At 61.2% G+C, this 52,329-nt stretch carries 49 protein-coding genes (1 of these 49 cut by a window edge); 35 read left to right on the top strand and 14 right to left on the bottom strand.

The features are described from left to right. From NZ453_RS19040 to argG, 4 genes are all read left to right on the top strand, one after another. A partial coding sequence (locus NZ453_RS19040; protein WP_263772464.1) for a methyl-accepting chemotaxis protein occupies positions 1 to 911 on the top strand: 911 nt, incomplete at its 5' end. 420 nt (positions 912 to 1,331) lie between these two features. Next, positions 1,332 to 4,016, top strand: coding sequence for an autotransporter family protein (locus NZ453_RS19035; RefSeq protein ID WP_263772463.1), 2,685 nt, complete (start codon positions 1,332 to 1,334; stop codon positions 4,014 to 4,016). A gap of 126 nt (positions 4,017 to 4,142) precedes the next feature. Further along, positions 4,143 to 4,925 (top strand): alpha/beta hydrolase, encoded by a 783-nt coding sequence (locus NZ453_RS19030; protein WP_263772462.1) that lies wholly within the window; start codon positions 4,143 to 4,145, stop codon positions 4,923 to 4,925. 465 nt (positions 4,926 to 5,390) lie between these two features. Further along, positions 5,391 to 6,737, top strand: coding sequence for an argininosuccinate synthase (gene argG, locus NZ453_RS19025; protein WP_263772461.1), 1,347 nt, complete (start codon positions 5,391 to 5,393; stop codon positions 6,735 to 6,737). Positions 6,738 to 6,910: 173 nt separating this feature from the next. On the opposite strand, the gene NZ453_RS19020 is transcribed toward argG, so the two are convergent. Together NZ453_RS19020 and NZ453_RS19015 are read right to left on the bottom strand one after the other, a co-directional pair. Continuing rightward, the gene (locus NZ453_RS19020) at positions 6,911 to 7,786 is read right to left on the bottom strand and encodes a DMT family transporter (RefSeq protein ID WP_263772460.1); all 876 of its coding nucleotides are present in this window, start codon (positions 7,784 to 7,786) and stop codon (positions 6,911 to 6,913) included. A 118-nt stretch (positions 7,787 to 7,904) separates the two neighbouring features. Then, positions 7,905 to 8,969 (bottom strand): aspartate-semialdehyde dehydrogenase, encoded by a 1,065-nt coding sequence (locus NZ453_RS19015; RefSeq protein ID WP_263772459.1) that lies wholly within the window; start codon positions 8,967 to 8,969, stop codon positions 7,905 to 7,907. 137 nt (positions 8,970 to 9,106) lie between these two features. Here NZ453_RS19015 and NZ453_RS19010 point away from each other — a divergent pair, with 137 nt between their 5' ends. Continuing rightward, positions 9,107 to 9,991, top strand: coding sequence for a LysR substrate-binding domain-containing protein (locus NZ453_RS19010; RefSeq protein WP_263772458.1), 885 nt, complete (start codon positions 9,107 to 9,109; stop codon positions 9,989 to 9,991). 199 nt (positions 9,992 to 10,190) lie between these two features. On the opposite strand, the gene NZ453_RS19005 is transcribed toward NZ453_RS19010, so the two are convergent. The 3 genes from NZ453_RS19005 to NZ453_RS18995 all read right to left on the bottom strand — a co-directional run bounded on the left by NZ453_RS19005 (position 10,191) and on the right by NZ453_RS18995 (position 13,376). Then, on the bottom strand, positions 10,191 to 10,778 hold the full coding sequence (locus tag NZ453_RS19005; protein WP_263772470.1) for a superoxide dismutase: 588 nt from the start codon (positions 10,776 to 10,778) through the stop codon (positions 10,191 to 10,193). Positions 10,779 to 10,824: 46 nt separating this feature from the next. Next, positions 10,825 to 12,192, bottom strand: coding sequence for an exodeoxyribonuclease VII large subunit (xseA, locus tag NZ453_RS19000; protein ID WP_263772455.1), 1,368 nt, complete (start codon positions 12,190 to 12,192; stop codon positions 10,825 to 10,827). Between the two features lie 296 nt (positions 12,193 to 12,488). Then, positions 12,489 to 13,376 (bottom strand): DMT family transporter, encoded by an 888-nt coding sequence (locus NZ453_RS18995; RefSeq protein WP_263772454.1) that lies wholly within the window; start codon positions 13,374 to 13,376, stop codon positions 12,489 to 12,491. Between the two features lie 298 nt (positions 13,377 to 13,674). Between NZ453_RS18995 and NZ453_RS18990 the strand changes: the two genes are divergently transcribed. The 7 genes from NZ453_RS18990 to NZ453_RS18960 all read left to right on the top strand — a co-directional run bounded on the left by NZ453_RS18990 (position 13,675) and on the right by NZ453_RS18960 (position 19,728). Then, the gene (locus NZ453_RS18990) at positions 13,675 to 14,283 is read left to right on the top strand and encodes a MotA/TolQ/ExbB proton channel family protein (RefSeq protein ID WP_263772452.1); all 609 of its coding nucleotides are present in this window, start codon (positions 13,675 to 13,677) and stop codon (positions 14,281 to 14,283) included. A gap of 9 nt (positions 14,284 to 14,292) precedes the next feature. Further along, positions 14,293 to 14,709 carry an ExbD/TolR family protein gene (locus NZ453_RS18985; protein WP_263772451.1) on the top strand — a complete coding sequence of 139 codons (417 nt, stop codon included), beginning with the start codon at positions 14,293 to 14,295 and terminating at the stop codon, positions 14,707 to 14,709. A 31-nt stretch (positions 14,710 to 14,740) separates the two neighbouring features. Further along, positions 14,741 to 15,787: a tetraacyldisaccharide 4'-kinase gene (gene lpxK, locus NZ453_RS18980; protein ID WP_338051189.1), complete on the top strand. Its 1,047-nt coding sequence runs from the start codon at positions 14,741 to 14,743 to the stop codon at positions 15,785 to 15,787. After that, on the top strand, positions 15,768 to 15,944 hold the full coding sequence (locus tag NZ453_RS18975; RefSeq protein WP_263772450.1) for a Trm112 family protein: 177 nt from the start codon (positions 15,768 to 15,770) through the stop codon (positions 15,942 to 15,944). Before lpxK ends, NZ453_RS18975 begins: the two co-directional genes overlap by 20 nt. Beyond that, positions 15,945 to 16,724, top strand: a complete 780-nt coding sequence (gene kdsB / locus NZ453_RS18970) for a 3-deoxy-manno-octulosonate cytidylyltransferase (protein WP_263772449.1) — start codon at positions 15,945 to 15,947, stop codon at positions 16,722 to 16,724. 119 nt (positions 16,725 to 16,843) lie between these two features. Then, a complete protein-coding gene (gene adk / locus NZ453_RS18965; protein WP_263772448.1) occupies positions 16,844 to 17,512 on the top strand; it encodes an adenylate kinase in 669 nt (222 codons plus the stop codon). An 86-nt stretch (positions 17,513 to 17,598) separates the two neighbouring features. Then, the gene (locus tag NZ453_RS18960; RefSeq protein WP_263772447.1) at positions 17,599 to 19,728 is read left to right on the top strand and encodes a sodium-translocating pyrophosphatase; all 2,130 of its coding nucleotides are present in this window, start codon (positions 17,599 to 17,601) and stop codon (positions 19,726 to 19,728) included. A 44-nt stretch (positions 19,729 to 19,772) separates the two neighbouring features. On the opposite strand, the gene NZ453_RS18955 is transcribed toward NZ453_RS18960, so the two are convergent. Both NZ453_RS18955 and murJ read right to left on the bottom strand, forming a co-directional pair. Continuing rightward, a complete protein-coding gene (locus NZ453_RS18955) occupies positions 19,773 to 20,402 on the bottom strand; it encodes a YbhB/YbcL family Raf kinase inhibitor-like protein (RefSeq protein WP_263772446.1) in 630 nt (209 codons plus the stop codon). A 19-nt stretch (positions 20,403 to 20,421) separates the two neighbouring features. Next, entirely contained in the window at positions 20,422 to 21,960 is a 1,539-nt protein-coding gene (gene murJ / locus NZ453_RS18950; RefSeq protein WP_263772445.1) for a murein biosynthesis integral membrane protein MurJ, read from the bottom strand. Positions 21,961 to 22,114: 154 nt separating this feature from the next. Here murJ and rpsT point away from each other — a divergent pair, with 154 nt between their 5' ends. Next, on the top strand, positions 22,115 to 22,384 hold the full coding sequence (gene rpsT, locus NZ453_RS18945) for a 30S ribosomal protein S20 (protein WP_263772443.1): 270 nt from the start codon (positions 22,115 to 22,117) through the stop codon (positions 22,382 to 22,384). A gap of 99 nt (positions 22,385 to 22,483) precedes the next feature. Here rpsT and NZ453_RS18940 read toward each other — a convergent pair whose 3' ends face one another. Next, positions 22,484 to 23,254 carry a ParA family protein gene (locus NZ453_RS18940; RefSeq protein WP_263772441.1) on the bottom strand — a complete coding sequence of 257 codons (771 nt, stop codon included), beginning with the start codon at positions 23,252 to 23,254 and terminating at the stop codon, positions 22,484 to 22,486. Positions 23,255 to 23,460: 206 nt separating this feature from the next. Between NZ453_RS18940 and NZ453_RS18935 the strand changes: the two genes are divergently transcribed. The 7 genes from NZ453_RS18935 to rquA all read left to right on the top strand — a co-directional run bounded on the left by NZ453_RS18935 (position 23,461) and on the right by rquA (position 31,033). Continuing rightward, positions 23,461 to 24,633, top strand: coding sequence for an aspartate aminotransferase family protein (locus NZ453_RS18935; protein WP_263772439.1), 1,173 nt, complete (start codon positions 23,461 to 23,463; stop codon positions 24,631 to 24,633). A 13-nt stretch (positions 24,634 to 24,646) separates the two neighbouring features. Further along, complete coding sequence (argF, locus tag NZ453_RS18930; protein WP_263772438.1) at positions 24,647 to 25,582, top strand: ornithine carbamoyltransferase; 936 nt, start codon at positions 24,647 to 24,649, stop codon at positions 25,580 to 25,582. A gap of 97 nt (positions 25,583 to 25,679) precedes the next feature. Continuing rightward, a complete protein-coding gene (locus NZ453_RS18925; protein WP_263772436.1) occupies positions 25,680 to 25,889 on the top strand; it encodes a DUF2788 domain-containing protein in 210 nt (69 codons plus the stop codon). A gap of 2 nt (positions 25,890 to 25,891) precedes the next feature. After that, positions 25,892 to 26,203 (top strand): pyrimidine/purine nucleoside phosphorylase, encoded by a 312-nt coding sequence (ppnP, locus tag NZ453_RS18920; RefSeq protein ID WP_263772435.1) that lies wholly within the window; start codon positions 25,892 to 25,894, stop codon positions 26,201 to 26,203. 12 nt (positions 26,204 to 26,215) lie between these two features. Continuing rightward, positions 26,216 to 26,710, top strand: a complete 495-nt coding sequence (locus NZ453_RS18915) for a YajQ family cyclic di-GMP-binding protein (RefSeq protein WP_263772434.1) — start codon at positions 26,216 to 26,218, stop codon at positions 26,708 to 26,710. Between the two features lie 150 nt (positions 26,711 to 26,860). After that, positions 26,861 to 29,872 (top strand): DEAD/DEAH box helicase, encoded by a 3,012-nt coding sequence (locus NZ453_RS18910; protein ID WP_263772433.1) that lies wholly within the window; start codon positions 26,861 to 26,863, stop codon positions 29,870 to 29,872. Positions 29,873 to 30,322: 450 nt separating this feature from the next. Continuing rightward, a complete protein-coding gene (gene rquA / locus NZ453_RS18905; protein ID WP_263772432.1) occupies positions 30,323 to 31,033 on the top strand; it encodes a rhodoquinone biosynthesis methyltransferase RquA in 711 nt (236 codons plus the stop codon). A gap of 217 nt (positions 31,034 to 31,250) precedes the next feature. On the opposite strand, the gene NZ453_RS18900 is transcribed toward rquA, so the two are convergent. After that, a complete protein-coding gene (locus tag NZ453_RS18900) occupies positions 31,251 to 31,976 on the bottom strand; it encodes a type 1 glutamine amidotransferase (protein WP_263772430.1) in 726 nt (241 codons plus the stop codon). Positions 31,977 to 32,062: 86 nt separating this feature from the next. On the opposite strand from NZ453_RS18900, the gene NZ453_RS18895 reads away from it, so the two are divergent. From NZ453_RS18895 to NZ453_RS18880, 4 genes are all read left to right on the top strand, one after another. Next, on the top strand, positions 32,063 to 32,683 hold the full coding sequence (locus NZ453_RS18895; RefSeq protein WP_263772429.1) for a retropepsin-like aspartic protease family protein: 621 nt from the start codon (positions 32,063 to 32,065) through the stop codon (positions 32,681 to 32,683). Between the two features lie 9 nt (positions 32,684 to 32,692). Further along, the gene (locus tag NZ453_RS18890) at positions 32,693 to 32,956 is read left to right on the top strand and encodes a hypothetical protein (RefSeq protein WP_263772428.1); all 264 of its coding nucleotides are present in this window, start codon (positions 32,693 to 32,695) and stop codon (positions 32,954 to 32,956) included. Between the two features lie 25 nt (positions 32,957 to 32,981). After that, positions 32,982 to 33,632, top strand: a complete 651-nt coding sequence (locus NZ453_RS18885) for a CoA pyrophosphatase (protein WP_263772426.1) — start codon at positions 32,982 to 32,984, stop codon at positions 33,630 to 33,632. Between the two features lie 200 nt (positions 33,633 to 33,832). Beyond that, positions 33,833 to 34,771 carry a CobD/CbiB family protein gene (locus NZ453_RS18880; RefSeq protein ID WP_263772425.1) on the top strand — a complete coding sequence of 313 codons (939 nt, stop codon included), beginning with the start codon at positions 33,833 to 33,835 and terminating at the stop codon, positions 34,769 to 34,771. A 40-nt stretch (positions 34,772 to 34,811) separates the two neighbouring features. Here NZ453_RS18880 and NZ453_RS18875 read toward each other — a convergent pair whose 3' ends face one another. The 3 genes from NZ453_RS18875 to NZ453_RS18865 form a co-directional block, all read right to left on the bottom strand. Next, positions 34,812 to 36,710 carry a diguanylate cyclase domain-containing protein gene (locus NZ453_RS18875; protein ID WP_263772424.1) on the bottom strand — a complete coding sequence of 633 codons (1,899 nt, stop codon included), beginning with the start codon at positions 36,708 to 36,710 and terminating at the stop codon, positions 34,812 to 34,814. A 97-nt stretch (positions 36,711 to 36,807) separates the two neighbouring features. Continuing rightward, positions 36,808 to 38,019 carry an exo-beta-N-acetylmuramidase NamZ family protein gene (locus NZ453_RS18870; RefSeq protein WP_263772423.1) on the bottom strand — a complete coding sequence of 404 codons (1,212 nt, stop codon included), beginning with the start codon at positions 38,017 to 38,019 and terminating at the stop codon, positions 36,808 to 36,810. Positions 38,020 to 38,027: 8 nt separating this feature from the next. Further along, positions 38,028 to 38,546 carry a DOMON-like domain-containing protein gene (locus NZ453_RS18865; protein WP_263772422.1) on the bottom strand — a complete coding sequence of 173 codons (519 nt, stop codon included), beginning with the start codon at positions 38,544 to 38,546 and terminating at the stop codon, positions 38,028 to 38,030. Positions 38,547 to 38,723: 177 nt separating this feature from the next. Between NZ453_RS18865 and NZ453_RS18860 the strand changes: the two genes are divergently transcribed. Genes NZ453_RS18860 through NZ453_RS18850 form a run of 3 tightly spaced genes read left to right on the top strand, consistent with a single transcriptional unit; the run spans position 38,724 to position 40,898 of the window. Next, positions 38,724 to 39,266 carry a M23 family metallopeptidase gene (locus tag NZ453_RS18860; protein ID WP_263772421.1) on the top strand — a complete coding sequence of 181 codons (543 nt, stop codon included), beginning with the start codon at positions 38,724 to 38,726 and terminating at the stop codon, positions 39,264 to 39,266. After that, entirely contained in the window at positions 39,253 to 40,023 is a 771-nt protein-coding gene (locus NZ453_RS18855; RefSeq protein ID WP_263772419.1) for a PIG-L family deacetylase, read from the top strand. Before NZ453_RS18860 ends, NZ453_RS18855 begins: the two co-directional genes overlap by 14 nt. Beyond that, positions 40,020 to 40,898 carry a glycosyltransferase family 2 protein gene (locus NZ453_RS18850; protein WP_263772417.1) on the top strand — a complete coding sequence of 293 codons (879 nt, stop codon included), beginning with the start codon at positions 40,020 to 40,022 and terminating at the stop codon, positions 40,896 to 40,898. The genes NZ453_RS18855 and NZ453_RS18850 overlap by 4 nt, the downstream gene beginning before the upstream one ends. A 177-nt stretch (positions 40,899 to 41,075) precedes the next feature. Here the strand turns inward: NZ453_RS18850 and tpx are convergent, their stop codons facing one another. After that, positions 41,076 to 41,579, bottom strand: coding sequence for a thiol peroxidase (gene tpx / locus NZ453_RS18845; RefSeq protein ID WP_263772416.1), 504 nt, complete (start codon positions 41,577 to 41,579; stop codon positions 41,076 to 41,078). A 209-nt stretch (positions 41,580 to 41,788) separates the two neighbouring features. Here tpx and pepN point away from each other — a divergent pair, with 209 nt between their 5' ends. The 7 genes from pepN (at position 41,789) to NZ453_RS18810 (ending at position 50,249) form a co-directional block, all read left to right on the top strand. After that, positions 41,789 to 44,425: an aminopeptidase N gene (pepN, locus tag NZ453_RS18840; protein ID WP_263772415.1), complete on the top strand. Its 2,637-nt coding sequence runs from the start codon at positions 41,789 to 41,791 to the stop codon at positions 44,423 to 44,425. A 117-nt stretch (positions 44,426 to 44,542) separates the two neighbouring features. After that, entirely contained in the window at positions 44,543 to 45,151 is a 609-nt protein-coding gene (locus NZ453_RS18835; protein WP_263772414.1) for a chromate transporter, read from the top strand. Positions 45,152 to 45,156: 5 nt separating this feature from the next. Next, a complete protein-coding gene (locus tag NZ453_RS18830) occupies positions 45,157 to 45,732 on the top strand; it encodes a chromate transporter (RefSeq protein ID WP_263772467.1) in 576 nt (191 codons plus the stop codon). Between the two features lie 419 nt (positions 45,733 to 46,151). Continuing rightward, positions 46,152 to 47,834: an acetolactate synthase large subunit gene (gene ilvB / locus NZ453_RS18825; protein WP_263772412.1), complete on the top strand. Its 1,683-nt coding sequence runs from the start codon at positions 46,152 to 46,154 to the stop codon at positions 47,832 to 47,834. A gap of 1 nt (position 47,835) precedes the next feature. Continuing rightward, positions 47,836 to 48,144, top strand: a complete 309-nt coding sequence (gene ilvN, locus NZ453_RS18820; protein ID WP_263772411.1) for an acetolactate synthase small subunit — start codon at positions 47,836 to 47,838, stop codon at positions 48,142 to 48,144. A 117-nt stretch (positions 48,145 to 48,261) separates the two neighbouring features. Further along, positions 48,262 to 48,924: a response regulator gene (locus NZ453_RS18815; protein WP_263772410.1), complete on the top strand. Its 663-nt coding sequence runs from the start codon at positions 48,262 to 48,264 to the stop codon at positions 48,922 to 48,924. Next, on the top strand, positions 48,921 to 50,249 hold the full coding sequence (locus tag NZ453_RS18810; RefSeq protein WP_263772409.1) for an ATP-binding protein: 1,329 nt from the start codon (positions 48,921 to 48,923) through the stop codon (positions 50,247 to 50,249). The genes NZ453_RS18815 and NZ453_RS18810 overlap by 4 nt, the downstream gene beginning before the upstream one ends. Before the next feature lie 22 nt (positions 50,250 to 50,271). Here NZ453_RS18810 and thpR read toward each other — a convergent pair whose 3' ends face one another. Continuing rightward, a complete protein-coding gene (thpR, locus tag NZ453_RS18805; protein ID WP_263772408.1) occupies positions 50,272 to 50,811 on the bottom strand; it encodes an RNA 2',3'-cyclic phosphodiesterase in 540 nt (179 codons plus the stop codon). A gap of 175 nt (positions 50,812 to 50,986) precedes the next feature. Here thpR and NZ453_RS18800 point away from each other — a divergent pair, with 175 nt between their 5' ends. Further along, positions 50,987 to 52,329, top strand: partial view of a DegQ family serine endoprotease gene (locus NZ453_RS18800; RefSeq protein WP_263772407.1) — the 5' portion only. The gene runs 166 nt beyond the window's last position; 1,343 of the gene's 1,509 nt are visible here — the first part of the coding sequence; it begins with the start codon at positions 50,987 to 50,989; its stop codon lies beyond the right edge, outside the window.

Raw genomic sequence — 52,329 nt, 5'->3', positions numbered from 1 at the left:
TGTTGAGAGAAGATGAAATTGGTTTGACGGCGCAAGCGCTGAACCGCCTTATCGATAAATTGCAGGGCAACCTCAAGACGATTCTGGAACGCTCGGCCTCGGTTGCCCATTCTGCGAACCAGATGGCCGCTACCTCGGGACAAGTGGCCATCGCCTCGCATCAGCAAAGTGAGTCAGCGGCGAACATGGCCGCCACAGTCGAGCAAATGACCGTCAGTATCAACCACGTCGGTGATCGCGCGAGCGAGGCAGACCGCCTGTCCACCGAGTCCGGGACTTTGGCCGCATCAGGGGAGTCGATCATTGGCAAGACGGTAGACGACATCAACAAGATTTCCGACACAGTCCATCAGGCGGCTGATCGCATACGCGAGTTGGTCGAAAACAGTCAACGAATCTCAAGCGTTGTCGCCGTAATCAAAGAGGTAGCTGACCAGACCAATCTTCTTGCTCTGAATGCGGCCATTGAGGCGGCTCGCGCCGGAGAACAAGGACGGGGATTCGCGGTTGTTGCCGACGAAGTGCGTAAACTCGCTGAACGGACGTCCGCGTCAACTCAGGAAATATCAAAAACGATTGAGTCCATGCGAACCGGAGCCGACGAAGTGGCCATGAGGATGGAAAGCGTCGTTGCCGAAGTTGGGCGTGGCGTCGACTCTGCCAGCAAAGCGAACGAAGCGATTAACCAGATCGGGATCGGAAGCAGGAATGCGGTGGAAATGGTTCAAGAAATCTCTTCCGCCATTCGCGAGCAAGCTTCGGCGATGACGACCATCGCGCAGCAGGTCGAACGGATCGCTCAGATGTCCGAAGAGAGCAGCGCGGCCGCCGACAATAGCGCGCAGGTAGCCAAAGATCTCGACAATCTCGCGACAGAAATGCAACACATCGTCCGCGCTTACCGACTCTAGCTTTTGTAGAATCCATGGATTGTCCGCCTAAAGGGCCCCTACTGATCGGCGGAATCCACGCACACGACGAATCAGACATGACCTCATCGGGGATGACGCCTCCACCTACGGGGCCAACGAAATGCCATTGTGGGAGCGCGCGCCGCTATGCAGCGCAGCTGGCAGGATTCCCGCTAGCACGTTGTCCACGCCTTAAATGCGCCATCTACTTGTTCCTTGAGCGAGAATGACGATGACATGTATCAATAGGCGAATTGTTCCCAATAATATAATCGGATCCATTTAGGTGCACGAACCCCAGAGGAGCATCAGTTGAGGATTTCAGGACCCCCCCCTTTCTGCAAAATCAGGTCGAGTTTGAACAGCTCTCAGCGACTCCCAGGTTCGCGACTGCGAGTCCTCTTGGCGGTTGCTTTGCCAATGAGCTTCATTAGCCAGACCGCCGAGGCGATAGACGTCGCTAGTCAGTCTGACTGGAATACTGCGGTTGCTGTCGTTGCCTCAGCGGGAAGCAACTCGACGGTGCAAATCAATATAACGAGCGGCTTTACGCTGACGAGTTCGCTTTCCGCCCTGGTTTCGAATAGTTCCAACGTTATCGTCAATATCGTAGGCAACAACAGTACGATTAACGGCAACGCCCTCTATCAAGGCATCCAGGTATCTGGAACCAACGGCCCCACCGTCAATATTTCGAATCTGACGCTCACCAACACCTTGGCGAGGGGTGGCAACGGCGGCAGTGGCGGTGATGGCGGTGGCGGCGGCGGCCTTGGTGCGGGTGGCGGTTTGTTTGTGGCCAGTGGCGCCAAAGTGACTTTGCAAGACGTCGCTTTCACCAATAACACTGCTAAAGGCGGCAATGGTGGGGTGGCCGGCTCACACTCCGGGGGCTCCGGAGGCGGTGCTTTAAATGGCGGAACGGGCGGAACAGCCCCTTCTGGCTCTGGAACCGGTGGGGCGGGTGGTGTAGGTGCCAGTTCAACGCTTTTTCCCGGTGGCGGTGGTGTAGCGGGGACGGGTGGTGGCATTAATACCAGCAATGGTGGCACCGGTGGAACTGCGTCAACGGGTGGTGGTGGCGGCGGTGGCGGAGCGGCTACAAACACCTTTTCCGGTGGTGCTGGTGGCGCTGGCGGTTTTGGCGGCGGCGGCGGCGGCGGTGGGATTGGTACTACAAGCGGCGCCGGTGGCGCTGCCGGTTATGGCGGTGGAGCTGGCGGCGATGGTAACAACGGGCCTGGTACTGGTGGTACCGGTTATGGCGGCGCCGTGTTCGTGATGGATGGCGCTTCGCTCACCATCAAGTCATCCGGGGATTTTTCCTATAGCGGCAACACGACAGTCCAAGGAAGCGGGCGGAGTCCTGCTGCGACCCGGGGCCAGGATATCTACATCAATGGTGCATCCCAGGTGATCACCTTTGAGGTTAACTCGGGCACGGCTGCTTTTGTCGGCAGCACCCAAACCACGCAAGGTAATATCGCTGGCGAGGGCGGCGTGACCAAAACGGGGGCGGGAACGCTTGTTCTATCCGGAGCGCAACGCTATACAGGTGCCACTACGATCAGTGCCGGCACCATGATACTGAATGGCTCACTGACCTCATCGGTTGCCGTGAATAACGGCGCCGTGATGGGCTCTCTGGCTGGCAGCACGGGCACCATTACGGGCAACTATACGCAAGCGGCTGGCGCCATTTTCCGTACCCAGGTGGCTGACAACAACACTTACGGAAAACTCGCGGTAACCGGCACGGCGACCCTGCCCAGCAACGCGCGGATCGATGTCGATGTCACCAACCCCAACTTCTCCTTTTCGGCTACCCGGATGGCTAACGTCATCAGTGCTGGGGCCTTGGTCAGTGATGGCAGCTTCTCGGTTACCGACAACTCCAATCTGTTCAATTTCAACGCCACCAAGAACGGCAACGCCGTCGATCTATTGATTATGCGGGCAGTCGGCAGCACCGTCTTGCGCGACGTCGAAGTATCCGACAATGCGCCGGCGCGGGGCGCGGCGGCTGTCCTCGATAACCTGATATCGAACTACGCCAGCAATGGCACCAGCGGCCATGCGGGAATGGATTCGGTGATTAACGCCCTTGGCCGATTGACGACCGAGCGCGATGTCTCGAATGCCGCCAGCCAGACGCTGCCACTCCTGACGGGCGGCTCGATTTCGGCCGTGCGGACAACGATGAACGGTGTCAACAACATCGTGCTGTCCCGCCTCGATCACGTGAGCGGCCGAGCGACAGGCGACAGCTTCCTGGGCGACAAGTACTTCTGGCTCAAGCCACTCGCCTCGCGAGCCGATCAAAGCGAACGTGATGGTGTCGCCGGGTACAAAGCCGAGACTTATGGCCTGGTCGCCGGTGTTGATGGCACATTGACGCCAGCGCTGCGTGTTGGCGGTGCCTTCGCTTATGCCGACAGCGACGTTGACAGCAAGTCAAGCATCGCGCCGCAAAGCAACGACATCAGGCTGTATCAGTTGACCGGTTACGGTAGCTACGCCCTTGATGACCGCTCCGAAATTAACTTCCAAGTCGATGTCGGCCAAAACGCCAATAAGGGCCGCCGCCAGATCGCCCTGAATTCCAGCACGGCCTCGTCCAGCTACGATAGCCAAACAGCTCACCTCGGACTCGGGTTTGGTCGCGCGTACCCGGTGGCCGCCAGCACGACGCTAACACCGTTCGTCCGCGCCGACTACACGTGGATCAAAGACAAGTCGTACAGCGAAACCGGCGCCGGCGCCCTCAACCTCAATGTATCGGACCGTACCGCCGAAGCGTTCGTCTTCACCCTGGGTAGCAAATTGGCCCACCGGTTGAACGATCAGACGACATTGGTCGCCAACCTGGGTATCGGTTACGACGCAATTAACGACCGTGATACCGTCACCGCGGCCTTTGCTGGGGCATCCAGCGCTGCCTTTGTCACCTGCGGGATCAATCACAGCCCGTGGATTGGGCGAGCCGGCGTAGGCGCGGTCTATAAGCTGAAGAATGGCTTTGAGATCACCGGGCGCTACGATGTTGAATACCGCGAGAGCTTTCTCAACCAGACGGCTTCGGCTACTATGCGCTGGGCGTTCTAACCGCACACGCCGTGACGACCAAGGCTGCCGGAGCAATCTGGTGGCCTTTTTACTTTTCCGCTGCCCGACTCTCGATCCATGCCTCGTCCAAGCCTCTGGTTGCCATGCCTCCTTCTGGCTGCCTGCATGACACTACCGTCGCCGGCCGAGCGCCGCGCGGCGGCTGACGCCTTGGCACAGTCAAGAAGCTGGCGGGCGGCCATCATCCCAAGCGGTCCCTTCGATCTCGTGGCCTATTTGCCTTCGGCACCTGCCTCAGCCGGGCATTTGACGATCTATATCGAAGGGGACGGTCTGGCCTGGGTCACCGGCACCCAAGTGTCATCGGACCCCACCCCGCGTGACCCGCTGGCCTTGCGGCTGGCGTTGGCGCAGCCGGAGGGAGCCGCTGCCTACCTTAGCCGCCCGTGCCAATACGGCGACGCCGAAGCGACAAACTGCTCCAGCCGCTACTGGACTAGCCGCCGCTTCGCGCCGGAAGTGGTCGCCGCCACCGATCGCGCCATCGACGTGCTGAAGCAGCGTTTCGGCGCCACGCGGTTATCGCTGGTCGGTTACTCCGGCGGCGGGGCCGTAGCCGCGCTGGTTGCCGCTCGTCGAACCGACGTCGAGCGCCTGGTGACTATTGCCGGCAATCTCGATCATCGGGCGTGGACAACGTATCAGCGAATCGAGTCGCTAACGGGCTCGTTGAGCCCCGTCGACTATATCGAGGCATTATCAACTATCCCGCAATGGCACTATGTTGGGGCGATGGATGACAACATCACGCCGTTGCTAGTTCAAGGTTTCGCTGAGCGCTTTCCAGTAAGCAAGCGCCCCGTCGTTCGTATCGAGTCGAGCTTTGACCATCGCTGTTGCTGGGTCGAGCAGTGGCCGCGCTTATGGCAGGAGAGTTTGGCTCGGTGAATAAGGCGCTAACTGTCGGAAAGCGACAGTCCTCGACAAAAACCCGTGGATTAACTGTATGGGTAGCGAGCGGCGACGTTGAGTCACGTATCGGGTTTGCCTTAGAGAGAGGCCTCTGTTCAGGGGAATGTTCAACCAAGCGGCCGGTATTCGGCACATTGCCGCCACACATTGCACATCAGATCAACGGCAGCTTTGGCCGAACTCCGGCCAGACCGTCATCGCGCCGGCTGCATAGACAGGGCTGACATAGCTGCCCACCTTGACCGTCCTCACCACCGAACATATGGCAGACCGATGCCTCTGCATCCAACGGGAGCAGGACACCAGTCGGAAGCGCCGCCTTTGCCGCCGTAGCCGCAACCTTCGTCGGCTCGTCTCTCCCGGCCGGCCTCTTCCTTCGCCACGGCACAGCGCGGAGGACAGGTTACAATTTAGGTTTTTCCACCTATCGCGAGAACCATCGTGGCTGCAACCATCCTGCAAAAGATCCCCGCCGGCGAACGTGTCGGCATAGCCTTCTCCGGCGGCCTGGACACATCCGCCGCTGTTCACTGGATGCGCGGCAAGGGCGCCATTCCCTGCTGTTATACCGCACACCTCGGCCAGCCCGACGAAAGCGACTACGATGACATCCCGCGCAAGGCCAAACTCTATGGCGCCGAGATCGCTCGGCTGATCGACTGCCGGCCGCAGCTTATCGCCGAAGGTATCGCTGCGATCCAGTGCGGTGCCTTCCACATCAAGACCGGCGGCAGTACCTACTTCAACACCACGCCGCTGGGCCGGGCTGTCACCGGTACGGCGCTCGTCGTGGCGATGAAGGAAGACAACGTCAACATCTGGGGCGACGGGTCCACCTACAAGGGCAACGACATCGAGCGTTTCTACCGCTACGGTCTGCTGGCCAACCCGGCACTGCGCATCTACAAGCCGTGGCTCGACCAGGACTTCATCGACGAACTGGGTGGCCGCAAGGAGATGAGCGAATACCTCATCAAGCACGGCTTCGACTACAAGATGAGCGTCGAGAAGGCCTATTCGACCGACTCCAACATGCTCGGCGCGACGCACGAAGCCAAGGATCTGGAATTCCTCAAGAACGGCATCAACATCGTCAACCCGATCATGGGCGTCGCTTTCTGGCGCGAGGACGTGGTCGTCAAGCCGGAAACCGTTACCGTACGTTTCGAGGAAGGCGAGCCGGTGTCCATCAACGGCCAGACCTTCGCCAATGCCGTCGACCTGTTCGCCGAAGCCAATGCCATCGGCGGCCGGCACGGCTTGGGCATGAGCGACCAGATCGAGAACCGCATCATCGAGGCCAAGAGCCGCGGCATCTACGAAGCCCCGGGCATGGCGCTGCTGCACATCGTCTATGAGCGCCTGGTGACCGGTATTCACAACGAGGACACCATCGAGCAGTACCGCATCAACGGCCTGCGCCTTGGCCGCCTGCTCTATCAGGGCCGCTGGTTCGACCCGCAGACGCTGATGCTGCGCGAAACCGCCCAGCGCTGGGTGGCGCGTGCCATCACCGGCGAAGTCACGTTAGAGCTGCGCCGCGGCAACGACTACTCGATCCTCGATACGGCGAGCCCGAACCTTACTTACGCGCCCGAACGTTTGTCGATGGAAAAGGTGGAAGACGCCGCCTTCACGCAAGCCGACCGCATCGGCCAACTGACCATGCGCAACCTCGACATCATCGACACGCGCCAGAAGCTCGGCATCTACAGTCAGAGCGGTCTGCTCGGCTCGCAGAAAGACGGCAGCATTCCTCTGCTGACGGGGAATGCGGAGAAGAAATAACCGTCGTCTTGCTAGAAAAGCTCGGCCTAACGTGACCATGTGAGCCGTTTGTCGATGTGAGTCGAAAAGCCAACGGGCCTGCTCCAGCAGGCCCGTTGAATTTTGAGAAGCCGCTTCCGCGTATTGGCAGCCTTTGGCGTACGGCGGCTGTTCGCATGAAGCAGGTGTGTCGCTTAACGCTTACCTGTTTGCAGCAAATAGACACCACCAAGAATCAACGCGATGGCCACCAAGTGAATGGCTTGGAGCGGCTCGTTGACAAGAACATGGCCCACCACCAGCGCAACCACCGGAGGGATGTAGGAAACCCCGGCGGCACGCAGCGCGCCCAGACGTTGAATGATGAAATAGTAGAGAACGTAGGCGAGTCCGGTGCCGAGCAGTCCGAGCCCGAGAACAAGTCCTGCCAACGCACGCGGGTCATGGTAGATCGCTGTAATACCGTGAAAATCGGTAACGGCCAGCAATAGCAAGAGTGCCAATCCAATTTGCCAGGTCGAAAGGGCCAACGCCGAATGCCCTTTGGAAGACAGATGACGCCGGGCGTAGATGAATGAACTGCCTACGCTGATCGATCCGGCAATCATGTACAAGACGCCGTGCGGGTCAATTGCATCCTCGACCCGCCAAGGCTGCGCGATGCACAAAATCCCCGCGAAACCGATGACAAGGCCGCCGATGGTGAGCCGATTCAGTGGCTCTTCCCGCATGAAGACCCACGCCGTCACGAACGAGAACAGCGGGATGGCTCCCGAAAGCATGCCGGCAATGCCGGACGGCAAGCGCGCGGTACCAGCGGCAAACGCGTAGTAATAGAAGACGGTGGCCAAAAGAGCCATCACCATGAAATGAGGAAGATCCTTCAACTGGGACCATCTCAACACGCCGCGGCTCATCGCCAACAGAAGAATCGGAGCGAAGCCGAACAAAACGCGCAACAGCACAATCTGGCTGGGCGTCAATAACGCGGCCGCCCACTTCATGAAGAGGAAATTGGTTCCCCAAACGAGCCCAAGAAGGAGGAAGGCAATGTGGCCAAGCTGCGTCATTTCTCTCAAAAAATGCGATTGGTCTATCGTCTATCGGTGCCTTGAATCGTGCGCAACGATGAATTTCGGCGGCCGAAATTCACAGGCCAAGCTGTTGCTCGTCGGCGAGGGGAAATCCTCAACTCGCGGTGACGACGCGGCGGGCGATCAATGCTTCCGCGATCTGCACGGCATTCAGCGCGGCGCCCTTGCGGATGTTGTCTGCGACGACCCAAAAGCTGAGCCCATGGGGAACACTGTCGTCATTTCTTATCCGCGAAACGAAAACCGCATCTTCCCCAGCACAGTCGAGCGGCGTGGCGTAGGCACCGGAAACCGAACCGTTCACAACCCGGACTCCCGGGAAAGACGAGAGCAGCTCGGTTGCCGAAGCCACCGACAAGTGGCGCTCGAACTCGACATGCACCGCTTCGGCATGGCCGACCATCACTGGAACGCGGACACAGGTTGCGCAAATTTTCAGGTCGTCGATGCCAAGAATTTTGCGGCTCTCCACCTCCATCTTCCATTCTTCCTTGGTCCGGCCGTCGTCAAGAAAGACGTCAATGTGCGGCACGGCATTGAACGCGATCGGCTTGTCGCCGCTTCTTTCCAGGGTCTCCTTGGCCCGATTGGATAAGGCACGGAGATTTGCATCGGCGACGTCGGCCTCCTGCTTGAGGCGGCCCAACAATCGGCGGCCGCCACCCGATGCCGATTGGTAGGTGTCGACCACGATGCGCTTGATCCTTGCTGCGTCGTGCAGCGGCTTCAGCGCCATGACGAGTTGGATGGTGCTGCAATTGGCGACCGGCAAAATGCGCTTATGCAGAGCCTCGGGCTGTTCAAGCAGGTCACCATTGATCTCCGGCACGATCAGCGGTACTTCCGGATCCATACGGAATGCCGAGGAATTGTCGATGACTATGCACCCCTGGGCAGCGGCGCGTGGGCTGACTTCCCGAGATGTTGCCGCTCCGGCGGACATGAACACGAAACCCGTGTGCGCGAAGTCGTAGGTGGCAAGATCACGGACCGCCAAGTCTTCGCCGCGGAACTTGATCTTACGCCCTGCAGCGGCTGACTCTCGGGTGGCTAGTGGCACCAGCGAAGTGATCGGGAAACGGCGCTGCTCGAGAATGCGCAGCATCTCCTGGCCAACATTACCGGTAGCTCCGGCGACGGCGACGACGAATGACATCATTTCTCCTGTTTGTTGTGCGAAGGCGGCAGTTCGGCGCCGGCGATTGCCAGCGCAGCCTGGTTTCTGGACTCGGCGCCACCAGTCTAGGAACAAACAGGCGATTGACCTATGCCGCGGACATTGGATAAGCTGTACGAATGGCGTACAGCTCGATGCAGAATCTACCCCCAATGGAGGGGCTCTTGGCCGCCTTGGCCGTTCTCCGCCTGGGTTCATTTACCGCCGCCGCAGATGAACTCGGCGTGACCCACGCAGCCATCAGCCGCCGCATTGCTTTAGTCGAAGAGTGGGCCGGAAAACCGCTGTTCACGCGGCACGGGCGGGGAGCGAGACCGACGCCCAATGGGCAGCGTATTTTGTCGCGTGCCGGCAACGCCCTTGAGCAGATTGCCCTGCTTGGCCGTCAGGCAACGAAATCCGGGGTGACGACGGTTCGTCTTGCGGTCACTCCGTCGTTTGCCCGCTTCTGGTTATTCCCCAGGCTGAAACCGATGTTGGAGGCGTTGCCGGACGTTCGTTTCGAGGTCGTCGCCGATTTGAAACACGCGGACTTGACCGGCGGTGAGGTCGACCTCGCCATACGTTACGGGCGAGGAGGATGGCGATCCGGCAACGAGCGTCGCTTGTTTGACGACTCGTTGGTTCCGGTAGTCGAAGCGACTCGTTGGCGTCAAGTCGAGAACGGCCATGCCGATGCTGTGCTAAAACTCCCCCTCCTGCATGACGCCGATCATACGAATTGGAAAGTCTGGAGCGAGGTTCATTGCGGCCGTATCACCCCCTCAAAACCTGCCGATCGCGTGCTCCTGGATTATGCTCTTACCATGGATGCGGCCGCGAGCGGGCTCGGTGTCGCCCTCTGGAATTCCGCGTTGCATCCTTTGCCGCCCGGACTCCTGGCGCTGGAAGACTGGCGGGTTACCGGGCCGATGTCCTTTTTCCTGCTTCGGCGGGTTGGTGACGACCATACGCCGGCCGCGAAAGTTGCCGAGTGCATTCGCCAAGAATGCGCGTTATCGTAAAAACCGGAGGATGCAGCGGTGCCGTTTGCTGTTCGGGGAGTGGCGGCCCACGCCGCTTGATCTGTCAGCGATCGGCTTGCCTGCTTACCGAACCAATACCTTATCCGGTAATTCGGCGAACGGGAGAAGCTCACCGGAGTGCGAGCAATGAAAAAGGGAGCTCATTGGCTCCCTTTGTGACTGCTGAAACAGTCAGGTATCAGCCCGCGTAGTTCTTCTCGGCGAAGCCCCAGTTGACCGTGTTGTTCAGGAACGTCTCGACAAACTTCGGCCGCAGGTTGCGATAGTCGATGTAATAAGCGTGTTCCCAGACGTCGATCGTCAGCAAAGCTTTGTCGCCGGTGGTCAACGGTGTACCGGCCGCGCCCATATTGACGATGTCGACGTTGCCGTCCGCCTTCTTCACGAGCCAGGTCCAGCCGGAGCCGAAGTTGCCGACGGCCGAGGTCTGGAAGGCTTTCTTGAACTCGTCGAACGAGCCCCACTTGCGGTTGATCGCATCGGCCAGGGCGCCGGTCGGGGCGCCGCCGCCGTTAGGCTTCAGGCAGTTCCAGAAAAACGTGTGATTCCATACCTGTGCGGAATTGTTGTAAATGCCGCCGGCTGGAGCCTTCTTGACGATCGATTCGAGATTAAGGCTCTCGTACTCGGTACCCTTGATCAGGTTGTTGAGATTCGTAACGTAGGCCTGATGGTGTTTGCCGTAGTGGTATTCGAGCGTTTCCTTCGACATGTGCGGAGCGAGCGCGTCCATCGCGAACGGCAGCGGGGGCAGTTGATGTTCCATCATTTCTCCTTGCGTTGTTATTAAGCGGGTTTGCTTCTTCGTCGGATCAATCCGGAGTGGCCGGCTCGGCGCCGGCAGTCACCGAGGTTACGGTCGCGGTAGCGCGACCTCGGTGGAAAAAGACAGCGATGCCATCGTTTGGTTCCAGAGCAGCGCTGTCCCGCACGATGGTCCCGGCAGCGTCCATGACAATGCTATAGCCGCGGGTAAGGACGGCGTCAGGGTTCAGGTGGGCAAGCGCGTCGGCCAGCTGCGCGAGTCGGGCGGTACGTGCGCCCAGGCCATTCTGTGCGAGAAGGGCGAGCCGCAGGCGCAAGGTTGCGCAACGGTGGCTGCGCTCGACGAGGTTAGGTTGTGCGAGTTGCAGGCGACGCCGAGCCTCTGCGAGCCTGGTACGCCCTCGTGCACCAGCCTGGACCAGCCCGTTATCCAGCCGCCGCTGCAGGTTTTGGAGCCGCTCACGCTGAACAGCCAGCCGCTGCGCCGGGTGTTGCAGGCGGCGACTGAGCCAGTCGATTTGCTGCGCGCGTTGATCGACAAGCGTTGCCAGCCGGCGCTTCATCGCGGCCCGAAGCGAAGCCAACTGAGAGAAGAGCGCGGAACGTTCCGGGGCGGCGAGTTCGGCTGCCGCGGTCGGCGTTGGCGCCCGTAAGTCGGCGGCGAAATCGGCAATCGTGAAATCGGTTTCGTGTCCGACGCCGACGACCACAGGTGTTGAACAGGCGCGTATGGTGCGCGCCAGATTTTCATCATTGAACGCCCACAGATCCTCGATACTCCCGCCGCCCCGGCACAGGATCAGAATGTCGCATTCTCCCCGCGCATCGGCCTCGCGCAGGGCAGTGACGATTTGTGCCGGGGCGCCTTCGCCCTGCACGAGCGTTGGAAAGATCGTGATATCCACGTGCGGCGCTCGGCGCTTTATCGTCGTCAAAACATCCCGCAAGGCGGCGGCCTGCGGCGATGTGACGATACCGAGGCGGCGAGGGAACGGCGGCAATGGCCGTTTCGCTTCTGCGGCGAAAAGGCCTTCACGCTCGAGCTTCTCCTTGAGTTGCAGGAAACGTTCGTAGAGGTTGCCGACACCGGCTTTACGCGCGGTTTCGACATTGAGCTGGAAGTCGCCGCGCGCCTCGTAAAGCGTGACCAGCACGCGCGCTTCAATGTGCTGCCCGGCTTCGAGTCGCCAGCCGAGCAACTGTGCCCGGTTGCGGAACATCACGCAACGAACCTGGGCAGTGGCATCCTTGAGCGAAAAGTAAACGTGGCCGGAGGCGGCATACGTGAGATTCGACACTTCGCCTGCCACCCAGCACAGCGGAAAGCCTGTTTCGAGCCTTTCGCGAGCCAGCCGATTGAGTACGGAAACAGGAATTACGGGCGCTTGAGTAGCGCCGGGCGGGGTGCTTTGCATGCCGGCGCTTATGCATCAATTCGTGGCCCATGTCAAATCATCAACACCCTGAGGAGGGTTGATGATCGAAATCGCTCGCAAACCCTTGTGCTGCCTAGGTTTGAGATTAACTAATTGATTTTAATCAAAAAATGAGCGTTGCTTGTTTTTGCCGTAACGGTGAAAAAGCCTTTGGAAAACGGCACTTAGCGTAACTGCACGTTGTTCATCAACAATGTTATCCACAGATTTTGTGGAAAAGAATTTCGGCGGTTCGGCGTAGTTGAAACCGTAGGATTAAGCACCGGCTGTCCGCGTCACCGTTTGATCGACACCGACCCGACGGCGCCAACGATGAGCAAGGAGGCCATCACTTCGCGCCAGCCAAGTGGCTCCCCGAGGAATACCACGCCACCCAGCACGCCGATCAGCGGCGTTGTCAGCGAAGACAACGACGATACGGCGACCGGGACCATGAGGACGATCCGGTTCCAGGCCCAGTAGCAGAACATGAAGGCAATGAAAATGTTGTACAACATGCCGAGAATCGGCCCCGTGCTGGGTACCGCCAGGCGTGAGGTCTCCAGCGGGACGGCCAACACCAGGAGCGGCAGGCTACCGATCAGCATTGTCCAGCCGGTCAGCGAGGAGGTTGGCATGGCGACCGGCAAGCGTTTGAAGAGGACCACACCGATGGCCCAACTCCACGCGCCCAGGATCATGCAGACGACGCCCAGAGGGGCCTGAAGCATGCCTCCGAAGCTGCCTCCAACGAGCACGCCGATACCGGATACGCCGAGCAGCAGGCCAAGGACGGCCCGCAAGCTCAGCTTGTCACCGAGGAAGATCGCGGAGAGAAGCACCGACCAGAGCGGCATCGTGTAGCCGAGCAGGGCGGCACGGCCCGACGGGAGCAAGGAGACGCCGATGATGACCAGCGCGTTCCAACCGCTGATATTGAATGCTGCCAACCATAGCACGCGTCCCCATTGCCCACGCGGAACCTTGAGCGACATGCCGGTGACCCGGGCAAGCGCCAGCATGCCAATGCCGCCGAGCAACAGGCAGGTGGAACGGAAGTAGAGCGGGGGCATTTCGGACAGAACCATCTTCATGATGGGCCAGTTGGCGCCCCAGCAGAGTGAAAGGGCGGCCAGTAGCAGGAGCCCCTGACGAGGAAGACGTTCGTGCGGACTAGCGATCATGCGTGGGAGGCTCCGGCATGGCGCCCGAGCGGCAAGGAAGGCAAAGGGAGCACCATGCCCTTTTTTTGCGGTGACGGCAATGGCGCGAAAAGCACATCGGCGTTTCTCATTTCCCGTTAGATCCAACACCAGAGATAAAAAGAGGGCGGAATGGTTGCCAGCGGCAATATGGTTTTGGAAACAATGATTAACCAATGTTCTTGCCGCCACCAAGAAAGGGCCCGCTTCGGCAAGAGGGCTTGTCGCTGAGGCTTACTCAGGCTAAAGTCGCCCCTTCAAGAAATCGTTAGGGGGAAGCGTGTTTTCGATCATTCTGGCCGCCGGCTGGCCCATCTGGCCCTTGCTCCTGGCATCGATCATCGCCGTGGCGTTGATCATCGAGCGCCTCGTTACGCTGCGGCGAGCGAAAGTGTTGCCCTCCGGTCTGTTGCAGCGCGTGATCGCCGAGTACCGCAAGCAAGGCGTCAATGACTCGATGCTCGCCGGCCTCGAAGCGCAGTCGCCCCTCGGCCGGGTCCTCGCTGCCGGATTTCGCAGCGTCGGCATGTCGCGCGAAGTCATGCGCGAGTCGATCGAAGAAGCCGGGAGCGTAGTCGCTCACGATCTCGAGCGTTATCTCACCACCCTCGGCACGATCGCTTCGGTGAGCCCGTTGATGGGGCTTTTCGGTACCGTCGTCGGCATGATCGAGATTTTCGGATCGCAGGCGCCGACGGGTTCCAACCCCATGCAGCTTGCACACGGTATTTCCGTCGCGTTGTACAACACGGGGTTCGGTCTCGTCATCGCTATTCCGGCGATGATCTTCTGGCGCCACTTCCGCGCGCTGGTCAATAGCTTCGTGCTTGAGATGCAGCAGCAGGCGGTTCGTCTGGTCGAAGTGCTGCAAGGCGAGCGCAAGGCGTAGGAAAGCACGATGAACTTTCAGCGCGGTCGCGGGCACGACGATCCGGAAATCAACCTCATTCCGTTCATCGACGTGTTGTTGGTGATCATCATCTTCCTGATGCTGACGACCACCTATGCCAAGTTTTCAGGGCTTGAAATCAACCTGCCGACGGCGGACGCAAATCAGCAGGCTGAGCAGCCGAACGAAGTTTCGGTAGCGGTGACCGCGGCCGGGCAAGTTCTGGTGAACAAAACGCCCCTGGCTTCACCCGATGTCCGCGCCATCAGCGAGGCGCTCCGGCGCGCCGCAGGAGACAACAAGGACCCGCTGATCGTCATTAATGCGGATGCCAAGGCGACCCACCAGAGCGTCGTGGATGTCATGCAGGCGGCGCAGTCGGCGGGTTACGCTCGTATTTCTTTCGCCACGCAGTCGGCGCCCTGACAGGCGTTGCCTAGTTCGGCGTGAGCCGCCGATGATGTTTCGCGCCCTTGCCCAGCGCCTGCCGGTACTCTGGTACCGGCCAAGGTTAGCGCTTTCCCTGTTGCCCCTGCTTCCCTTTGCCTGGTTGTTCCGGGCGCTTGTCCGCTTCCGCCGCGCGGCGTACCGAAGGGGAATGTTCGAATCCCAAAGCTTGCCGGTCCCCGTGATCGTTGTCGGGAATATCACCGTCGGCGGCAGCGGCAAAACCCCCTTTGTTCTATGGCTCGTCGAGCAGTTGCGTAAACGCGGATGGAACCCGGGGATTATCAGCCGCGGATACGGCGGCAAGATCGAAGGCGTCGGCGAAGCACGGCCTGACGCGAAGGCTGGTACCGTGGGCGACGAACCGCTGCTGTTGGCGCGGCGTAGCGGGGTTCCCGTTTTCGTCGGCCGCGACCGGCTTGCTGCGGGGCTGGCGCTCCTCGCTGCCCATCCGGCATGCAACGTGATCGTTTCTGACGACGGACTCCAGCACTATCGGTTGCGCCGCGGGGCGGAAATCGTGGTGTTCGACGCCCGGGGTGCGGGAAACGGTCAGCTGCTGCCGGCCGGCCCTCTGCGTGAGCCGGTCGCCCGCCTTGGGTCGGCAACAGCGATCGTGTGGAACGGTGTCGATACCTCGCCTGCCGCATTCTTTCCTGAGCTGCCGCCACGCTATGTTATGCGCCTGTCGGGAAAGCGTTTCATCAGTCTGAACGATGAGCGAACGGCTTCGGCGGACGATTTGCGCGGCAAACGCCTGTATGCGGTGGCGGGCATCGGGCATCCGGAACGTTTCTTTGCGCAATTGCGGGAGCTTGGCCTCGATTTCCAAGCACGCGCTTTCCCGGACCACCACCAGTACACAACGAACGATTTTGCTTTCGCGCACGATGGTGTTCTCCTGTTGACCGAGAAGGATGCGGTAAAATGTTCCGGTTTGATTGCCGGCGAAGCCTGGGCCCTGCCCGTGGACGCCGAGATCGTGGCGGCGCCCGGCGCCCGGCCCCTGCTTGACCGAATTCTGGAGAATTTCAACGATGGACGCACGTTTGCTTGACATCCTCGTCTGCCCGATCTGCAAAGCCAACCTCGAGTACCGCAAGGCGCAACTCGAACTTGTCTGCAAGCCTTGCAAGCTCGCTTATCCGGTGCGCGACGATATTCCCATCATGCTTGAAGACGAAGCCCGCCAGCTCGGGCCGGAGGAAGCCTGAATGAACGCCTCGCCCATCCGCTTCAAGGCTGTTGTCCCGGCTCGGTACGCTTCGTCGCGCTTGCCGGCAAAACCCTTGCTCGATCTCGGCGGCAAGCCGATGGTGGCACGGGTGGCCGAGCGCGCTTTGCTCTCCGGGGCCGAAGAAGTGTGGGTGGCGACTGATCATGCGGACGTGGTAGCCGCCGCGCAATCCAACGGGCTACAAGTGATGCTCACGCGCGCCGATCATCCGACCGGAACCGATCGCCTTGCCGAAGTCGTCGAACAGCGTGGTTGGAGCGACGACACCATCATTGTCAACGTGCAGGGCGACGAGCCCTTGATCGATCCGGTGATCATCGCCCAGATGGCGCGGCAACTGGCGGAGAGCGGAGCCGACATCGCCACTGTGGCGCATCCGATCTCGGAAGCGGCTGAGTTTTTCAATCCCAATCTCGTCAAGGTCGTTTGCAAGGCCGACGGTGACGCCATGTACTTCTCACGCGCGCCCATCCCTTACGCGCGCGATCACTTTGCCGCACCGGGCGGCAAGGAAACGCTTCCCGCCGGATTGCCGGCTTTCCGGCATATCGGTCTGTATGCCTATCGCGCCCATTTCCTGCGCGCCTATGCGCGCCTGGCGCCATCGCCCGTCGAGCGGTTCGAGGCGCTTGAGCAACTGCGCGCGCTCTATCATGGTTTCCGGATCAGCGTCGTGATCTCAGAGCATCTGCCGATGCCGGGCGTCGATACGCCGGAAGAAGCGGCCCGCATGCAGCAGTGGTTCCGCGAGCACTAAGCATCGGATTTCGGAATTCGAGGGCGGTCGATCGAGAGAAAGTCAGGCGCGTGATTCAAAGCCCCGGTGGGTAAGGAGTCACGAGGCTTCAGGTTTTTCAACACTCCGAAGGAAAAAAAGTGAGACTGATCCTGCTGGGTGCCCCGGGCGCGGGCAAAGGCACACAGGCGAAGTTCATCTGCGAGAAGTACGGTATTCCGCAAATCTCCACGGGCGACATGCTGCGTGCGGCGATCAAGGCAAGGACGCCGGTCGGCATCGAGGCGGAAAAGGTGATGGCCGAAGGGCGTCTGGTTTCCGACGACATCATCATCAAGCTGGTCAAGGACCGCATTCAGCAGGACGATTGTCGGGGCGGCTACCTGTTCGACGGCTTTCCGCGCACGATCCCGCAGGCCGACGCGATGCGCGAGGTCGGCGCGACGCTGGACTTCGTGCTCGAAATCGACGTCGACGATGCCGTCATCCTGGAGCGGATGAGCGGCCGGCGCGTGCATCTCGGCTCGGGGCGCACCTATCACATAAAGTTCAATCCGCCGAAGGTTGAAGGCTGCGACGACGTGACCGGCGAACCGCTGATTCTGCGCGACGACGACAAGGAGGAAACGGTGCGCAACCGGCTCCGCGTTTACCATTCCCAGACCGAGCAGCTGGTTGATTACTACAGCAAATGGGCGGCGACCGGTGATCCTGCCGCCCCGAAATATCGTCGCATTCCGGGCGTGGGCGACATCGAACAAATCCGGGAGGCGATTTTCGCCGCGTTGAACCAAATCAATCCTCGGTGATCAACAGTACCGTCTTTCGATAGGCCGAACTGACCCGGGCAAAGCGGGCGTGACCTCCCAGCAGAGGAGGGGCCGGAACTAACTAAGTGCAGTGGTTGGACCATTTCGGCGTCGGTCGTCACCGGCGCCGTCTGGCCTTGAATGAGGTTGCGCTTATGTCAGTAGGTCTCGTCTTCGCGCTCGTGTGTGCTCTTGCCGCCGCCTTGTACGGAGGGGCGACGGCGCGGTGGATTCTCTCGTTATCCGCTGGCGATGAACGGATGCAGGACATCGCTCGCGCCATTCAAGTCGGCGCCTCCGCCTACCTGAGCAAGCAGTACCGGACGATCGCCGTCGTCGGCGCGGCACTCACGCTTCTGATTGGCGCTTTCCTCGGCCTTCAGATCGCCGGCGGTTTCGTAATTGGCGCGGTGTTGTCCGGGGCAACGGGGTTCATCGGCATGCATGTGTCAGTGCGCGCCAATGTACGAACCGCTCAGGCGGCGCGTTCCGGAGTTGCAGCCGCGCTGGACGTTGCCTTCAAGGGCGGCGCAATTACCGGGATGCTCGTGGTGGGCCTTGGACTGCTTGGGGTCGCCGGCTATTACGCGGTCCTGCGATCAGGCGGAGCGGACTTCCGGCATGCGGTGGAACCCCTCGTCGGGCTGGCGTTTGGTGCGTCATTGATCTCGATCTTCGCCCGCCTCGGTGGTGGGATTTTCACCAAGGGGGCCGACGTGGGTGCTGATCTAGTCGGCAAAGTCGAAGCGGGCATTCCCGAGGATGATCCGCGCAATCCGGCGGTTATCGCCGATAACGTAGGCGATAACGTAGGCGACTGCGCCGGTATGGCGGCCGACCTGTTCGAGACTTATGCCGTAACCGTCGTCGCCACGATGGTCCTTGGCGCCATGATGCTCAAGGGAGCGTCGGGAGCGAGTGATGCGTTGATCGTCTATCCGCTGGTCCTCGGCGGCGTCTCGATCATTGCCTCGATCGTCGGCTGCTTCTTTGTACGGGCCCGCGACGAGGGCAAGATTATGAACGCACTCTATCGGGGGCTGGCGGTTGCCGGCGCCATTGCACTCGTCGCGTTTTACCCGGTGACTGCCTGGATGCTGGGCGACGGCGTCGCGCAGGCTGACGGAACGACGATCACATCGCTGCGCATCTACGCGTCGGCGGCTATCGGACTTGTCCTTACCGGGCTGCTGGTGTGGATCACCGAGTACTACACCGGTACCGAATTTGCGCCGGTCAAGTACGTCGCAGAAGCCTCGACGACGGGTCATGGCACCAACATCATCGCCGGACTCGGCATCTCGATGAAAGCCACGGCGCTGCCTGTGATCTCCGTCTGTGCCGCAATCTACCTGACCTACGCCTTGGCGGGTCTGTACGGCATCGCGATCGCGGCCACGGCGATGCTTTCAATGACGGGCATTATCGTCGCGCTCGACGCGTATGGCCCGATTACCGACAACGCCGGCGGCATCGCGGAAATGGCAGGACTACCGCAACAGGTGCGCGACGTTACCGACCCGCTCGATGCTGTCGGCAATACCACCAAGGCCGTGACGAAAGGTTATGCGATCGGCTCGGCCGGCCTCGCCGCGCTCGTCTTGTTCGCCGATTACACCCATGCCCTGGAGGGGCGGTTCAACGACGCCATGCGTTTCGATCTCTCCGACCATATGGTCATCATCGGCCTGTTCATCGGCGGCCTGATTCCCTATCTGTTCAGCGCGATGGCCATGGAAGCGGTCGGGCGTGCGGCGGCGTCGGTGGTCGTAGAGGTCCGCCGTCAGTTCCGTGAGATCCCGGGCATCATGGATGGTGAGGCCAAGCCGGACTATTCCCGTGCGGTCGGCATGCTGACTTCGGCGGCAATCAAGGAAATGGTCCTGCCGTCATTGCTTCCCGTGCTGGTGCCGGTGGTGGTTGGCTTGCTGCTCGGCCCACGCGCTCTGGGCGGCATGCTGATGGGCACGATCATCACCGGCCTGTTCGTCGCGATCTCCATGACCACCGGCGGCGGCGCTTGGGATAACGCCAAGAAGTACATCGAAGACGGTCACTTCGGCGGCAAAGGCTCGGAAGCGCACAAGGCGTCCGTCACCGGCGATACGGTGGGCGATCCCTACAAGGACACGGCGGGGCCGGCGGTGAACCCGCTGATCAAGATCATCAATATCGTCGCGCTGATGATTGTGCCGATCCTGCCGGCGGTTTCGTAACAAAAACGGGGCCGTCGGCCCCGTTTCTCCTTGTTTCGGCTGACTTACGCAGCGACCGCCGGATTGAGCGTGTAGATGCCGGTCAAGCTCGCTTCCGCGAGCACGTGACCGCATATTGCCTCTCGCACCTGTTGTCCCGTGAACTTTCCTTCGACCGGGACGTGCTCGAGATCAAGCGCGTACAGCGTGAAGATGTAATGATGCCTCAGTTCGTCGTTCCAGGGCGGGCATGGGCCGTCGTAGCCGTAATAGTCGCCGCGCATGTCGTTATCGCCGTCGAACCAGCCGGTGAAGTCGTTGATACCTTGTCGTGTGCCATGTAATGCAGCGGGACCGGGTTTGCCGCGCGGCGAAACGTCGTTCGAAAACTCGCCTTGAGCGATCTTCCGTATGTCGAAGGGAATGTCGACGAGCACCCAATGGAAGAAGTCGACGCGCGGCAGGGAAGCCGGGACCGTGCGCCCCTCCTGATTCACGTCATCACCGCTGCTCGGCACATCCGGATCGTGGCAGATCAGCGCGAACGACCGGGTTCCGACCGGGACTTCCTCCCAGCTTAGTTGGGGGTTGAGATTCTTGCCGAGGCAGACGTGGTGCGCGGGGTCGGGAATGCAGAAAGAAAGATCGCCCGACAGTCTCTGCCCATCGATGAAGCTTGCGCTCGTCAACTTCATGGTGATTTCCTCCAGGTGATCATTCGGCCGCCCGGCGCTTGAAATCGTTCAACCGGAAGCCGGTTATCCATAGTGTAGCGAAATAAACCGTGCCGCCTATCGCGACGAGGGCCGATAGACGCATGACGCGCTCGACAAGGCTCCATGCCATCCAATCCGCTGTATTGCCGCCCGCGAGAAGCAAAGCCGCGGAAAGGCAAGCAAGGGCGAACAGCAGCTTGGCGAGGAATTTTCCCCATCCGGGTTGCGGCGTGTAAACACCCTGTCGACGGAGCCCACGGAACAGGAGAGCTGCATTCAGGCAGGCGCCGAGCCCGATCGAAAGCGCGAGCCCGGCGTGTCGCAACCAGCCGATCAGCAGGAGGTTGAGCACCTGCGTGGCGAACAGCGTGACCAACGCGATCTTCACCGGCGTACGCACGTTCTGCCGGGCATAGAAACCGGGGGCGAGTACCTTTACCAGGATCAGCCCGAGCAGTCCGACGCTATACGCGACCAAGGCTTGGCGCGTCATATAGACGTCGTTTTCAGTGAACGCGCCATGGTGAAACAGGGTCGCTATCAAAGGAATGGCCGTCAGGGCGAGTGCGACGGCGGCTGGAGCAGCGAGCAATAGCGTCAGGCGCAGGCCCCAGTCGAGGAGTTTCGAGTACTCTTCCAGCCTCTCGCCGGCGTGGTACCGGGAAAGCGACGGGAGCAGGATGGTTCCCAGGGCGGCACCCAGCATGCCGGACGGGAATTCCATTAGCCGGTCAGCGTAGTAGAGCCAGGAGACGCTTCCCGTGTCGAGGAAGGAAGCAAAAACGGTGTTGATCAATAGACTGATCTGTGCCACCGACACGCCGAGTACCGCCGGGCCCATCAATTTAAGGATGCGCCGGACACCGGGATCTTCCCAAGAGAGGGAGAAGCGCGGAAGCATCCCGATGCGTCGCAGATGCGGGATCTGAAATGCGAGTTGGAGAATTCCGCCGACGAATACCGCCCAGCCGAGCGCCATCACCGGCTGTGCGAACCTCGGGGCGGCGAATAGCGCCATGCCGATGAACGCGAGATTGAGCAGAACCGGCGTAAAGGCCGGGACCGCAAAGCGGCTCCAGGTGTTCAGGATGCCTCCCGCCAAGGCGACAAGCGACATGAACAGAATGTACGGGAAGGTGATGCGGGTGAGCGCGACCGTGAGTGCGAATTTTTGCGGATCGCTCACGAATCCCGGGGCCGATATGTAAACAAGGACCGGCGCGCCGATCATGCCGAGCAGCGTGACTGCGAGCAGAACCAGCATGAGCAAACTCGCGACGTGGTCGACAAGCCTCTTCGTGTCTGCGGGCTCACGGTTGTTCTTGTATTCTCCAAGGATGGGCACGAAAGCCTGTGAGAACGCACCTTCCGCGAATAGCCGTCGTAACAGATTGGGCAGCTTGAAGGCGACGAAGAAGGCGTCGGTCATTACGCCAGCGCCGAAAATACGGGCGATCACAAAATCGCGCACGAAACCCAGGATACGGGATACGAGCGTCATGCCACTGACCGTGGCGAGGGCTTTGAGCAGATTCATGCGGGAGTTTTGCTTCCTCGGAGAAGCCGGTATCTTAGCTTCTCGCTGCAGGCCGGCCAAACGCTCATCGTTTCCCATCGCTTGCTTTGGAAAATCGAAGCGGGTAGAATCACGCGCTTTCCATCAACTCCTCCGATTTTAGGGACCACTATTCATGGCCAACAGCGCACAAGCTCGCAAGCGCGCCCGCCAAGCGGTTAAGCAACGCGCCCACAATATCAGCCTGCGCTCCAGTTTGCGTACGGCGGTAAAGCGTGTGCAAAAGGCGATTGCCGCTGGCGATAAGGCTGCTGCTCAAAGCGTCTATCAAGAGTCCGTCTCGGTTATCGACCGTATCGCGGACAAGAAGATCATTCACAAGAACAAGGCCGCTCGCCACAAGAGCCGCCTTTCCCAGCAGATTAAGGCGCTGGCTGCCGCCTGAGCAGATTCTTGCCAATAAAAAACGGCGTCAGCGGGCGCCGTTTTTTTTCGCTCTCGGAACTTGCCACCGGTCTTTGATTGGCCGGTCCCGCCGCTGATTCTACAACCCCGCACTCTCCCGCAACTCGGCGTAGAGCATGGCGTAGTTGCGAGCGCCTTCACTGCCTGCATTGAAGTGGAACACGTCCTGCTGGCGTGAGGGGCTTTGCGCGACCGCGACATTCTCGTTGATTACGGTATCGCATACGTCGCCGCCGTAGCATTCGCTCAGTTGGCGTCGGACGTCCTCGCTCATCCTGCGCCGGCGGTCGAAACGCGTGAGAATGTAGCGGCGCGCGACACGCCGCTTGAGGACCGGTTCGAGAACAGCGAGGGTTCGCGTCATTTGTTCCGCTGCTTGCAGCGACAAGTAGTCCGTGGAAACGGGAATAAGCAGGAGATCGCATGCGAAAATGGCGTTGAGCGCCAGAACGCCGATCGCCGGGCAGCAATCGATCAGTACATTCTCCGCGGCATTGCCGGGTATATTGAGATCCATCTGATCGAGACCGAGCCGGAGCTTGTTGAGCGCCGCCGGGCCCTTGCCGATGATTGAATCCGCTTTCATCAACTGCTGGTGCGCTGGAACCAGCCGGCCGATTCCGTCCCAAGGCGTAGCAATCTGTTCGAGTGAGCGCGAACCCTGAAAGAAGCCGTAAACGCTGCGGTTCGGGTCCGGGATGCGATGACCGCGGATATTTGACAAATGGCATTGCGGATCGAGGTCGACGAGCAGCGGCTGAGCGCCTTCGCGGGCCATCGCGGCGCCAAGATTGAGCGCGGTCGTTGTTTTCCCGACGCCGCCCTTCTGATTGAACACAGCAATGCGCATGGCTCATTGTAGCGTCGGCCGATATCTCGTGCGCTTTCCCGCGTTATATACAAGACCCTGATTTTCTCCTAGAATTTCACCCCTTGCCGTCCTCGCGCGCAATCGGGGACGCTGAGGCGTGAGCCGTTTGGCGCGGCCCGACGCGAAATTATCCCGGCGGCGTAAGCCGCCGTTTCAGTTTCGGGGTTCCATCCAAGGGTTTGTATATGTCTCACCTAATGAACACTTATGCCAGGCTGCCGGTTGCGTTTACCCATGGCAACGGGAGCCGGGTGACCGATACGGAAGGCCGCGTTTATCTCGACGCAATGTCCGGGATAGCGGTATCCACGCTAGGACATAACCACCCCGAACTGGTCGCCGCGATCGCCGCTCAAGCCGGGCGCCTGCTGCATACCTCGAACCTTTATCGTATTCCCCAGCAAGAAGAACTCGCAGACAAGCTTGCCGGGCTCGCCGGCATGGACGAAGTGTTCTTCTGCAACTCTGGATGCGAAGCGAACGAAGCGGCGATCAAGCTCGCCCGGTTCTACGGCCATCAGCGTAATGTCGATAGTCCGACCATTGTCGTCATGGAGAAGGCATTCCATGGGCGCACGATGGCAACGCTTTCCGCGACCGGCAACCGCAAGACACAAGCGGGCTTCGAGCCGCTCGTCTCGGGCTTTGTGCGTGTGCCGTACAACGATCTTGAAGCTGTCCGCGCTATCGCTGAACACAACAAGAACGTCGTCGCGGTCATGCTCGAAATCCTGCAGGGCGAAGGCGGTATCCATGAGGCCGACATTGCCTATCAGCGCGGCCTGCGCGCCTTGTGCGACGAGCAGGGCTGGCTGCTTATCTGTGACGAAGTCCAGTGCGGCATGGGCCGTACCGGCAAGTGGTTCGGCTTTCAACATTCGGGAATCCGACCCGACATCGTGACCTTGGCCAAGGGATTGGCCGGTGGTGTTCCGATCGGCGCCTGTATCACCGCAGGGCGCGCGGCGGGTCTGTTCAAGCCGGGCAATCACGGATCGACTTTCGGCGGCAACCAGCTGGCGACGACGGCGGCGTTGACCACGATCGCCGTGATCGAGAAGGAAAGCTTGATCGCGAAAGCGGAGATGATCGGGCGCCGGATTCGGGACGGGCTCGCCGAAGCATTGGCAGGCGCTGCCGGCGTGGTCGAGATACGCGGTCAGGGCCTCATGATCGGCATCGAACTGGATCGTCCGTGCGGCGAACTCGTAACTCGCGCACTGGCGGCCGGGTTGCTCATCAACGTGACGGCAGAGCGAGTGGTGCGCCTCCTTCCGTGCTTGACCTTTACTGAAGACGATGCCAACGAGCTGGTGTCGCGCCTGGCAACGCTCCTGTGCGACTATCTTGCTTCCTGAGCGGAGACCGACCATGACAGCGGCGAAGCGGGACGTAAAACACTTCCTTCAGTTCAAGGACTTCACGCGTGCCGAGTTTGATTACCTTTTCGAACGCACGCGCTGGATCAAGCAGCAGTTCAAGTCGTACAAGCAGTACTGGCCACTGAGCGACCGTACGCTGGTGATGATCTTCGAGAAGGCGAGTACGCGTACGCGCTTGTCCTTTGAAGCCGGAATCCAGCAGCTTGGCGGCAGCGCGATCTACCTCAACACGCGCGACTCGCAGCTCGGACGCGGAGAGCCCGTGGAGGATGCTGCGCAGGTCATTTCGCGCATGAGCGATGTGATCATGATTCGTACGTTCGAACAGCGCATCGTCGAGCGGCTTGCGGCGCATTCTCGGGTACCGGTGATCAACGGGCTGACCAACGAATACCACCCGTGCCAGATCATGGCCGACATTTACACCTATATCGAGCAGCGCGGTCCGATCCAAGGCAAGACCGTGGCTTGGATCGGTGATTCGAACAACGTCTGCAACACTTGGCTGCAGGCGGCCGAGGTGCTCGATTTTACGGTGCACGTCTCGACGCCGCCGGGATACGAGATCGAACCGGAGCGTGCTGGCTTGCATGGCACCGGACATTTCAAACAATTTGCCGACCCAATGGAGGCAGCCAAAGGCGCCGACATCGTCACAACCGACGTCTGGACCTCGATGGGGTTTGAGGCGGAGAACGAGGAACGTCTGCGCGACTTCGCCGATTGGCAGGTTGATGCGGAGATGATGGGCATCGCGCGTCCGGACGCGATATTCTTGCACTGCCTGCCGGCGCACCGTGGTGAAGAAGTTACGGCGGAGGTGATCGATGGTCCGCAAAGTGTCGTTTGGGACGAGGCGGAGAATCGCTTGCATGTCCAAAAGGCGCTGATGGAGTATCTGGTCCTCGGCCGGGTGGACTCGTAATCAAGTGCATTGAGGCGCGCTGCGCACGCGGGTTGCCGAGAATCTTGCCAACGGCAAGAGCGGCTGATGGGTTGGGATCGCAACTTGGGTTGTAACGATGTTCGGTTTTAGCGAAGAAGAGATCGCGCATTTCGGCATGACGTACGGGCTCGGCATTTTCATGCTTTTTATGCTGTTCATCATTGGCGAACTGGCGTGGAAGGCGAAGGCGGGTAAGACCGGAACGTTCATCCTCTTTTTCGTGCTTGCGTTTGGCATGGTGGGTTTCGTCGCCAAGTCGGTTATCCAGTTACTGGTGGAAGTCTGAAAATGTCGCAATTCGATAATGTAAGCGTCGTCAAGCAGGCCAACGTGTATTTCGACGGCAAATGCGTAAGTCACACCGTGCAGTTTGCCGACGGCACGCGCAAAACCCTCGGGGTGATTCTGCCTTCCTCGCTGATCTTCAACACTGGAACTCCGGAAGTCATGGAGGGGGTGAGCGGCTCGTGTCGCGTGCGTTTGAAGGGTGAGACGGAGTGGAAGACGTTTTCGGCTGGACAGTCATTCAAAGTCCCCGGTAATTCGTCGTTCGAAATCGCTTGCGACGAACCGTACCACTACGTCTGCCATTTCGGCTGAGCGGGGGCTGGGATGCCGTCTTTCGACTTTTCTTCCGAGGTGGACGCCGTCGCGCTGAAGAATGCCATCGATCTCGTTGGCAAGAAAATCATCGGGCGCCACGACTTCAAGGGAACCAGCGCCAAAGTCGAGCTGAACGAAAAGGACAAAGTCATCACGCTGTACGCCGACTCCGAGTTTCAGCTGAACCAGATCAAGGACATCCTTTTCCCAGAGATGGAGAAGAAGGATCCGGACAGTACCAAACGCCTCGATTCCCAGACCGTGCAAAAAGTCTCCGGGGACAAGGTCAAGCAGGAACTCAAAATAAAGATCGGGATTGAGAGCGAGCTCGCGAAGAAGATCGTGAAGTTGCTCAAGGATTCCAAACTCAAGGTACAGGCTGCCATCCAAGGCGACGCGGTGCGTGTGAGCGGAGCCAAGCGCGACGCTTTGCAAGAGGCGATTGCGTTGGTGAAGAAAACGGTGACCGACTACCCGGTGAAATACGGTAATTTTCGCGATTGAATGAACGTCCCAGCCGCCGCGTCGTGACGCGGCGCCACGAGGCCGCTGCGGCCTCGGCGCCTTTGTTGTTGCCCCAACTCAGCTTGCCGAACACGGCAGGCTGCTTTGTCGGGGACCGTCACGCTCCAAACGCCTCCCGGCTTTCCCAACATGTCCTCGAAATCCAGTACTGACGTCGACGAGCGCGAGCACGAGAACCCGAGCGCGTTGTCGTGGGTAGAGGAATTACGGCGCGTCTCCATGGCGGTGGGCAAGAAGCCCGGCCGAGTTTCCGGTAGCCGTAACCAGCTCTACTACGTTCTCCACTGGACGGCGGATCTGCGCGGATTCGGCGTTACGCTGCACAAAGGGCGCGACCTGGAAACGGCCGAAGAATGGTGGGGCGTAGACCGGGCTCTGGGTAAATTGCCGCCCTTTGCCGGCGAGGACGATCTGGCAATTCTTCGTCTTTTGTGGGATGAGCGTACGCACGACTGTGGTCTGCGCGCCTTCGCCCTTGGTCCCCAGCACGGGGCTGAACTGCTCGGACAATTGCTTCAGACAGGGCGCTTCTATGCCGAAAACGAGCACTCGCCCTTGGCGTTGGCGGAGGCGCGCAAGGCCGAGGTGCGGTGGGCCGCTGACGTGCACGGACTCAGGCGGCCGCGGTTCGTGCCGCGTCCGGAGGCTTCTCTCGTTGTACCCGTTCAGCCGCCCTGGTACGTCGATCTTGATGAGGGAACTGCCGGGCCGCTCGATGTGCCGGGGAATCCGGAGGCGATTGCGCAGCTGTTCACGCTGCCGCCGCTTTCTGCGAACGAGGCGGCACAGGTCGCCCAGGCTCTGGCTCAGCGCATCCCGGAGTTGCCTCTGCGGGAAGAACAGCGAGACGTGCCGGTACGACGTATCGACTGCCGTCCGATCGCTGCATTGCGTTTGCGCACGCTGGATACTTGCGGGAACGACGAGTGGCGCGGATATGCAGCGACCTCCGAGCAGGGGGCCTTCGACGTCGTCTTGCCGTTATTCAGTTATCAGGATGCGGATATCAAACCGGGCGATGAGCGGGAGTATCTGACACTACCCGATGGAGAGACGGTGCAGGTGGTACGCCGGCGCGAGTTCGAGTCCGAATTGATGCGGCATCTCGGCGAAGCCGGCCTTGAGATGATCCCGGCGCGCGTGTTGTATACGTTCGGCAGTCCGCCCGACCACGCCTACGGCCTGACCGATGAGTCGCGCTGGAATGATTTCATGCGCGATGCCGTCCCTCTCTTGAAACGAGTCGGCTGGCAGGTCGAGTTCGATGAGGATTTCCGCCACCATGCGCTGGAAGTCGAAGCCTGGGACGCTGAACTGAGTGAGTCGGACAACGGCTGGTTCAATCTTGACATGGGGATCTTCGTCGACGGCCAGCGTCTACCCCTGGCTCCGCTCCTGGCGGGCTTGTTCCGGCGCGACGGTCGCTGGTTGGACAGCGTCCTGCTCAGCCGCATCGAGAACGACGAAATCATCGAGTTGCAGACGCCGACGCGAGTGCGCATCCGGGTTCCGGCGGAACGCCTGAAACCGCTGGCCGCCACCCTGCTCGACTTGTTCGATGGCTTCGACGGTGGCAACACGTTGCGCGTTTCCCGTTTCGACGCGCCGCGCCTGGCGCAGCTGACCGATACCCGTCGCTGGCAATTCCGGGGGTACGGCGACGTTTTTGCACTCGCTGAGCGCCTTGAAGCGGCGCAAGGCATCGCGCCGATCGAGGCGCCCGCAGGGCTCAAGCTTGAACTCCGTTCGTATCAGAAAGAAGGCCTCGCCTGGCTGCAATTCCTGCGCGAACAAAAATTGTCCGGCATTCTGGCCGACGACATGGGGCTGGGAAAAACAGCACAGGCGCTCGCGCACCTTCTGTTCGAAAAGGAAGCAGGAAGGCTCGACCGCCCGGCGCTCATCGTCCTGCCGACGTCGCTCATCTTCAACTGGAAGAACGAAGCGGCGCGCTTTGCTCCTGCGCTGTCCGTGCTCTCGCTGCACGGTGCGGAGCGCAAGGGGCGTTTCGCAGAAATTCCGGCGCATGACGTCGTGCTTACCACGTACCCCTTGCTTTGGCGCGATGCCGAAGAACTGACCAAACATAGCTACCACCTTCTGATTCTCGACGAGGCCCAGACGGTCAAGAATTCCCGCAGCCAGGGCGCGGAAGTCGTGCGCCGCATCGAGGCCAGGCATCGTCTCTGTCTTACCGGTACGCCGTTGGAAAACCATCTCGGCGAGTTGTGGAGCCAGTTCGATTTCTTGATGCCGGGCTTCCTTGGCGACAGCAATGCATTTGCCCGTTACTGGCGTTCGCCGATCGAAAAGCAGGGCGACGCCGAACGCCGCGATTTGCTTGCGCGGCGCATACGCCCCTTCGTGCTGCGGCGGAAAAAGGAACAGGTCGCGCGCGAATTGCCACCAAAGACCATTATCGTGCGCAAGGTTGAACTCACGGGCGGCCAGCGGGATCTCTACGAAACTGTGCGTGCCGCGATGGACGCCATGGTGCGCGAAGAAGTGGCGAGCAAAGGCTTCGGGCGTAGCCAGATCGTGATTCTCGACGCGCTGCTCAAACTCCGGCAGGTGTGCTGCGACCCGCGTCTGGTACGTACGGCAGCGGCCTTGCGCGTCAAGGAGCGCGCCAAGCTGGACCTGTTGATGACGATGTTGCCCGAGCAGGTGGACGAAGGGCGGCGCATCCTGCTCTTCTCACAATTCACCAGCATGTTGTCCCTGATCGAGGCGGAACTCAAACAGGCTGGGCTCGACTTCGTGACGCTTACAGGGGATACGGCCGACCGGGAAACGCCGGTGCGCCGGTTCCAGGCGGGTGAGGTGCCGATCTTCCTGATCAGCCTCAAGGCCGGGGGCGTCGGCCTCAATCTGACGGCGGCCGATACGGTCATTCATTACGATCCCTGGTGGAATCCCGCCGTCGAGAATCAGGCGACCGATCGCGCTCACCGTCTCGGTCAGGATAAGCCGGTCTTCGTCTACAAACTCATCATCGCGGGCAGCATCGAGGAAAAGATCCTCGCCTTGCAGGAGCGCAAAGCCGACCTTGCCGCCGGAATTCTTTCCGAAGACCGGGGCGTCAGTGTCAAGTTCGGCGAAGAAGACATCGCCGCCCTGTTCGCCCCATTGCCCGAATAACCTGCTCCTCTCCCTCTCCGAGGCCCCCTTTTGATCCTGGTCAACCTGTCCGCTCCGCGGTTCAGGTAGGATTACGGTCGTCCGGGGGTGTCCGCTTGGCGGTGGCCTCAACGTGTTTGGTGAACACGCGTGGGTCGTCAAACGATTGTTGTTTTGGGCCAGTTTGCGCGTAGTCAATTTCCAGATTGAACCGTCCCTTCTGGGCGTGAAAACGGGGCCTTCTGTCAGGCTCCCGCCGGACAGCGAGGGACGACTCGGGAATTACGGAAAACGATGAATATTCAGGTTTTTTTGATACCAAAATACCGTTTTCGGTTTGACCGGCGTGCGCGCTGAGGGGATAATTTCCGGTTTTATGACTCGCTCGCCCCCGGCTCAGCTTTCCCCTTTTTCGGTGTCTGGAGTCACTTGGCGACAGCATCAGGTTTCTTTACTTCTATGGAATCGACAATGACCAAAGTAGACTCCACCCTTGCCATCGATCCTTATTACGATGGGGTTCCGGCATACATGACCGAAGTGTATGACTGGGCCTATGTAGACCCCAAGTGGGTTCGCGCACTCGATCACAACTGGGTCGTACGCGTCCTTTTGTTCCTCAACGACCAGCGCCTGATGCGCGCCTACCTGAACGAAATCAAGGAAGGCATGCGCGTCTGGCAACTCGCTCACGTCTATGGCGACTTAGTGACCCGAGCGGCGCGCAAGGTGGGCCCCAAAGGAGCATTCCACCTGACGGACGTGACTCCGGTCCAGATCGAGCACGGCGAACGCAAATTGGCCGGAATGGATTGGACGAAGGTGATCCGCAGCGATGCGGCCGATTTCACTGGCGACGCGGCGACCAAGTACGACCTGATCTGCAGTTTCTTCCTCCTGCATGAAGTGCCGGAGGAAAAGAAACACGAGATCGTGAACCATATGCTCGAAAAGCTTCCCAAGGGCAGCAAGGCGGTCTTTGTCGATTACCACAATCCGGCGCGGTGGCAGCCGATCCGCTACATCCTCAAGGTCGTGAATCACTACCTCGAACCGTTTGCCGAGGCGATGTGGCACAACGAAATCCAGCACTACGCCAAGAAGGCTGACCGGTTTGTCTGGAAAAAGCGCACATTCTTCGGTGGCGTCTACCAGTGCGTCGTCGTCCAGCATAAAGAATAGGTCGGGAGCCGGTCAGCCCGGTTCCTCCTTAGAAACGCGGCCGAGTGCCGCGTTTTCTTTTGCGGATCAAAGTCGGTGGCGAAGGTCTTCACCTCCATGTCGTGCGGCGTGGTCGGCAGCCGGTGTTCAACGATGAGCGCTCCCTGTAGTTGTCTGCCAATGGTGCGAGGTCTCGCACCAACGCGCATCTCCACTACTTGGAGCGAGCGAGGGCTTGCTAGCGCAAGACACCTTGTAGCCAGGAAGCATAGAGCTGGTCAGCCAACCGGCGCAGAGCAGGGATCCGCGCTACAGCTTCTGCCTGCATTTGTTCCGGTGTCTGGACAGAAGCCGGCAAGAGTGAAAGGCCGGCCACTTCGGCTGGCCAGGCCGTACACCACTCTGCGATCATTTCCGCCGTCATCTCGACGTGGAATTGCATTCCGAGGTGCGGCCCGAACACAAAGGCTTGGTTGGCGCAGAAATCGTTGGTAAAGATGCGGCAGGCTCCGTCCGGGACGCCGAAGGTTTCTCCGTGCCATTGGAAGACTGTTGCTTCGCCGGTTTGATCTTTGGGATGGCCGCCCAACCAGCGCTGTGTTTCCTCACTATCCTCGACGCGCACCAGGCCCCATCCGATCTCCTTGACGGGACTGCGCGTGACCGTGCCGCCGAGGGCCTTGCTGAGGAGCTGGCCGCCCAGGCAATGTCCAATAACCGGAATGCCTGCTGCCACCGATTCACGAATCAGAGCACAGACCTCATTTATCCAGGGTAAGGCGTCGTTCACGCTCATCGGGCCGCCCATCAGGCACAGCCCGGAAAAACCGGAGACATCCACCGGAACGGGCTCGTCGCGGTCGATAGCGACCAGTTGGTGGGGCACCGAGTGCTTTTCCAGGAATGTGGCAAAATAGCCCGGACCTTCCGTTTCTGCATGACGAACAATAACGACGGGTTTCATTGGCGATACTTTCGGCTCGACGGATTATGGAAAAAAACGGAATAAGCAGCGTCTTGCATTCTAGTGAGTCGAAGATTGGAAGCCTATTGCTGCTTGGAGTTGCGTTGGCGGGCACGTCGTTTGCTCATGGCGCAGACGTCGGCCTGGCGGGCGTATTTCCCGGCAAGGCCCTGTTGACGATCAACGGCGGCGCGCCGCGCATTGTCGCCGTTGGCGCGAAGACCGATGAAGGTGTCCGCGTGATTGCGATTGACGGCGAAACGGCGACGCTTGAAGTAGACGGTAAGAAGCGGACGTTGCGTGTCGGGCAGAATGTTGCGGCGCAGGCAACGAGCGGGCCGGCGACGGCGGTGCTGACGGCAGACGGTCGCGGGCACTTTTTGACGTCGGGAACGATCAATGGAAAGCCCGTGCGTTTTCTGGTCGATACCGGGGCGTCGACGGTGGCATTGGGCGCAAGCGATGCGCGGAACATCGGCATCGACGTGAGTAGGGGGACCGCAGGGTATAGTCAGACGGCGAACGGGGTAGCCCCGGTCTGGCATGTGAAGCTCGATACCGTGCGTATTGGTGACATCGTAGTGAATAATGTGGATGCCACAGTGCACGAGAATGATCTGCCGGTCGCTTTGCTCGGCATGAGTTTTTTGAACCGTATGGAAATGCAGCGTGATGCTGGCACCATGACGCTGAAGAAACGCTACTAGGAGAATCGAATGCCCCACCGCGACCAAGAAATTGCGATGCTGCGCCGCGAAGTTGAACTGCTGATGGGAGAACGCCAGATTCTGCTACGCGTCGTCGGCGCCACTGCTGCGCTGATCGCCAGTCTGGATAGCCGCCGCTTGCCGGTCGGTGCGGTCGAGGCGGCCGACCTGGTGGCGACCTCGATCAATACGCTTCCGGAAGAAACGCTGCAGGATGCGCTTGACTCCGTGCGTGCCGGGATCGAAACCGAGGAGATGGCCGCGGCCAAATAGCGCGGAGAGTGGGCTGGGAGAAAAAATGATTGAGGACAGGGCGGAGACGGAGCGGCTCGATGTCGGTCTGCTGCGCTCAGTCCTCAACCCGAATCCGGCGAGCGGCGCGGCTGTCAGAGAGGAAGGCGTCGGCAACGAGGCGTTGATTCCAGCTGCTGTCTTGTTCCCGATCGTTCTCCATGCCAGCGGGCCTTCGGTTCTGCTCACCCAACGTACCGAACACCTGAAGAATCACGCGGGCCAAATCAGTTTCCCTGGGGGACGGGCGGAGGCCGAGGACCTATCCCCGGCGCACACAGCATTGCGGGAGGCGCAAGAGGAAATCGGGCTGGCTTCGAAAAGTGCCGAAATCCTTGGCTACCTTCCGGAATACCGTACGAGTACGGGCTTCTGCGTTACGCCGGTGGTCGCCTTGCTGACGCCGCCCCTCGACCTCAGAGCCGATCCGACGGAGGTCGCCGAGATCTTCGAAGTGCCGTTCGCGCATCTGATGAACAGCGCCAACCACCAACGGGATTCTTTAACGCGCAACGGCGTCGTGCGGCGTTTTTTTGCGATTCCCTACGAGAACCGCTACATCTGGGGAGCGACGGCAGGAATCATCGTCACTCTGGCGCGTGCTCTCATGGCGGCGGAGGCCAGCCGCGTGGCCGACCGTTGTCCAGTGGCCGACTGAGCCAGGTACGCCCGACGGGCTCGTCCGCGCTGTTGTGCTTCGCATCGTCAGGCCTGAAGCACCGCGAAGGCGCAACGCCTGATCCTCTCGCCGAATAGGCTCCCGGTCCTTCTGTCCGCTGGCGGCAATATGGTATCTTCGGCCTTTCAGAAGCGAGGCAGGCGTGCAGAGGGTGACGCCGTGCCGCAGACCTATTTGCCATGGCTCTTTTATCGCTCGTTGCCGTCCTGTTGCTCGAACAGATCCGCCCCTTGCCTTATCGCTGGGTCGTCTATGAGCCGCTATCGAAGCTCGCGCGGGTTCTCGAAAGTTTCTTCAATGCCGGCGAGCGGAAGCACGGGGTGGTGGCCTGGCTCATTGCCGCCGGCGGCTTGGTCGTCGTCGCCGGAGCTGTCTATGCGGCGCTCCATGCGCTGAATCCGTTGCTTGGTTGGCTCTGGAACGTCCTCGTTCTTTACCTGACGATGGGATTCCGCCAGTTCAGCCACTACTACACCGACATTCAAATGGCATTGCGCATGGAGGACGTGCCGCACGCGCGCGAACTGCTAGGCGAGTGGCGCGGACGACCGGCGGACGGGCTTTCATCATCCGACATTGCGCGGCTAGCCATTGAGGAGGCGCTTGGTGCGTCGCACCGCCACGTCTTTGGCGTCATCGTCTGCTTCGTCCTGCTTCCGGGGCCTTGCGGTGCGGTGCTCTATCGTGTCGCGGCGTTTCTTGCCGATTTCTGGGGGCGACGCACGGCCATGGAATCCGGAGACTTCGGCACATTTTCGCGGCAGGCGTTCGCCGTCATCGATTGGCTACCGCTGCGCGCGACAGCGGCGGCTTTCGCCGTCGTCGGAAATTTCGAGGACGCTGTTTATTGCTGGCGGACTCAGGCGGCGCGGTGGGCGGGCGGTGATTCTGCCGGTGGCCTTGGCGTCGTCTTAGCTAGCGGGGCGGGGGCGCTCGGCGTGCGACTTGGTATGCCGGTGATGGAATTGGGCGAGATCTCGGACCGTGCCGAAATCGGGCTTGGGGAAGAGGCGGACGTCGATTTTATGCAGAGCGCCGTCGGGCTCGTCTGGCGGGCGTTGTTGCTGTGCCTGCTGCTCCTGTTGCTGGTCAGCATCGCAGGGCTGGTCGGGAGGTAGCCTCGGCGTCTCCCGACCGTCAAACTTCGGTCCGGTCGGCCTAATCGGTGCTTCTTTCTTCAAGAATCGCGTGCGTTTGCGGAGTGAAGAAGCGCAGCGTGTTGCGGCCTGCGGCCTTCGCTTCGTACATCGCGATATCGGCCTGTTTGAGAAGCTCGAATGGCGTCGCGTGGTGGTTGGCGAACAGCGTGATGCCCAGGCTGGCGGATGTTCGGTAGGTTCTCCCTGGCAGAGCATAAGGCGTATTGATGGCGGCCAGGATCTTGCGGGCGACGAGTCGCGCCTGTGCTGCGCTCTCCTCGGAGTCGGTGCTGAGGTCGGCCAACATGAGGACAAATTCGTCGCCACCGAAGCGGGCGACGGTGTCGCCTTCGCGCACGCAGGCTGACAACCTCTCGGCGACCTGTTCCAGAAGTGAATCGCCGACATCGTGCCCGAGCGTATCGTTGAGCGCTTTGAAGTTATCGATATCGAGGAAGAGCAAAGCGCCCTGACGGCCTGTCCGGGCACTCGACGCCAATGCCTGTTGCAGACGATCGAGCAACAGACGGCGGTTGGGTAGGCGCGTGAGCGGATCGTAGAATGCCAGGTGCTTGATTTCCTCCTCGGCGGCTTTGCGTTGGGTAATGTCGGTCAGTGTTCCTACGTAGTGCGTGACGTTTCCCGCGCCATCTTTCACGGCCGTGATGGTCAGCCATTCCGGATACACTTCCCCGTTCTTGCGCCGGTTCCAGATTTCGCCGTGCCACGCGCCGAGCGTGGCAATGCTATGCCACATGGCGGCATAAAACGCTTCGTTATGCCGCCCGGAACTGAGGACGCGGGGCGTTTTGCCGATCAGATCAGACGCCGTGTAACCGGTGACACGGGTAAAGGCGGGGTTGATGCGCAGGATGATCTGATTGGCATCGGTGATTACCATGCCTTCCTGAGCCTCGAAGGCCGTTGCGGCGACCCGTAATTCGTCTTCGGTCTGCTTCAGTGTGGTGACGTCCTGCATCGTCCCGACACAACGCAGAGGCTGCATGTCTTCGTCGAATTCGACATTCGCACGCTGACTGATCCAGCGAATGCGATTGTCTACCCAGATGCGGTGCTGGTTTACGAGCGGAGCGCCTGCCAACGCGCGCTGCCAGTCATCTTCCAACTGCTTGAGATCGTCCGGGTGTACGCGCGCGAGGTAACGGGTACGCGTCCCTCGGCTACCGAGCGGCAGGCCGACGATGCGGCAGCATTCGGCCGACATGTCGATCCTGTCGTTGTCAAAGTAATAGACCCAACTCCCGATATGTGCCACCGCCTGTGCTTCATTGAGATCCGCGGCAATCGTCTGGGCTTGTTCCGTACGATGTGCGAGGTCCTGACCCAATCGTTCCACCTCGTCAAGGCGGTGATGATAGGAGCGCGTCAGGAGGCTGATCAGGACGGTGGCGAAAACGATACAGGTGATCTGCACGAGGCCGTACAGCACGGCGGGGGTGGCCTGAGCGCCCGGTCTGGCCGTCGCCGGCTCAGCCACCACGAGGACAATCGTCGCCGTGATGGCCAACCCGGCCAACAGTGAGGCGCTGCGCGCGCCGAGCAACCATCCGCAGAGCATTACCAGCAGCGGGTAGACGGAAACCGCCGTGCCGCGCACTCCGCCGTAGAGCGAGAGGAAGGTCGTTACGATGAGCCAGGTGGCCCAGACGAGAAGCGTCAGTGCCACCCGAACCTTGCCGAGCGCAATGAGGACGAGTGCTGCGCCGGAAACGGCGATTTGCGCTGCCGGCCCGGCTGCGCGGGCAAGATCTCCGGGGACGACAAAAACAACCAGGAGAAGAAAACTGAGGGCGGCGACGATGACGGCGCCGATGGCCAGTTTCAGGAAAACGAGGGAGAACCCCCACGGCAAGGGAAAGGTAGTGGTCCGATCAACGAGATCCAAATCATTTGTCATGACCGCGCTCGCGCTTCATCGCCCAAATCCACTATAGACCAGGCAATGCGATGTTGCGCCGGCGAGCGGTAAGGCAGAGGCGGAGAGTCGCCTGGCCTCAGTAGAGTAGGTAGTCGCGCCGGATGGCTTCCCAGGCCGTCTCGTCGGGTTTCGCCAACGCATCGAGGTCGGAAGGCGTCGCTTGCGGGTCGTCGACCCATTCGCGCAGGAGTGGTCCCCCGTTGATCAGATCGATCGCCAAGCGGTCGCGTTCATACTCGTACGGAAAGTCGCGCCACAAGGGGTAATCGGGCTGCTGCCGCCGCAATGCCTTGAAAACCGCGCTTTGCAGCCGCCAGGGGCGAAACTCGGCGTGCTCGTAACTTGCATCCTCGACATGGATCTGGATGCCGTTACAGAGCTGGTGGGCATGTTTGTGGAACGTCGGCTCGAACCAGCAATCGCGCAACCGGCAGCCGCTCAGCCACTGCGGAGCCAGTGCATGCAGTTGGGCGAGCAACGAGCGCGCGTCAATATCCGGGGCGCCGAAGAGTTCGAGTGGGCGGGTCGTTCCCCGTCCTTCCGAGAGGGTCGTCCCTTCAAGCATGACCGTACCGGCGTAGCAGCGTGCCATCGAAAGGTTAGGTGCATTCGGGCTTGGGTTGACCCAGGTGTGTTCGCCGAGCGGCCAGCCGTAGCCTGGCCCAACGTCGGGTGCCCAGCCTTCCATCGTCACCACGCGGCAATCAACGTCGAGCTTCAGCGTGGCCACGAACCAGGCAGCCAGTTCTCCCATCGTCAGGCCATGCCGCATCGGCAGGGGACCGGCGCCAACGAAGCTTTCCCAGCCAGGCCGCAACAGTAGTCCTTCGACAGGCCGGCCGGCCGGGTTGGGGCGGTCGAGTACCCACACCTGTTTGCCGTGTTCGGCGGCCGACTCGAGCATGTACCGCAGGGTGGTGATGAAGGTGTAGATACGGCAGCCCAGGTCCTGCAGATCGATGAGCAACACGTCGAACGTGTCCATCATGGCCGCCGTCGGCCGGCGTACCTCGCCATAGAGGCTGAACACAGGAATGCCGTGGCGCGGGTCGAGAAAGTCCGCCGACTCGACCATGTTGTCCTGCTTGTCACCCCGTAACCCGTGCTGCGGGCCAAAGGCAGCGGTGAGCCGGATGTCCGGCAAACTGGCAAGAGCATCGATCGCGTGCGTGAGATCGGCCGTGACGGATGCTGGGTGGGCGAGCAATGCGACACGTTTGCCGATCAACGGCTTGCGCAGGGCGGCGTCGGCGAGCAGCCGGTCGAGGCCGAAGGAAATCGAGGTCATGGAGGCGCTCAAGCGGGCAAAGGCGGCACGGCGAGGTGCAAGGTAAAGCTGCCGCGGTGGTGGAAATCGGGGCGCTCGGCAGGGTGAGCCAGAGCCCAGTAGCTATGGGCATCGTGGGTGACGTCGCGCGCTTCGAGCACGGCGGACAGACCTACGTGCCAAGTACCGGCCCAATGGGGAAGGGATGCGGCCGGGACGATTGCTTCGACCTCCAGCCGTCCGGCAAAGCGGTGCGTTGTGATCGTGGGAGCCAGGCGCGGGTCATCCGCTGCGGCGCGTTGTCGATAACCGGAGAACGCATAGGCGGCCCACAGCCCGGACGGCGAGAAGTTGAACTCGACGTAGCTGTCCGCCGAGGCCGGTGCGACGAAGACCTCGAAGCACGTGTGCTCCCATAGCGCGTCGCGCCGATCGGCCGCCTGCGGCTCAGGGACGAACAGGCGGGCCATGTCGCCCCATACACAGTAGGTAAGTGCGAGGCTTCCGTCGGCGAGCAGACGTGCCTGCGCTTCGACGGCGCGAACCATGGGCGCGGCATTTGCGGGATGGCAGGAGAGGGAAAAAGGGGATTGCGGGGATGGGTCGAAGGGCATTGGGGCATTTTATCAGTCTGCCGTCGCCTGCCATCTCCGAAAAGCCCTCGTCACCATGGTGGCTGAAGCCCTGGACCCTGAGTACACCCTTCACCACAGGCGAATGTTGGCATGCTCCGATCGATTGTCTCTTCCATCTTCGCAGCGGTTGCCGTTCTGCTGTTGAGTACGATGCTCGAACCGGCCGCGCAGACTGCGGTACGTACGACGTGGCTCTATTTGCAGCCGGTTCCGACAGTGCTTCCCGTCCCAGTGGACCGCGTAAGTCCCCGAAAGCTTGCCGATTCCTGGCACGCGGCCCGCTCGGGTGGGAGGCGGCATGAGGGCATCGACATCTTTGCGTCCCGGGGTACGCCAGTGCGCTCGACCACACGGGGGATCATTGCCCGGGTCGGACACAATACGTTGGGTGGCAACTTCGTCTGGGTCATCGGCCCGGCAGGACACCGCCATTACTATGCGCACCTTGCGCGCTTCGGCGATGTGCATGCCGGGCGTTTCGTCTTGCCTGGCGACGTTCTCGGTTACGTAGGAAACAGCGGTAACGCAGCCGGTGGGCCGGCGCATCTGCATTACGGAATCTACACCAGCGCCGGGCCAATCAATCCGTATCCTCTCCTGCGCGGGGTAGGAATGCCGTTTGCCGCCTCGTAGCGTGATTACCGAAAATGGACGGTCAGGAAGGCCGCCGGCCGGCATCCTGGTCATATCGCCGCACTTCGACGACGGCGTTCTCTCCTGCGGAAGGCTTCTTGCCGACAGCCCCGGTTCGCACGTACTGACGGTTTTTGCCGGAGATCCACCGTCTGCCTTGGGTCTAACCGACTGGGACCGTGCCTGCGGATTCGCTTCAAGCGAGGAGGCCATGGCGAGTCGGCGGGCCGAGGATAACGAAGCGATCGCCCTCCTCGGCGCCCGGCCAGTGCGGCTCGCGTATCGGGACAGCCAGTATTGCGAAGCCGGTGATGGACCGGAAGCTGCCGACATCGCCCGGGAAATCGCCCGGGTGGCGTGTGAGGTGGAGCCGAGCGCGGTTTTCCTGCCGCTGGGCCTCTTCCATTCCGACCATCGCCTTGCGCACGACGGTGCCATGCAGGCTCATTGGGAACTCGCCGAGCAAGGTCGGGAAAAGGGGATCTTGCGCGCAGGGTGGTTCCTCTATGCCGATGCCCTCTACCGCACGATCCCGGAATTACTTGCGCGCCGCCTTGACGAGTTGCAAGCACGAAGGGTGGCCGTGTCGCCGGTCGAGTTCGAGATCGGTGCAGATGCCAGCGAGAAGAAGGAAGCCGCTGCAGCGTGCTATCGCTCGCAACTCCGGGGACTGGCGACTCCTGGTCGCCTGGGAATGGGCGATGTGGCGCGCCCCGAAACGTATTGGCGCCTGGACGACGCCAGAAGGAGAGCATGATGGCGATCGATGAAGTCGATGTGGCGCTCGTTGTCCTCACCTACAACCGGCGGCAGCAGGTTCTGCACACACTCGGAACGCTACTAGAGAACTGTCACGACGTACCCATTTGGGTTGTCGACAATGGCTCGCGGGACGGCACGGCGCGGGCTATCGCCGAGCATTACCCGGGGATTCGGGTCGTGGCGTTGCCGCGTAACCTTGGTGCGGCGGCCCGCAATTACGGCGCGCAGGCGGCTTGCGCGCGGTACATCGCATTTTGCGACGACGACACCTGGTGGGCGCCGGGAGCACTCGCCCGCGGAGTCGCGATTCTCGAAGCGCAGCCGGGATTGGCGGTACTTACCGCTCGCATCCTGGTCGGTCCGGAGGAGCACCTCGACCCGACGAGCGCGGTCATGGCCGACAGTCCGATCCCGAACACGATGCATTTCGTTGGCAGCGAAGTCGCGGGGATCATGGCCGGGGCCTCAATTATGCGCCGCGACGCTTTTCTCGCTGCTGGTGGTTACGAGCCGCGTTTCTTCATCGGCGGCGAGGAGCGGCTGCTGGCGCTCGATCTGATGGCCGCCGGGTGGCACCTTGGATACGCCCCGGAACTCGTCGTGCATCACTTCCCAAGCCGGCTACGTGATGTCACCGGCAGGCGTCGCCTGCTGGTCAGGAATGCTCTTTGGTGCGCCTGGCTGCGTCGGTCGGCGCGGGACGCATGGTGGGAGACCCGGCATATCCTGCACGGCGTGTTGCACGATGCCATGCTCTTGAGCGGCTTAGCAGCGGCCTTGCCGGGGCTGCCCTGGCTGCTGGCCAATCGGCGGCCGGTGCCGTTGTCGGTGGAGGAACGGCTCCGTTTGCTGGAAGGCCGTACGGCTTGAGCATCGTTCGGAGGCCTTTGCGGGCGATAGCCCCATCGAGGCAGTTTTACGTACGGCGCGCTTAACGACTGCTAGCAAAACGCCTTTCACAAACGTCACGCCTGAACCGGTACCTCATCGACTGACGCTAGGCGCGGGACGGCCGTGCGGCCGCCCGCCCTCTCGTGTGCAGCTACCTCAGCTCAGCGCATTGAGCGCCGCGTCATAGTTCGGCTCGTTCTTGATTTCCGACACCAGTTCGCTGTGCAGGACCTTGTTCTCTGCGTCGAGGACGACGACCGCACGGGCGGCGACCCCAGCGAGCGGCCCGCTGGTGATCTCGACGCCGTAATTCTTCAGGAATTCGCGACCGCGCATCGCCGAAAGCGTGACCACGTTCTCCAGCCCTTCGGCGCCGCAGAAGCGTTTCTGTGCGAACGGTAGGTCGGCCGAGATGCATAGCACGACCGTATTGGCCAGCTCGTTCGCCGACTTGTTGAACTTGCGCACCGAGGTGGCGCAGGTCGGCGTGTCGATGCTCGGGAAAATATTCAGCACTTTGCGCTTGCCGGAGAACTTTTCGAGCGAAACGTCGGCCAAATCGCTGCCGACCAGCGAGAACGCGGGCGCCTGTTGCCCCTTTTGCGGGAACGTTCCAGAGAGTTGTACGGGGTTGCCGCCGAGAGTCACTGAGCTAGCCATATCGATTCCTTTAGGGTTTGGAGTTATTCGGTCTTGCTGGTTAATTGTTGCTTTGCTTGATCCGAGGTCGTTGGCGCCGGCGCCGGAACGCCCTACGGTAACGGCCTTTCTTTGTCAGTACCAAGCGGCAAAAGTTCGGTCGTCACCAGACGGGCATCGGCTATCATGATGCCCCGCACATATCCTCCAGTTACCCGGAACCCTTTGATATGCAAGACACTACGTCCGATCCAACACCCGTTCGCCTCGAAGACTACACGCCGCCGCCCTTCCTGATCGACGACGTCAGGCTCGATGTCGATATCCGTGCCGAGTATGCGCTTGTTACCTCGACGCTGCGCGTTTTGCGCAATCCACTGGTGCAGGGATCGGCAGCGCTTGAATTGGACGGCGAGGATCTCGACACTCAATCTGTTCGCGTCGACGGTCGCCTGCTCCAGGATGGCGACTACCATGTCGAGGCTGGGAGTTTGTCGATCAACGTCGTGCCCGAGCGTTTCACCCTCGAAACGCAAGTACGTATCCGGCCCGATCAGAATACTCAGCTTTCCGGGTTGTACCGGAGCCGCGATGGGTATTTCACCCAGTGCGAGCCGCAAGGATTCCGGCGCATTACCTGGTTCATCGACCGTCCGGACGTCATGGCGCGATACGCGGTGACAATCCACGCCGACAAGGCCGCTTTCCCGGTTCTGCTTGCGAACGGCAACCCGGTGGGCGCGGGCGATGAGCCGGACGGACGCCATTATGCGAGATGGGAGGACCCGTTCCGCAAGCCGTGTTATCTCTTCGCCATGGTGGCCGGCAAGCTCGACGTCTTGCGCGACCGGTACCGCACCGCGTCCGGCCGCGAGGTACAGCTCGCCATTTACGTCGAACCGGGCAAGCTCGACCAATGTGCACACGCAATGGCGGCGCTGAAGAAGTCGATGCGCTGGGACGAACAGCGGTTCGGTCTCGAATGCGACCTCGACCACTACATGATCGTGGCCGTCGGCGACTTCAACATGGGAGCCATGGAAAACAAAGGGCTCAACATCTTCAACACGAAGTACGTGCTGGCACGCGCCGACGTGGCGACCGACGTCGATTTCGAGAATATCGACCGGGTCGTCGCGCACGAATACTTTCACAATTGGACCGGCAACCGCGTCACCTGTCGGGACTGGTTTCAACTGTCGCTCAAGGAAGGACTCACGGTTTTTCGCGACCAGGAGTTCGGCGCCGATACGCACAGCCGCGAGACGGCGCGCATCCGCGAAGTCCGTGGCTTGCGTGCCGCTCAGTTTCCAGAGGATGCGGGCCCGATGGCGCACCCCGTGCGACCCTCAACTTACCTCGAGATCAACAATTTCTACACGGCGACGGTGTACGAAAAGGGCGCCGAGGTCGTGCGCATGATCCAGACCTTGATCGGCAGAGAGGCTTTCCGCCGCGGCATGGACCTGTATTTCGCCCGTCATGATGGGCAGGCGGTTACCTGCGACGATTTCGTCGCAGCCATGGCGGATGCGGCCGGCTTCGATTTCGAGCCGTTCATGACGTGGTACTCGCAGGCCGGTACCCCGAAGGTCACGGCGCGCGGCGAGTACGACAGCCGGAAACGGTGTTACGCCTTGACGCTCACGCAAAGTTGCGCCCCCTCGCCGGGGCAGTCAGAAAAAGAGAGTTACCTGATTCCCGTTGCCGTCGGCTTGCTTGGCCCCGACGGCAAGGACATGTTGTTCGGCAATGAGGCGGACCCGGAACCGAAGACGCGCGTTCTGCAACTGCTTGAGCCGGAGCAAACGTTTGTTTTCGAGAATATCGACGCGCCGCCCGTGCCGTCGTTGCTGCGCAACTTCTCGGCGCCGGTTGTCCTTGAGTGCGACTACACGATCGCCGAACTCGCCCACCTGATGGCCCATGACAGCGACCCGTTCAACCGCTGGGAAGCAGGGCAGCGGCTTTACGGACAATTGGTGCGCGCCGCGGTCGCCAATCTGGCCCGCGGCCAGGCGCCTGAATGGCCGATGAGCGTTCTCGATGCGGCGCGCAAGGTGCTGGTGGGCTCGGGCGAACCGGCCTTTATCGCCGAAGCGCTGACCTTGCCGAGCGAACCGACGCTCGCCGAACAGATGGAGGTCGTCGACCCCGAACGTTTGTACGAAGCGCGCACGGGTCTCGCCCGATTCCTGGCTCATGGGCTCGAAGCTGAATTCGCTCGCCGCTACGAGGCGCTTGCGCCCGCCGGGCCTTATTCGACCGAGACGGAGGAAGTCGGTCGGCGCGCGTTGCGTAACTTGTGTCTCGCTTACCTGAACGAACTCGATCGTCAGGACTATCGGTCCGTCGCGCGCCGGCAGTTTGATTCGGCGGACAACATGACCGATCAATTTGCTGCCTTGGCCGTCCTCGCCAACGCTCCGGGTCCGGAGGGCGATGCGGCCCTCGATGCTTTCTACGAGCGTTGGCAGGCCGAGGATCTGGTCGTCGACAAGTGGTTCGCGGTACAGGCGTCGAGCCGTCTGCCGGGCCGACTCGAACGCGTCGAGCGCCTGACGTCCCACCCGGCGTTCGATCTGCGGACGCCGAACAAGGTCTATTCGCTATTGCGCACGTTTGGCGCCAACCATCGGCATTTCCACTCGGCTGATGGAGGCGGTTATCGCTTCCTGGCAAGCCAGATCGCACGGCTCGACGCGATGAACCCCCAAGTCGCGGCGCGCTTGGCGCGGGCGTTCGACCGGTGGCGCCGTTTCGATGCGGTACGCCAGGGGCATGCCAAGGCCGCGCTCGAATCACTGCATCGCCTGGAGGGATTGTCCAGGGACGTCTTCGAGGTGGTCGACAAGGCGCTGCGCTGAGCGGGTTTGGTGGCGGGTAGCATCGTGCCCGGGGCAGGGAGCAAGCGTCTGCGCTAACAAGCGCGTGACGTTGCTGGCCGCACCGCTTGATCATGCGGTTCGTACTTGCCGGGGATCTTGGCGGCACGCGACAATACGCGTTTTCTTCTCGTGCTGCCGCCCATGACCGTCAGTGTGTCTCCGCCTCGTTCGCCTGGCGATCTGTTTATCTGCTTCACGCTTACGGCATTGCAGGGTTTCGGCGGCGTCATGGCCGTCATCCAGAATGAGCTCGTCGAGCGACGGCATTGGATGACGCATGAAGAATTCATCGAGGACTGGGCCGTCGCCCAGATTTCGCCGGGACCGAACGTCGTCAACCTGGCCTTGATGATCGGCACGCGTTACTTCGGCCTGCGCGGTGCGCTCGCCGCGCTGGCCGGCCTGATTACGGCTCCGCTCATTCTCCTGCTGATTCTTGCGCTCGCATATGCCCGGTGGGGGGCGCAGCCCGCCGTGGTCGGTGCTTTGCGCGGCATGGGCGCGGTCGCGGCCGGCCTGATCATTGCCGCGGGGCTGCGCTTGCTCGGCGCCTTGCGTTCCAATCCTCTTGGCATGGCGATGTGCGCAGCGCTCGGGGGCGCATGCTTCGTCGCCGTGGCGCTCCTGCGCTGGCCGCAGCCCTATGTTTTGTTCGGCCTCGGGGCGGTGGCGTGTACCATCGCTTACAGGCGATTGAGCGCGTGAACGAGATGATCGTACCAGTGATCGGATGGGCCGATTGGGTCCAGTTGCTTGCCCACTATCTCGTCTTTTCATTGATCTCAGTCGGTGGCGCGATCACCGTGTTGCCCGAAATGCACCGGCTGCTCGTGGTGAGCCAGCACTGGCTGAGCGACGCCCAATTCAGTGCTTCGGTAGCCCTTGCCCAGGCCTCGCCGGGGCCGAATATCCTCTTCGTCGCTTTGATGGGATGGAATATCGGCCTCAACGCCGGGAGCACCTGGCTCGCACTCGTCGCCGCAATCCTCTGCCTCGTCAGCGTTCTTCTGCCCAGCAGCGTGCTCGCCGTCCTTGCCGCCCGCTGGGGTCACCACAATCGCGAGCGGCGGGCTGTCCGTGCGTTCAAGCAGGGGATGAGCCCGATCGTCGTATCCTTGCTCATCGCTACCGGCTGGATACTCGCCAGCGCCAATGGCGACCCGGCACGCGACTGGCCGCTTTGGGCGGTGACCGCGGTTTCCGCGCTTGTGGTCTGGCGCACGAAGGTGCACCTCCTCTGGCTTTTGGCGCTAGGCGCTCTCCTGGGTGCAGCGGGTCTCTTGTAGCAGAATGCAGTTGACCGACGGGAGAAGGCCTTGCGCGTCCGTGGTGGCAGGCATTTTCTTGAACGCGGCATCCCGCGTCGTTAAAGGGGTTGTTTTTTTCGCCAACCTCGTTTCTAATCGGATCTCACGTTTTCTTTTCGGCCCGCCGACCATGCCTTCTTTTGATGCCCTCGCCCTGCAAACCCTCATCGCTATTGCGCTGACGGCGTCGGCCATCATTACGATCGGTGCGGTATCGGTAGTACGCGTAGTACACGTAGTACTGGTACCCAACGCACCGTCGAGGGCTCGCCGAAGATAAGTCGAAAACAAAACGACCGAAATTCCGAAACCCCCGCCGGTGCAAACCGGGCGGGGGTTTCGCTTTCTGGACTCCCGACCGGCCAAGCCGCTAACCCAGCCGTAGAAAGGAGATGTCCATGCCGAGTACCCCAACCGAAAACCTCACCGGTGCGCAGATTGTCGTGCGCTTGCTGGAACGACAAGGTGTGCGCCGTGTTTCCGGCATTCCGGGTGGTGCGATTCTGCCCTTGTACGACGCGATGTCGAAGTCGTCGAAGATCGAGCACGTACTGGCACGGCACGAACAGGGCGCCGGCTTCATTGCACAGGGTATCGCACGCGCCAGCGGCGAGGTCGGTGTTTGCATGGCCTCTTCGGGCCCGGGGGCAACGAATCTGCTGACCGCGATTGCGGATGCCAAACTCGACTCCATCCCCTTGATCGCGATCACCGGGCAGGTTCCCCGACCGATGATCGGGACCGACGCATTCCAGGAAGTCGACACCTACAGCCTGTCGATCCCCATCACCAAGCACAACTTCCTCGTTGGCTCGGCCGAGGAACTGCTCGAAGTCATTCCGCGCGCTTTCCGCCTGGCCGCCTCCGGCCGGCCGGGACCGGTGCTGATCGATATCCCGAAGGATGTGCAGAATGAAGTGGTCTCCGTCACGGAGTGGCCGGAGCCGGGCAAAGCCGAACCGACTGCGGCGCCGGATGCCGATCTGATCGCGCGTGCGGCCGAGATGATCAACGCTGCTGATCGACCGCTTCTCTATCTGGGCGGCGGCGTCGTGCATTCGGGCGCCTCGGCTGAGGCGGTAGCCTTCGCCGAGAAACTCAGCCTGCCGACCGTGATGACCCTCATGGCGCTCGGCACGATGCCGGTTGACCATCCGCTTTCGCTTGGCATGCTAGGCATGCATGGTGCGCGGTGCACCAACCTCCTGCTCGACGAATGCGATCTCTTGATCGCGATCGGTGCGCGCTTCGATGACCGTGCCACGGGGAAAGTGGCGGCCTTCTGTCCGCAGGCGAAGATCGTACACATCGACATCGATCCGTCCGAACTCGGCAAGATCAAGGCGGCGCACGTTGGCGTGCAGGGCGACGTCAAGACCGTACTCAAGCAACTGGCGCCGAAGACGTTCGCCTGCCTGCGCAAGGATTGGCTTACCCGCGTGGCGGAAGTGAAAGCCGATCATCCATTACGCATGCCGGGGGTCGATGACCCGCGCACTCCTTATGGATTGATCCGTGCCGTGGCCGAGAGTGTCGACGACGAAGCGACAATCTGTACGGACGTCGGGCAACACCAGATGTGGGTGGCCCAGGCGTATCCATTGCGCAGGGAGCGCCAATGGCTCACGTCTGGCGGGCTCGGTACGATGGGCTTTGGCCTACCGGCCGCGATCGGCGCCGCCTTGGCCGAACCGGAGCGCACGGTGGTCTGCTTCTCCGGCGACGGCAGCATTCTGATGAACATCCAGGAGTTCGCGACGGCGGCGGAGGAAGGCGCAAACGTCAAGGTGGTGCTGATGAACAACGCGTCGCTCGGCCTGGTGTTCCAGCAGCAGACGCTTTTTTATGGCGAACGCATCTACGCCTCGAAATATAAGGGCGTTCCGGATTTCCTGACGGTGGCGAAGGGTTTCGGCTGGGAGACGGTCGATCTCGATGCAGCGCCCGATGCCCGCGCCGCGTTGCGCGACGCCATGAGCCACCGAGGTCCGACGCTGATCCATGCCAGCATCGACATGCGCGAGCAAGTGTTGCCGATGGTCGCGCCCGGCGCATCGAACAAAGACATGATCGGAGGCTAAAATGAATTCCCTGACCCGAAACGAAACCCGCGCGCTGGCTCGTACCGTTCTCGAACTCGACGTCAATAACCATGCGGGCGTGATGTCGCACGTCTGCGGACTCTTCTCGCGTCGTGCCTACAACGTCGAAGGCATTCTGTGCATGCCGGTCGGCATGGGCAGCACGAGCCGCATTTGGCTCATGGTGAACGAGGATGGCCGCCTTGACCAAATGGTGAAGCAACTCGAGAAACTCGAAGACGTACTAGCCGTGCGCCGCCATGGCACCGAGCATGAAGTGTTCGAGCGGCTGGAGGAGTTCTTCCGCTAGCCAGAAGCCGGGGCACAACCCGATCCCAAGCCCCGGCGGTTTTGGCCGCCGCCGAGAATCGCTATAACATGCGCTCCTGACGCGCCGGAGAACGAACAGGCCGGCGACGGAGGAGCCATGCGCCTGTTGCTTGTTGAAGACGACCCGATGATCGGTGCCAGTGTGCAGAACGGACTGCGCCAGGAAGGCTATACGGTCGATTGGGTGCGCGATGGTTCCGCGGCGGAACTTGCACTTGCCAACGGCGTTTATGCGTTGGTCCTGCTCGATCTCGGTTTGCCGAGAAAGACGGGGTTGGAGTTATTGGCTGGGATGCGGCGCAAGGGGCTCGACGTGCCGGTCCTTGTCATCACCGCCCGCGATTCGGTGGTCGACCGCGTCAAAGGCCTCGATGCGGGGGCGGACGACTATCTCGTGAAACCGTTCGACCTCGACGAACTCTCCGCACGCGTACGCGCGCTCCTGAGGCGCAAGAGCGGGCGCGCCTCGCCGGTTATCGAGCACGGGGCACTTTCGCTCAACCCGGCGACGCACGAGGTGACGCTCAAAGGCGTACCGGTGGCCCTTTCCGGTCGCGAGTTCGCCCTGCTGCACGCGCTTCTCGAAAAGCCCGGTGTCCCTCTTTCAAGGACGCAGATCGAAGAGCGCCTGTACGGCTGGGACGAAGAGATCGAGAGTAACGCGGTCGAGGTCTATATTCATTCGCTGCGTCGCAAGCTCGGGACCGAGTGGATACGTAATGTACGCGGTGTCGGTTACCTGGTACCGAGGCGTCCGTGAGATCGATCCGCCGCCATCTGCTGATCGCGCTGCTCGGCACACTCTGCGCCGCGATGCTGCTCGGCGGGTGGGCAACCTACCGGGCGGCGCGCGAGGAAGCCGGCATGCTTTTCGACTACCACCTGAAGCAGATCGCGCTCTCGCTGCGCGACCAGACCTTTCTCGGCCCTGCGGAAGCGCTGGCCAGCGACGAGAGCCTCGATTATGTCATTCGCGTCTGGGACCGCAATGGGCTCACGGTCTATTACTCGAAGCCGCACGAAGCTTTGCCCGAACTGACCCGACTCGGTTACTCGACCGCGGAGTCGCCGGAAGGCGAATGGCGGCTGTTTGCGATCCAGTACCACGGGCTGACGATCGCTGTGGCCCAGCCGATGCGCGTGCGCAATCAGCTGGCGGCGAATGCGGCGTGGAGCACCCTCAGGCCGTTCTTCGTGCTGCTGCCCGTACTTGGGGTGCTGATCTGGGTGCTCGTCGGACGCGGCCTGCGGCCATTGGCGCGCCTGGCGCACTCGCTTCATGAGCGCACGCCCGATTCGCTCAGCCCCTTGCCCGACGATAATGTCCCCGATGAAGCGCAGCCTCTCGTCTCGTCCCTGAACGATCTCCTCGCCCGGCTGAAGTCGGCGCTCGATGCGCAGCGCGCCTTCATCGCGGATGCCGCGCACGAGTTGCGTACGCCATTGACTGCGCTGCAACTGCAAACACAGCTTGTCGAGCGCGCGCCCACCGAGGCGGCGCGGACGGCCGCGCTTGCTGAACTCAAAGAAGGGCTGCAGCGGGCGACGCATGCGGTACAGCAACTACTAACCTTGGCGCGCCACGAGCCGGGTGCCGCGGAATACCGCAAGTTGCCGGTGAAGCTGGCTGATCTCGCCCGGCAATCGGTCGTCGACCACGCCTTGCTTGCGGATGCGAGAGATATCGATCTCGGTGTTGCAGAGACGGATGAGTCCGCGACGGTTCTCGCGGACGCCGATGCCCTGCGCGTCGTGTTCGCCAACCTGATCGGCAACGCGCTTCGGTATACGCCGACCGGCGGCCGAGTGGACGTGCGGTGCGGCTTGGAAGATGTGAAGGATGAGGGAAGCGCTGCCTTCCTCGAAGTCAGCGACACGGGGTCGGGAATCCCTGTCGAGGAGCGTGAGCGCGTTTTCGACCGCTTTTATCGTCGCGGTGGCGAAAGCGAGACGGGAAGCGGTCTGGGTCTGGCGATCGTGCGCACCATCGCGGATCGTCACCAAGCCCGGGTGGTTCTGGGAGATGTACCTTCTGGCGGGTTGCGCGTACGCGTTGTATTCCCGCCTCGCACCGCATCGGAATAGCCGCGACCTATGGAACCGCCGATTATTCCGGAGTCGGTGCCGGCAAAGGATACTCGGCCATAACTTCGTAGTCTGGTCCGGCCGTTGATAATCGAGAGCGAACGAGCACAAAGCGCGTACACGGCCACCGGATCGGTTCGATCGACGGCAGAGCGGAGCGGTGTTCGGTGCCCGCGACCTTGCGGATCAGGGTGATGTGCGGGACAAAACGGCGTCCCTCGTCATCGATGGTGAATCCGGCCGTTTTCAACGCTCCGCGCAGCCGATCAACCAAATCGGCCAACGCGTCGGAGGGCGCTACACCCGCCCACAGCAAACGGTTGTGGCGCCAGTAACCGATCCGGTCTACAACAAGCTCGAACGCTTGCCGCCCCACGCCGTTACCCGCGGTGATCGCATCATCGACTCGGTCGTCGTCGACATCGCCGAGAAAAGCCAGCGTTATGTGGATTGTCTGCGTTCGCGTCGGCTTGCCTCTATAGAACTCGTGACACCGTTGCGCGATCCTCTCGAGTTCGGCGGCCGCCGCCGTGTCGGGCCACAGCGCAAAGAAAAGTCTCATGTCGTTTGCTCGTCTCCAGGCATCGGTTGCGAAGCCGATGCTTGCTCTTCGAAAAAGGTTGGGGCCGGAGCGCAACTTGCCAGCGTTTCTTAAGTCGATTTTAAGTGTCGGCGTCGTACGATCTGCCTCATCGCAAGCGATATCGCTGCATTATTTGACCAAAAGGAGAGCGACAATGACTTCAAAGACACTCAAACGAAGCGTTATTGCCGCCGTCGTTACGGCGGCCATCGCCGGCGCCTATTCGTTCAGCGACGAGTATGCGCAGCACTGGTCGGCTCGCGCCGCCGCGTTGCAACCCACAGCTTCAGCGCCGCAACCGGCCGTGCCGGCTCCCCCCGCGTCCGCGGCGGCAAGTACGGGCGCGCCGGCTCCCTTGCCCGACATGAGCGCGATTGTTGCCCGCAATGGCCCGGCCGTGGTCAACATCAGCGTATCGGGTACGGCGAAAAACCAAGGTTCTCCTGATTTCCCGCAATTGGATCCGAGCGACCCCTTTTATGAGTTCTTCCGCCATTTCGGCATTCCGCAACAGGGCCAAGGTGGCGGAGAACGCCGTATTCGTGGGCAAGGGTCCGGCTTCATCCTGCGTGAAGACGGCGTCATCCTGACCAACGCGCACGTCGTGGAAGGTGCCGACGAGGTGATGGTCAAGCTCGTCGATAAGCGCGAGTTCAAAGCCAAGGTGCTCGGCTCCGATAAAGCCACCGACGTCGCGGTGCTCAAGATCGACGCACGTAATCTGCCGACGTTGAAGATCGGCAGTACGGCGAACACGCGCGTCGGCGAATGGGTATTGGCGATCGGCTCGCCGTTCGGCTTCGAGAACAGCGCCACTGCCGGCATCGTTTCGGCGAAATCGCGCTCGCTGCCGGACGACAACTACGTGTCGTTCATCCAGACCGACGTGGCCGTGAACCCAGGGAATTCCGGCGGCCCGCTGTTTAACATGGCGGGTGAGGTGATCGGTATCAACTCGCAGATTTATAGTCGTACCGGCGGCTATCAGGGCCTGTCGTTCGCGATTCCGATCGAGATCGCGGTCAAGGTGGAGCAACAGATCGTCAAATTCGGCAAGGTCCAGCGCGGCCGCCTTGGCGTGGCGATTCAGGAATTGAACCAGTCGCTCGCCGAATCGTTTGGCATCAAGAAGGCGGGCGGGGCGCTGATTTCGTCCGTGGAAGAAGGTAGTCCGGCGGCGAAGGCCGGGTTGCAACCAGGCGACGTCATCCTCGGTGTGGACGGCAAGGAAGTGACCAGTTCTTCAGAACTCCCGCCGTTGATCGGTGACGTTCGCCCTGGCGAATCGGTGAAACTGCAGGTCTGGCGCAAGGGCAATACGCGCGATGTCGAGGTGAAGGTCGGTGCGCAGAAGGAAACGACGGCCTCGGCCACGGAAGGAAGCAACAGCGCCGACCAGGGGCGCCTTGGTCTCGCCGTACGTCCGCTGACTGCCCAGGAGCGTCGTCAGGCGGATTTGCGGTCCGGCCTGTTGGTGCAGAACGCGTCGGGTTCGGC

This window comes from Propionivibrio soli (assembly GCF_025770765.1).
Classification (GTDB): Bacteria; Pseudomonadota; Gammaproteobacteria; order Burkholderiales; family Rhodocyclaceae; genus Propionivibrio; species Propionivibrio soli.
Note: the sequence above shows the minus strand (reverse complement) of the source record. Positions and strands in the feature narration are given on the sequence as shown.

What these genes read in the sequence shown, in the direction of transcription:
- rquA (WP_263772432.1), top strand. Translation starts at nt 30,323, where the DNA reads ATGACCAAAGTAGACTCCACCCTTGCCATCGATCCTTATTACGATGGG.
- rpsT (WP_263772443.1), top strand. Translation starts at nt 22,115, where the DNA reads ATGGCCAACAGCGCACAAGCTCGCAAGCGCGCCCGCCAAGCGGTTAAG.
- NZ453_RS18995 (WP_263772454.1), bottom strand. Translation starts at nt 13,376, where the DNA reads ATGATCGCTAGTCCGCACGAACGTCTTCCTCGTCAGGGGCTCCTGCTA.
- NZ453_RS18925 (WP_263772436.1), top strand. Translation starts at nt 25,680, where the DNA reads ATGTTCGGTTTTAGCGAAGAAGAGATCGCGCATTTCGGCATGACGTAC.
- xseA (WP_263772455.1), bottom strand. Translation starts at nt 12,192, where the DNA reads ATGCAAAGCACCCCGCCCGGCGCTACTCAAGCGCCCGTAATTCCTGTT.
- ppnP (WP_263772435.1), top strand. Translation starts at nt 25,892, where the DNA reads ATGTCGCAATTCGATAATGTAAGCGTCGTCAAGCAGGCCAACGTGTAT.
- NZ453_RS18865 (WP_263772422.1), bottom strand. Translation starts at nt 38,546, where the DNA reads ATGGTTCGCGCCGTCGAAGCGCAGGCACGTCTGCTCGCCGACGGAAGC.
- argF (WP_263772438.1), top strand. Translation starts at nt 24,647, where the DNA reads ATGACAGCGGCGAAGCGGGACGTAAAACACTTCCTTCAGTTCAAGGAC.
- kdsB (WP_263772449.1), top strand. Translation starts at nt 15,945, where the DNA reads ATGAACGCCTCGCCCATCCGCTTCAAGGCTGTTGTCCCGGCTCGGTAC.
- NZ453_RS18985 (WP_263772451.1), top strand. Translation starts at nt 14,293, where the DNA reads ATGAACTTTCAGCGCGGTCGCGGGCACGACGATCCGGAAATCAACCTC.
- NZ453_RS18900 (WP_263772430.1), bottom strand. Translation starts at nt 31,976, where the DNA reads ATGAAACCCGTCGTTATTGTTCGTCATGCAGAAACGGAAGGTCCGGGC.
- NZ453_RS18940 (WP_263772441.1), bottom strand. Translation starts at nt 23,254, where the DNA reads ATGCGCATTGCTGTGTTCAATCAGAAGGGCGGCGTCGGGAAAACAACG.
- pepN (WP_263772415.1), top strand. Translation starts at nt 41,789, where the DNA reads ATGCAAGACACTACGTCCGATCCAACACCCGTTCGCCTCGAAGACTAC.
- NZ453_RS18915 (WP_263772434.1), top strand. Translation starts at nt 26,216, where the DNA reads ATGCCGTCTTTCGACTTTTCTTCCGAGGTGGACGCCGTCGCGCTGAAG.
- NZ453_RS18885 (WP_263772426.1), top strand. Translation starts at nt 32,982, where the DNA reads ATGATTGAGGACAGGGCGGAGACGGAGCGGCTCGATGTCGGTCTGCTG.
- NZ453_RS18955 (WP_263772446.1), bottom strand. Translation starts at nt 20,402, where the DNA reads ATGAAGTTGACGAGCGCAAGCTTCATCGATGGGCAGAGACTGTCGGGC.
- NZ453_RS18875 (WP_263772424.1), bottom strand. Translation starts at nt 36,710, where the DNA reads ATGACAAATGATTTGGATCTCGTTGATCGGACCACTACCTTTCCCTTG.
- NZ453_RS19015 (WP_263772459.1), bottom strand. Translation starts at nt 8,969, where the DNA reads ATGATGTCATTCGTCGTCGCCGTCGCCGGAGCTACCGGTAATGTTGGC.
- NZ453_RS18880 (WP_263772425.1), top strand. Translation starts at nt 33,833, where the DNA reads ATGGCTCTTTTATCGCTCGTTGCCGTCCTGTTGCTCGAACAGATCCGC.
- NZ453_RS19035 (WP_263772463.1), top strand. Translation starts at nt 1,332, where the DNA reads ATGAGCTTCATTAGCCAGACCGCCGAGGCGATAGACGTCGCTAGTCAG.
- NZ453_RS18870 (WP_263772423.1), bottom strand. Translation starts at nt 38,019, where the DNA reads ATGACCTCGATTTCCTTCGGCCTCGACCGGCTGCTCGCCGACGCCGCC.
- NZ453_RS19010 (WP_263772458.1), top strand. Translation starts at nt 9,107, where the DNA reads ATGGCGTACAGCTCGATGCAGAATCTACCCCCAATGGAGGGGCTCTTG.
- murJ (WP_263772445.1), bottom strand. Translation starts at nt 21,960, where the DNA reads ATGAATCTGCTCAAAGCCCTCGCCACGGTCAGTGGCATGACGCTCGTA.
- thpR (WP_263772408.1), bottom strand. Translation starts at nt 50,811, where the DNA reads ATGAGACTTTTCTTTGCGCTGTGGCCCGACACGGCGGCGGCCGCCGAA.
- NZ453_RS19005 (WP_263772470.1), bottom strand. Translation starts at nt 10,778, where the DNA reads ATGGAACATCAACTGCCCCCGCTGCCGTTCGCGATGGACGCGCTCGCT.
- tpx (WP_263772416.1), bottom strand. Translation starts at nt 41,579, where the DNA reads ATGGCTAGCTCAGTGACTCTCGGCGGCAACCCCGTACAACTCTCTGGA.
- NZ453_RS18830 (WP_263772467.1), top strand. Translation starts at nt 45,157, where the DNA reads ATGATCGTACCAGTGATCGGATGGGCCGATTGGGTCCAGTTGCTTGCC.
- ilvB (WP_263772412.1), top strand. Translation starts at nt 46,152, where the DNA reads ATGCCGAGTACCCCAACCGAAAACCTCACCGGTGCGCAGATTGTCGTG.
- NZ453_RS18910 (WP_263772433.1), top strand. Translation starts at nt 26,861, where the DNA reads ATGTCCTCGAAATCCAGTACTGACGTCGACGAGCGCGAGCACGAGAAC.
- NZ453_RS18815 (WP_263772410.1), top strand. Translation starts at nt 48,262, where the DNA reads ATGCGCCTGTTGCTTGTTGAAGACGACCCGATGATCGGTGCCAGTGTG.
- NZ453_RS18860 (WP_263772421.1), top strand. Translation starts at nt 38,724, where the DNA reads ATGCTCCGATCGATTGTCTCTTCCATCTTCGCAGCGGTTGCCGTTCTG.
- NZ453_RS18975 (WP_263772450.1), top strand. Translation starts at nt 15,768, where the DNA reads ATGGACGCACGTTTGCTTGACATCCTCGTCTGCCCGATCTGCAAAGCC.
- lpxK (WP_338051189.1), top strand. Translation starts at nt 14,741, where the DNA reads ATGATGTTTCGCGCCCTTGCCCAGCGCCTGCCGGTACTCTGGTACCGG.
- NZ453_RS18850 (WP_263772417.1), top strand. Translation starts at nt 40,020, where the DNA reads ATGATGGCGATCGATGAAGTCGATGTGGCGCTCGTTGTCCTCACCTAC.
- NZ453_RS19030 (WP_263772462.1), top strand. Translation starts at nt 4,143, where the DNA reads ATGACACTACCGTCGCCGGCCGAGCGCCGCGCGGCGGCTGACGCCTTG.
- ilvN (WP_263772411.1), top strand. Translation starts at nt 47,836, where the DNA reads ATGAATTCCCTGACCCGAAACGAAACCCGCGCGCTGGCTCGTACCGTT.
- NZ453_RS19020 (WP_263772460.1), bottom strand. Translation starts at nt 7,786, where the DNA reads ATGACGCAGCTTGGCCACATTGCCTTCCTCCTTCTTGGGCTCGTTTGG.
- NZ453_RS18935 (WP_263772439.1), top strand. Translation starts at nt 23,461, where the DNA reads ATGTCTCACCTAATGAACACTTATGCCAGGCTGCCGGTTGCGTTTACC.
- NZ453_RS18890 (WP_263772428.1), top strand. Translation starts at nt 32,693, where the DNA reads ATGCCCCACCGCGACCAAGAAATTGCGATGCTGCGCCGCGAAGTTGAA.